The organism is Streptomyces sp. WM6386 (genome assembly GCF_000972385.1).
Taxonomy (GTDB): Bacteria; Actinomycetota; Actinomycetes; order Streptomycetales; family Streptomycetaceae; genus Streptomyces.
Window position 1 is genome coordinate 1 of sequence record NZ_JXTE01000079.1, and the last position, 47,030, is coordinate 47,030.

Annotated in this window: 43 protein-coding genes; 13 read left to right on the forward strand and 30 right to left on the reverse strand. The window is 70.3% G+C overall.

Annotated features, from left to right (window positions below; genetic code table 11):
• Positions 1-55 precede the first annotated feature (55 nt).
• On the reverse strand, positions 56-913 hold the full coding sequence (locus TN53_RS34450; RefSeq protein WP_046262723.1) for an NAD-dependent epimerase/dehydratase family protein: 858 nt from the start codon (positions 911-913) through the stop codon (positions 56-58).
• A 119-nt stretch (positions 914-1,032) separates the two neighbouring features.
• Here TN53_RS34450 and TN53_RS34455 point away from each other — a divergent pair, with 119 nt between their 5' ends.
• Positions 1,033-1,962, forward strand: a complete 930-nt coding sequence (locus TN53_RS34455) for a helix-turn-helix transcriptional regulator (protein WP_095046889.1) — start codon at positions 1,033-1,035, stop codon at positions 1,960-1,962.
• Positions 1,963-1,984: 22 nt separating this feature from the next.
• Here the strand turns inward: TN53_RS34455 and era are convergent, their stop codons facing one another.
• Positions 1,985-2,947 carry a GTPase Era gene (gene era, locus TN53_RS34460; protein ID WP_199924701.1) on the reverse strand — a complete coding sequence of 321 codons (963 nt, stop codon included), beginning with the start codon at positions 2,945-2,947 and terminating at the stop codon, positions 1,985-1,987.
• A 164-nt stretch (positions 2,948-3,111) separates the two neighbouring features.
• Between era and TN53_RS34465 the strand changes: the two genes are divergently transcribed.
• From TN53_RS34465 to TN53_RS34475, 3 genes are read left to right on the forward strand one after another with little or no spacing between them, the layout of a single operon-like run.
• Entirely contained in the window at positions 3,112-4,434 is a 1,323-nt protein-coding gene (locus TN53_RS34465) for an ammonium transporter (RefSeq protein ID WP_046262724.1), read from the forward strand.
• Complete coding sequence (locus TN53_RS34470) at positions 4,431-4,769, forward strand: P-II family nitrogen regulator (RefSeq protein WP_046262725.1); 339 nt, start codon at positions 4,431-4,433, stop codon at positions 4,767-4,769. The genes TN53_RS34465 and TN53_RS34470 overlap by 4 nt, the downstream gene beginning before the upstream one ends.
• 11 nt (positions 4,770-4,780) lie before the next feature.
• Positions 4,781-5,146, forward strand: a complete 366-nt coding sequence (locus tag TN53_RS34475) for a hypothetical protein (protein WP_046262726.1) — start codon at positions 4,781-4,783, stop codon at positions 5,144-5,146.
• Here TN53_RS34475 and TN53_RS34480 read toward each other — a convergent pair.
• The 8 genes from TN53_RS34480 to TN53_RS34515 all read right to left on the reverse strand — a co-directional run bounded on the left by TN53_RS34480 (position 5,046) and on the right by TN53_RS34515 (position 12,038).
• On the reverse strand, positions 5,046-6,071 hold the full coding sequence (locus tag TN53_RS34480; protein WP_046262727.1) for a WxL protein peptidoglycan domain-containing protein: 1,026 nt from the start codon (positions 6,069-6,071) through the stop codon (positions 5,046-5,048). The genes TN53_RS34475 and TN53_RS34480 overlap by 101 nt on opposite strands.
• A 54-nt stretch (positions 6,072-6,125) precedes the next feature.
• Positions 6,126-7,457: a beta-xylosidase gene (locus tag TN53_RS34485; protein ID WP_046262728.1), complete on the reverse strand. Its 1,332-nt coding sequence runs from the start codon at positions 7,455-7,457 to the stop codon at positions 6,126-6,128.
• A 187-nt stretch (positions 7,458-7,644) separates the two neighbouring features.
• Positions 7,645-8,118 carry a hypothetical protein gene (locus tag TN53_RS34490; RefSeq protein WP_046262729.1) on the reverse strand — a complete coding sequence of 158 codons (474 nt, stop codon included), beginning with the start codon at positions 8,116-8,118 and terminating at the stop codon, positions 7,645-7,647.
• Between the two features lie 322 nt (positions 8,119-8,440).
• Positions 8,441-8,794 carry a cytidine deaminase gene (locus TN53_RS34495; protein ID WP_046262730.1) on the reverse strand — a complete coding sequence of 118 codons (354 nt, stop codon included), beginning with the start codon at positions 8,792-8,794 and terminating at the stop codon, positions 8,441-8,443.
• 23 nt (positions 8,795-8,817) lie between these two features.
• On the reverse strand, positions 8,818-9,177 hold the full coding sequence (locus TN53_RS34500) for an MmcQ/YjbR family DNA-binding protein (protein WP_046262731.1): 360 nt from the start codon (positions 9,175-9,177) through the stop codon (positions 8,818-8,820).
• Entirely contained in the window at positions 9,174-10,472 is a 1,299-nt protein-coding gene (locus TN53_RS34505; protein ID WP_046262732.1) for a hemolysin family protein, read from the reverse strand. The genes TN53_RS34500 and TN53_RS34505 overlap by 4 nt, the downstream gene beginning before the upstream one ends.
• Positions 10,469-10,966: an rRNA maturation RNase YbeY gene (ybeY, locus tag TN53_RS34510; protein ID WP_046262733.1), complete on the reverse strand. Its 498-nt coding sequence runs from the start codon at positions 10,964-10,966 to the stop codon at positions 10,469-10,471. The genes TN53_RS34505 and ybeY overlap by 4 nt, the downstream gene beginning before the upstream one ends.
• Before the next feature lie 13 nt (positions 10,967-10,979).
• The gene (locus tag TN53_RS34515) at positions 10,980-12,038 is read right to left on the reverse strand and encodes a PhoH family protein (RefSeq protein ID WP_095046890.1); all 1,059 of its coding nucleotides are present in this window, start codon (positions 12,036-12,038) and stop codon (positions 10,980-10,982) included.
• 268 nt (positions 12,039-12,306) lie between these two features.
• Here TN53_RS34515 and TN53_RS34520 point away from each other — a divergent pair, with 268 nt between their 5' ends.
• On the forward strand, positions 12,307-13,020 hold the full coding sequence (locus TN53_RS34520; RefSeq protein WP_046262735.1) for an FAD binding domain-containing protein: 714 nt from the start codon (positions 12,307-12,309) through the stop codon (positions 13,018-13,020).
• Between the two features lie 156 nt (positions 13,021-13,176).
• Here TN53_RS34520 and TN53_RS34525 read toward each other — a convergent pair whose 3' ends face one another.
• The 3 genes from TN53_RS34525 to TN53_RS34535 all read right to left on the reverse strand — a co-directional run bounded on the left by TN53_RS34525 (position 13,177) and on the right by TN53_RS34535 (position 16,764).
• A complete protein-coding gene (locus TN53_RS34525) occupies positions 13,177-14,292 on the reverse strand; it encodes a carbohydrate kinase family protein (RefSeq protein ID WP_046262736.1) in 1,116 nt (371 codons plus the stop codon).
• A gap of 289 nt (positions 14,293-14,581) precedes the next feature.
• A complete protein-coding gene (locus TN53_RS34530; protein WP_046262737.1) occupies positions 14,582-15,871 on the reverse strand; it encodes a glucarate dehydratase family protein in 1,290 nt (429 codons plus the stop codon).
• Positions 15,868-16,764 (reverse strand): 5-dehydro-4-deoxyglucarate dehydratase, encoded by an 897-nt coding sequence (locus TN53_RS34535; protein WP_420719154.1) that lies wholly within the window; start codon positions 16,762-16,764, stop codon positions 15,868-15,870. Before TN53_RS34535 ends, TN53_RS34530 begins: the two co-directional genes overlap by 4 nt.
• A 149-nt stretch (positions 16,765-16,913) precedes the next feature.
• Between TN53_RS34535 and TN53_RS34540 the strand changes: the two genes are divergently transcribed.
• Together TN53_RS34540 and TN53_RS34545 are read left to right on the forward strand one after the other, a co-directional pair.
• Positions 16,914-17,693, forward strand: coding sequence for an IclR family transcriptional regulator (locus TN53_RS34540; RefSeq protein WP_046262739.1), 780 nt, complete (start codon positions 16,914-16,916; stop codon positions 17,691-17,693).
• A 174-nt stretch (positions 17,694-17,867) separates the two neighbouring features.
• On the forward strand, positions 17,868-19,088 hold the full coding sequence (locus TN53_RS34545; RefSeq protein WP_046262740.1) for an MFS transporter: 1,221 nt from the start codon (positions 17,868-17,870) through the stop codon (positions 19,086-19,088).
• A gap of 83 nt (positions 19,089-19,171) precedes the next feature.
• On the opposite strand, the gene TN53_RS34550 is transcribed toward TN53_RS34545, so the two are convergent.
• Genes TN53_RS34550 through TN53_RS34570 form a run of 5 tightly spaced genes read right to left on the reverse strand, consistent with a single transcriptional unit; the run spans position 19,172 to position 25,230 of the window.
• On the reverse strand, positions 19,172-20,164 hold the full coding sequence (locus TN53_RS34550; RefSeq protein ID WP_046262741.1) for an adenosine deaminase: 993 nt from the start codon (positions 20,162-20,164) through the stop codon (positions 19,172-19,174).
• Positions 20,165-20,184: 20 nt separating this feature from the next.
• Positions 20,185-21,090, reverse strand: coding sequence for a ribonuclease Z (locus TN53_RS34555; protein WP_046262742.1), 906 nt, complete (start codon positions 21,088-21,090; stop codon positions 20,185-20,187).
• A gap of 6 nt (positions 21,091-21,096) precedes the next feature.
• The gene (locus TN53_RS34560; protein ID WP_046262743.1) at positions 21,097-21,450 is read right to left on the reverse strand and encodes a histidine triad nucleotide-binding protein; all 354 of its coding nucleotides are present in this window, start codon (positions 21,448-21,450) and stop codon (positions 21,097-21,099) included.
• 47 nt (positions 21,451-21,497) lie between these two features.
• Complete coding sequence (locus tag TN53_RS34565; protein ID WP_046262744.1) at positions 21,498-24,695, reverse strand: S41 family peptidase; 3,198 nt, start codon at positions 24,693-24,695, stop codon at positions 21,498-21,500.
• Between the two features lie 46 nt (positions 24,696-24,741).
• Positions 24,742-25,230, reverse strand: a complete 489-nt coding sequence (locus tag TN53_RS34570) for a hypothetical protein (protein WP_046262745.1) — start codon at positions 25,228-25,230, stop codon at positions 24,742-24,744.
• Positions 25,231-25,477: 247 nt separating this feature from the next.
• Between TN53_RS34570 and TN53_RS34575 the strand changes: the two genes are divergently transcribed.
• Complete coding sequence (locus TN53_RS34575) at positions 25,478-25,870, forward strand: hypothetical protein (RefSeq protein WP_046262746.1); 393 nt, start codon at positions 25,478-25,480, stop codon at positions 25,868-25,870.
• On the opposite strand, the gene TN53_RS34580 is transcribed toward TN53_RS34575, so the two are convergent.
• The 5 genes from TN53_RS34580 to hrcA form a co-directional block, all read right to left on the reverse strand.
• Positions 25,812-26,204, reverse strand: coding sequence for a VOC family protein (locus tag TN53_RS34580; RefSeq protein ID WP_046262747.1), 393 nt, complete (start codon positions 26,202-26,204; stop codon positions 25,812-25,814). The genes TN53_RS34575 and TN53_RS34580 overlap by 59 nt on opposite strands.
• Positions 26,205-26,221: 17 nt before the next feature.
• Positions 26,222-26,962, reverse strand: a complete 741-nt coding sequence (locus TN53_RS34585; RefSeq protein WP_046262748.1) for a 16S rRNA (uracil(1498)-N(3))-methyltransferase — start codon at positions 26,960-26,962, stop codon at positions 26,222-26,224.
• On the reverse strand, positions 26,959-28,089 hold the full coding sequence (locus TN53_RS34590; protein WP_046262749.1) for a nitronate monooxygenase: 1,131 nt from the start codon (positions 28,087-28,089) through the stop codon (positions 26,959-26,961). The genes TN53_RS34585 and TN53_RS34590 overlap by 4 nt, the downstream gene beginning before the upstream one ends.
• A gap of 282 nt (positions 28,090-28,371) precedes the next feature.
• On the reverse strand, positions 28,372-29,508 hold the full coding sequence (gene dnaJ, locus TN53_RS34595) for a molecular chaperone DnaJ (protein WP_046262750.1): 1,137 nt from the start codon (positions 29,506-29,508) through the stop codon (positions 28,372-28,374).
• Positions 29,509-30,525, reverse strand: a complete 1,017-nt coding sequence (gene hrcA / locus TN53_RS34600; RefSeq protein WP_046262751.1) for a heat-inducible transcriptional repressor HrcA — start codon at positions 30,523-30,525, stop codon at positions 29,509-29,511.
• A 151-nt stretch (positions 30,526-30,676) separates the two neighbouring features.
• Between hrcA and TN53_RS34605 the strand changes: the two genes are divergently transcribed.
• Together TN53_RS34605 and TN53_RS34610 are read left to right on the forward strand one after the other, a co-directional pair.
• Positions 30,677-31,408, forward strand: a complete 732-nt coding sequence (locus TN53_RS34605; protein WP_046262752.1) for an MBL fold metallo-hydrolase — start codon at positions 30,677-30,679, stop codon at positions 31,406-31,408.
• A 31-nt stretch (positions 31,409-31,439) separates the two neighbouring features.
• Entirely contained in the window at positions 31,440-32,243 is an 804-nt protein-coding gene (locus TN53_RS34610; protein ID WP_046262753.1) for a DUF3097 domain-containing protein, read from the forward strand.
• A gap of 127 nt (positions 32,244-32,370) precedes the next feature.
• Here TN53_RS34610 and hemW read toward each other — a convergent pair whose 3' ends face one another.
• On the reverse strand, positions 32,371-33,603 hold the full coding sequence (gene hemW / locus TN53_RS34615) for a radical SAM family heme chaperone HemW (protein ID WP_046262764.1): 1,233 nt from the start codon (positions 33,601-33,603) through the stop codon (positions 32,371-32,373).
• A gap of 36 nt (positions 33,604-33,639) precedes the next feature.
• Positions 33,640-35,610: an ATP-binding SpoIIE family protein phosphatase gene (locus TN53_RS34620; protein ID WP_199924702.1), complete on the reverse strand. Its 1,971-nt coding sequence runs from the start codon at positions 35,608-35,610 to the stop codon at positions 33,640-33,642.
• Positions 35,611-35,712: 102 nt separating this feature from the next.
• Between TN53_RS34620 and TN53_RS34625 the strand changes: the two genes are divergently transcribed.
• Together TN53_RS34625 and TN53_RS34630 are read left to right on the forward strand one after the other, a co-directional pair.
• The gene (locus TN53_RS34625) at positions 35,713-39,888 is read left to right on the forward strand and encodes a HAMP domain-containing protein (RefSeq protein WP_052745354.1); all 4,176 of its coding nucleotides are present in this window, start codon (positions 35,713-35,715) and stop codon (positions 39,886-39,888) included.
• A 12-nt stretch (positions 39,889-39,900) separates the two neighbouring features.
• Complete coding sequence (locus TN53_RS34630) at positions 39,901-40,458, forward strand: response regulator (RefSeq protein ID WP_046262755.1); 558 nt, start codon at positions 39,901-39,903, stop codon at positions 40,456-40,458.
• Between the two features lie 5 nt (positions 40,459-40,463).
• On the opposite strand, the gene TN53_RS34635 is transcribed toward TN53_RS34630, so the two are convergent.
• Both TN53_RS34635 and lepA read right to left on the reverse strand, forming a co-directional pair.
• Positions 40,464-42,338 carry an AMP-dependent synthetase/ligase gene (locus TN53_RS34635; protein WP_046262756.1) on the reverse strand — a complete coding sequence of 625 codons (1,875 nt, stop codon included), beginning with the start codon at positions 42,336-42,338 and terminating at the stop codon, positions 40,464-40,466.
• A gap of 231 nt (positions 42,339-42,569) precedes the next feature.
• A complete protein-coding gene (gene lepA / locus TN53_RS34640; RefSeq protein ID WP_046262757.1) occupies positions 42,570-44,438 on the reverse strand; it encodes a translation elongation factor 4 in 1,869 nt (622 codons plus the stop codon).
• A gap of 222 nt (positions 44,439-44,660) precedes the next feature.
• Here lepA and rpsT point away from each other — a divergent pair, with 222 nt between their 5' ends.
• Positions 44,661-44,921: a 30S ribosomal protein S20 gene (gene rpsT, locus TN53_RS34645; protein WP_046262758.1), complete on the forward strand. Its 261-nt coding sequence runs from the start codon at positions 44,661-44,663 to the stop codon at positions 44,919-44,921.
• Positions 44,922-45,127: 206 nt separating this feature from the next.
• Here rpsT and TN53_RS34650 read toward each other — a convergent pair whose 3' ends face one another.
• The 3 genes from TN53_RS34650 to TN53_RS34660 form a co-directional block, all read right to left on the reverse strand.
• Positions 45,128-45,523 (reverse strand): nuclear transport factor 2 family protein, encoded by a 396-nt coding sequence (locus TN53_RS34650; RefSeq protein ID WP_046262759.1) that lies wholly within the window; start codon positions 45,521-45,523, stop codon positions 45,128-45,130.
• A 123-nt stretch (positions 45,524-45,646) separates the two neighbouring features.
• Complete coding sequence (gene holA, locus TN53_RS34655) at positions 45,647-46,636, reverse strand: DNA polymerase III subunit delta (protein ID WP_046262760.1); 990 nt, start codon at positions 46,634-46,636, stop codon at positions 45,647-45,649.
• Between the two features lie 73 nt (positions 46,637-46,709).
• Entirely contained in the window at positions 46,710-46,955 is a 246-nt protein-coding gene (locus TN53_RS34660; RefSeq protein WP_046262761.1) for a hypothetical protein, read from the reverse strand.
• Positions 46,956-47,030: the final 75 nt, after the last annotated feature.

Consider the following 47,030-nt stretch of genomic DNA (forward strand, 5'->3'; position numbering starts at 1 on the left):
GGGCGGTGCTGGTGGGGCGGATCAAGGGGGTGGATTGAGAGGGTGAATCGGCCGGTCAGAGCGCTCCGGCGTCCCGGGCGGCCCAGACGCTGGGGTACAGCGGACGGAAGCCGAGCTCCCGGCGGATGCGCTCGGTGGAGGTGATCCCGAGCCACGGGTCGGGATCCGTGCGGTCGTGGAGTTCGGCGGGGACCTCGACTCCGTTGAGCTCGTGCAGTTCGAGTGCCGTGACGGGGGCGTCGTCGGAGATGTTGTAGATCCGGCCGGCGACTCCCGGCGCGTGCAGGAGACGCAGCAGGCCCTGGGCGACATCCGCGTGATGGACCATCTGCAACCGCTGGACCGACGCCCAGTTCCGGGCCCACATCAGGGACTGGGCCAGGTGCGGATCGCCCTCGCCGTAGACGAAGACGAGCCGGCCGACCCGCACGTCCAGGCCCTCCAGGGCGAGCAGTTCCCGTTCGGCCGCCACCTTCGACTCGGTGTAGGCGCCCCACATCTCGCCGCCGGGCCGGATCTCGTCCTCCTCGGTCAGCGGGCGGCCGCGTCCGAGTCCGTACACGAGCCCGGTGCTGACCTGCACGAAGCGCTGGACGCCGGCGGCGAGCGCGGCGCGGCCCAGTGCGATGGCGGCGTCCCGGTTGACGGCCCAGGCCTCGTCGTCCGGGACCCCGCGGAAGGAGGCCGCGATGTTGACGACCGCGTCCACCCCGGCGACCGCCTTGCCGAGCACCTCGTCGTCCCGCAGGTCACCGACGACGACCTCGGCGCCCGACCCGGCGAACCGCTCCGCCCGTTCCGCGTCCCTCACCAGCACCCGCACCCGCTCCCCCGGCCGGGTCTGCGCCAGCAGCCTGGGCACGAACCGCCGGCCGACCTGTCCTGTCGTACCCGTCACCAACGTCAGCGTCATCATGTGCTCCTCTCGTCGGTGACCAGCCTCGGCCGGGACGGGAGAGGGCGGGAGAGACCTCCTGATCGGGGGACCGCCAGTCCCTGGCTAAGCCAGGCGGATTGCCGCAGCCTGGAAGGGTGAACCGAGCCGAACTCGCCGACTTCCTGCGCCGTGGCCGTGCCCGACTGGAGCCCTCGGACGTGGGGCTGGCCCCCGGGGCCCGCCGCCGCACACCGGGGCTGCGCCGGGAGGAGGTGGCGTCGCTGGCCGGCATGTCGGTGGACTACTACACGCGTCTGGAGCAGCGCAGGGGCCCGCACCCGTCCCGCCAGATGCTGACGGCACTGGCCCGCGCGCTGCGGCTGACGGACGACGAACGGGACCATCTGTTCCATCTGACGGGCGAAGAACCACCACGCCGGGGAGGCGCATCGGCACACATACGCCCGGGGCTGCTGCTGGTCCTGGACCGTCTGCACGACACCCCGGCGCAGGTGGTGAGCGACACCGGCGAGGTGCTGGCGCAGAACGCGATGGCGAGAGCGCTGGGCGGGGACGTGTGTGCCCGCCCGCCCCGGGAGCGCAACCTGCTCCGCCGCTTCTTCCTGGACCCGGCGGCGCGGGAGCTGTTCCCCGCGGAGGACGTGCCCGACCACGCCCGCGCCCATGTGGCGAACCTGCGAGCGGTGGCGGCGGCTCGCCCCGAAGACCCGGAACCGGCGCGACTGGTGGCCGAACTCCGCTCATCCAGCGAGGAGTTCGCCCGCCTGTGGGATGCCCACGAGGTCGCGGTACGCCGCCAGTCGACGAAACGCTTTCTGCATCCCGCGGTGGGTCTGCTGGAACTGGACTGCGAGATCCTCCTCACCCAGGACGCCCACCACACCCTCATCATCCACACGGCCCGCCCGGGAACGGAGTCGCACGAGCGGCTTCAGCTGCTGCGGGTGGTGGGGTTGCAGGACCTGTCCCCTGGTCTTTCAGCCCGCCCGGCGTCTGAGGACGAGGCCCGTTCAGGGCCGAAGCGGGGGTCTGGGGGCGGCAGCCCCCAGGGACGGGACGGGTAGGGGCGGCGGGGCGGGAAAAGCCCTAGAACCCCAGCTTCCGCAACTGCCGAGGATCCCGCTGCCAGTCCTTCGCCACCTTCACATGGAGGTCGAGGAAGACCGGCGTGCCGAGCAGCGCCTCGATCTGCTTGCGGGACTTGATGCCGACTTCCTTGAGGCGCTTGCCCTTGGGGCCGATGATGATGCCCTTCTGGCTGGGACGCTCGATGTAGACGAAGGCGTGGATGTCGAGGAGGGGCTTGTCGGCGGGGCGGTCCTCACGGGGGAGCATCTCCTCCACCACGACCGCGATGGAGTGCGGAAGCTCGTCGCGGACACCCTCGAGGGCCGCCTCCCGGATCAGCTCCGCGATCATGACCTGCTCGGGCTCGTCCGTGAGGTCACCCTCGGGATACAGCGCCGGCCCCTCGGGCAGCAGCGGCACGATGAGGTCGGCCAGCAGATCCACCTGCTTGTCCGCGACCGCCGAGACGGGAACGATCTCGGCCCACTCGAACCCGAGTTCCTTGCCGAGCTGGTCGATGGCGATGAGCTGCTCGGCCAGCGCCTTGGAGTCCACGAGGTCCGTCTTGGTGACGATCGCGATCTTCGGCGTCTTCTTGATCGACGCCAGCTCCTTCGCGATGAAGCGGTCACCGGGACCGAGCTTCTCGTTCGCGGGAAGGCAGAACCCGATCACATCGACCTCGGCCCACGTCGTGCGCACGATGTCGTTCAGCCGCTGGCCCAGCAGCGTGCGCGGCTTGTGCAGCCCAGGTGTGTCCACCAGGATCAGCTGCGCGTCCGGCCGGTGCACGATCCCTCGTACGGTGTGCCGCGTGGTCTGCGGCTGGTCCGCGGTGATCGCCACCTTCTGGCCGACCAGAGCGTTCGTAAGGGTGGACTTGCCCGCGTTGGGACGGCCCACGAAGCAGGCGAAGCCCGCACGGTGGCCGGACTCGGCGGACTGCTCGGATGACTGGCTGCGAACGCTCATGGCGCCCATTCTCCCTGATCCCCGGAGCCCCGCCGCACAACCGTCCACACCCACCCCCGACGGTGAGATCTCGGTAACCCGTACGCAACGAAACGTGACGGAAACACGCCGGTACACATCCGGTAACGCACGCCGGTGACCCTCTGACGAGCCCCCACCTCGATGGAGACCCCGTGACCCTCGCCGCCCCCCTTGCCGCCGGGCGTATCGACACCGGCGACACCGCCTGGCTGCTCGCCGCCACCGCCCTCGTCCTGCTGATGACCCCGGGCCTCGCCCTGTTCTACGGCGGCATGGTCCGCACGAAGAGCGTCCTCAACATGCTGATGATGAGCTTCGTGTCGATCGCCCTGGTGACCGTCGTATGGCTGGCCGCGGGCTACTCCCTCGCCTTCGGTGACGACATCGGCGGCGGACTCCTCGGCGGCCTCGACCACGCCGGCATGTCCGGCATCGGCCCCGACAGCGTCCAGGGCACCGTCCCCACGCTTCTCTTCGCCACCTTCCAGCTGACCTTCGCGATCATCACCGCCGCGCTGATCAGCGGCGCGATCGCGGACCGTGCGAAGTTCGGCGCGTGGCTGGTCTTCGTCCCGGTGTGGGCGCTGCTCGTATACGTTCCCGTCGCCCACTGGGTCTGGGGCCCGGGCGGCTGGATCCTCGACAAACTCGGCGCCCTCGACTTCGCGGGCGGTCTCCCCGTCGAGATCACCTCGGGTGCCTCCGGTCTGGCCCTGTGCCTGGTCCTGGGCCCGCGCCTCGGCTTCAAGAAGGACGCGATGCGTCCGCACAACCTGCCCATGGTCATGCTGGGCGCGGGTCTCCTGTGGTTCGGCTGGTTCGGCTTCAACGCCGGCTCGGCGCTGGGCGCCAACGGACTGGCCGCGGCCGCCTTCCTCAACACCCTCGCGGCAGGCTGCACGGGTCTGCTGGGCTGGCTCTTCGTGGAGCAGAAGCGCGACGGCCACCCCACCACCCTGGGCTCGGCCTCCGGCGCGGTCGCCGGTCTCGTCGCGATCACCCCGTCCTGCGGCTCGGTCTCCCTGCTCGGCGCGCTGGTCATCGGCCTGGCGGCCGGTGTCGTCTGCTCGTACGCCGTGGGCTGGAAGTTCAAGCTGAACTACGACGACTCCCTCGACGTCGTCGGCGTCCACCTGGTCGGCGGCATCATCGGCACCCTTCTCATCGGCGTCTTCGCCGTCGAGTCGATGACCGGCGGCACCGAGGGCCTGCTCTACGGCGGCGGCCTCGCCCAGCTCGGCAAGCAGCTGGTGGCGGTGGTCGCCGTGGGGACGTACGCCTTCGTGGTGACGTACGGCATCGCCAAGCTGATCGACAGGACGCTGGGCCTGCGGGCGGGCGAGGAGCAGGAGCACACCGGTCTCGACCTTACGGTGCACGCCGAGACGGCATACGATCACGGCGTCCTGGGCCACGGTGCCCCGGTCAGCTCCTCCGTCGTTCCCTCCGCTCAGAAGGTCAAGCCCCAGGCATGAAGCTCATCACCGCGATCGTCAAGCCGTACCGCCTCGACGAGGTCAAGACGGCGCTCCAGGAGCTCGGCGTGCACGGGCTGACCGTGACCGAGGCCAGTGGCTACGGCCGTCAGCGCGGCCACACCGAGGTGTACCGCGGCGCCGAGTACCAGGTCGACCTGGTGCCCAAGGTCCGTATCGAGGTCGTCGTCGACGACGCCGACTCCGAGGCCGTGATCGAGGCGATCGTGAAGGCCGCGCACACCGGCAAGATCGGCGACGGCAAGGTGTGGGCCCTGCCGGTCGACACGGTCGTACGCGTGCGGACGGGCGAGCGCGGTCCGGACGCGCTCTGAGCCGGGGCGTCGTGGAGGGTGAGTGGTACGTCCTCGTCGAGGCCGGTTTCAGCGTCACCGATCAGGCGTGGACCCTGAAGGAGAAGATCCACGTGGGCGGACACGAGCAGGCCGTGGCGCACGCGCGGGAGGTGTGCCTGACCTACCGGCATCGCGAAGGGTACGGCCGCGATGTGTTCCGGCTCTCGGAGACGAGCTGGATGGTGGACGTCACCTTCTCCGACGGGAGCACGTACCCGCAGGCGCCCGTGACCCGCTCGATCGAGCACTTCCGCGTCAGCGTCGCGGAGCTCGCGACGACACGGGAACCGGCTCCCGCCGAACCGCCCGAGGACGTCCCGCGGAAGGGCCGCCTGCGCCGGGCCTTCGGCGGTTAGTCCGGGCCCGCCGCGCCCGGATCAGCAGGACGACCCCCACGGCCACGACCACCAGCAGCACCACCGCCATCAGCCACGGCAGCGCGAGGAAGGATGCGGCCGCCGACTCGCGGGTGTCCCTGGCGCTCGCCGTCAGTGTCACGTCACCCCAGTCCAGCTGCGGCGCGCCCTTCCACGGCTCACTCAGCCGTACCTTCTGGCCGGGCAGCAGCTCGGAGGGGATCCTCGTCAGGTCGCGGGCGAGCAGGGTCCGGCCGAAAAGGCCCGTCGCCCGCAGCTCCACCTTCGGGTTCAGGGTGAGATTGCCGGTGTTGTGGAGGGTGTACGAGATGGTCGCCGCGCTGTCGCCGAAGCCGGGCACGAGCGGCTGGTGGTGGGTGACGTGGACGTCCTCGACGGAGATCGCGGGCAGGGTGGGCCCGCCGACCCGGAGGTAGACACGGGCGGCGACGGCCCGCTGCACGCCGAGCGCGACGGAGCCGTCCCCCTGGTCGACGCGCTCGTCGAGTGCCACGATCGCGCCGGGGTGGTCGCCGGGTTCGGCGCCGTCGGGCACCTTCAGCGTGAACGGGACGGTGACCTTGCCGTGCCCGGGGACCTTGATCCGGGACTTCGCGGGCTTCGTCCACACACCCACGCCGCGCATCTTCTCTTTCATGGTGCGTACGGCGAATCCGCCGTCGCGCGCGGTGTTGTAGGCGTCGGCGGAGTACAGCCGGAACGTCAGGGGCTCGGCCGTCTTGTTGACGACGACCACCTTGTCCTCGATGGTCTGCCCGGGGTCGGCGAAGAGGGAGAAGTACGGCCGCTCGGCCACCGACCCGGACACGGGGTAGACGGACCAGCTCCCGTTGTCGGCGGCGTGCGAGGGCGCGGCGAGGGCGGTGAGCAGCAGGCTCAGGAGGAGGACGTACAGCTTGCGCATGGGTGCGGACCCCCACGGGAGGAGTTGGACGGGCGGGTGCGGACGCCCGTACGGTCAGCTGAGCGTGAGGGTGAGAACGCCGGAGTACGCGCCCGGAGGCGTGAACGCCGGTACGTTCAGGGAGAGTTCGGCGTTGGCGGTGAACTCACCGCCGGTGGCCGTGTCGGCGGGTGCCGACGCGAGGGTCGCCCCGGACGAGCCGACCTTGCCCGCCGAACCGGCCTGGCAGGTGCTGGGGCTGCCCGCCTTGGTGTCGCAGGCGGGGGTCCAGTTCAGCTGGTCGGCACCGATGGTGACCCCGGGGCCGGTGAATTCGGTGACCTTGCCGGTCAGGGACCAGCCCGCGGTACCGCCACGGAAGTCCTTGACGGTCACGGCGTTGAGGTCGCCCGTGGAGGCGCCGCCCTCGCCGTAGTCGACCGTCGACAGCGAGATGGTGTCTCCGGCCTGGGTCATGGACAGGACGCCGCCGCGCACCGTGGTGGTGAGCTTCTGGGCGTTGTCCGGGACGGGCGTGTTGTCGATGACGGTGTAGGCGACCGGTCCGGCGCCCAGGGCGGAGTCCCAACTGCTCCCTTCGTAGGCCACGATGCCGGTCGTCGTCTTGTCGTTGACGACCAGCGAGCCACTGATGGCACCGCCCGCGTCCGCCGTCACGGTCGCCGTGTCGCCGGTCTGGCTGGAACCGGCGCGTCCGGCGAGGGTGACGGTGGCACCCGGGGTGAAGTCGCTGCCGGTGACGGTGACACCGGCACCGGGGTTCCCGGAGCTCGAACCCAGCGCGATGGCACGGGTGTTGGGTCCGGGAGCATCGCTCGCCGTGAGGGTCACGGAGCCCGGGGCGGGCGGGGTGATGACGGTGCAGGGGGTGTCCAGTTCCAGCAGATAGCTGGTGTGGATGTTGTAGTCACCGGGCGAGAGCGTGATGGCGCCCGGGGCGGTGACCGTGAAGCTGCCGGTCATGCTGAACGACGGGAACGCGGCGTTGCCCGGGACCGGAGCGTTCTTCTTCGGTCCGGCGACCGCCACGTTCCCGCTCTGCGCCCCGCTCAGGACGGCCTTGCCGGACGGCGTCATGATGTCGGCCGGCAGGTCGATGGCGGTGGGGTTGCTCGCGGCGGGCTTGACCACCGTGTACGTCACGTCGACGGTGTCGCCGACGTAGGGGGTGGTGTCGCTCACCGTGATGATCGCGGTGGTGGTGCCCTCGATCGGCGGGAGTCCCGAGATGGCGGGCGGGATGCAGCGGGTGGCGAAGTCGACGTTGTCGGCGGCCTGGGCCCCACCGGCCAGCGCACCGCCGGCGGTGACCGCGAGGGCGGTGGCACCGAGCAGCGCGGCGAGACGCCGTCTTCGACTTCTGGGCCTGGGCGCTTGGGATCTCATGTCTGGTTGCCCCCTCTGAGGGATGCGGGCGCAGCGGCTCTTCTGCGCCGACAGGGGGCATTGATGTGTGGATTGCGTGAGAAGTCAATGGATATGCGCCGGTGAACTGATGGAGCGTCAGTTCACCGTGTCGCGAGGTGAACTGACGCTCCGCACAAGCAGGTTGGGCCGGTTCGGTTGCAGATTCTCAGTCGAACACGAACGGTCCGGGCGACTGGGGCCCGGTCGCCGTGCAGTTGACGGTGATCCCGAGGACGACGATCTGCAGCGAACCGCCGTATGCCTCCAGGCTGTCGCCCGAGGCCACGGTGCCACTGAGCGGACCGACGGTGACGGCGTCACCGGCGGCGAGCGCGGGGTTCTCCGTGCCGCTGAAGGTGGCGGTGCCGCCGCTCGCGTTCACCAGGGTGAGGGTGGAGGTGATGGAGTCCTCGGCCAGCGCGATCGGCGCGGTGATCGCGGAGGTGACGGTGATGGTCGCGGACGTACCGTCCTGGGTGGCGGTGAGCGTGGCCTCGCCACTGCCGAAGGTTCCGCAGTCGGCGGTGATCGTGGCCGTGTCCGGGGTCACGGCCACGGCGGTGGGCGCGAACGCGAGCCCGGTGACCGCGAGGGCCCCGACGGCCAATGCCGCACCCGTACTGAATCGTTTGCCTCTCATGGGGTTCCGACTCCCTTCCCATATAGGGAAATTGCCATGTGGGGATGGATGGGAGAACAACCCGAACGGCCCGCCTGCGGCGCGTGGTGCGGAACGCTCCGCGTGGGGGGTGGCGGGATCCAGATCTGACGGACCGTCGGAACTACAGATTCCATTGATACGCGAGAGACTGAAAACGGCAAGGTTCAATTTCAGCCGACGCCCCAGGCTTCCCAGCCCGACGGGAGTCTGGGGGCGCAGCCCCCAGGAAGCGGGGTCGAAGGGGCGGCAGCCCCTGGAGGATGGGACGAGTAGGGCGGCGCGGGCGAAACCCCTCTGGGCCTCAGCCCGCCGACACAGTCAGCCGCACGACCCCGTCCGGCCCGGCCAGCAGCACCGGCGTCCCCGGCCCACCCAGATCCCGTACAGCAGCCAGATCCTCCGCCGAAACTCCGTCGGCATCCGTCACCACCGCCGCCGCCTCCAACGACTTCGCCCCGGACGCCACAGCCATGGCCACCGCGGTCCGCAACGCACTCAGCCGCAGCGAGTCGAGCCCCACGGTCCCCGCCACATACGTACGCCCCGTCTCGTCCCGCACAGCCGCCCCCTCGGGCACACCGTTACGAGCCCGCGCAGAACGGGCCAGGGTGACGATCTTGCGGTCCTCAGGGTCAAGCGCGCTGCTGTCAGTCATGGAGCGAGCATAAACATCACCGATCAGCCCCGGTCCAGGCGGAGCCGCTCCGCACGCGGCAGCCCCGCCACCACCAGGTCGTACGAGTCCTCGATGAGCTCCCGCACCAGCCGGTCCGGCAGCTCCCCGTCGACTCGCACCGTGTTCCAGTGCCGCTTGTTCATGTGATACCCGGGCGCGATCAACCCCTCGTACTCACCCCGAAGCCGGATCGCGTCCTCCGGATCGCACTTGAGGTTGACCTTCAGAGGACTGGCGTCGATCCAGCTCAGCGCGAACATCTTGCCCAGCACCTTGAAGACCGAGATCTCCGGGGCGAAGGGAAAGTCCTCCACGGCCTCGTTGAAGGAGAGACAGAAGGTACGCAGCTCCTGCGGGGTCATTCCGGCTCGTCCTCCTCCTTCGGCGGCTCCACCGGCTCCACCAGCACGGTCACGATCTTGTTCCGCCGCCCGGCCGCCGCCTCCGCCGTCAACCGCAGCGCCCGCCCGTCCGGCAGCTCCACCACGGAGGACGCCCCGGCGATCGGCACCCGCCCCAGCGCCTTCGCCAGCAGACCGCCGACGGTCTCCACGTCCTCGTCGTCGTACTCGTCGAGGTCGTACAGCTCCCCCAGATCGGTGATGTCGAGCCGCGCGGTGACCCGGTAGCGGTCCTCGCCCAGCTCCTCCACCGGCGGGAGCTCACGGTCGTACTCGTCGGTGATCTCGCCGACGATCTCCTCGAGGATGTCCTCGATGGTGACGATGCCGGCCGTGCCGCCGTACTCGTCGATGACGACGGCGACGTGGTTGCGGTCCTGCTGCATCTCACGGAGCAGGTCACCGGCGTTCTTGGTGTCGGGCACGAAGGCGGCGGGCCGCATGGCGGTCGACACCAGCTCGCTCTCCGCGTCCCGGCTGATGTGCGTCTTGCGGGCCAGGTCCTTCAGATACACGATCCCGACGATGTCGTCCTCGCTCTCACCGCTGACCGGTATCCGCGAGAAACCGGACCGCAGCGCGAGGGTGAGGGCCTGACGGATCGTCTTGTACCGCTCGATCACCACGAGATCGGTCCGCGGCACCATCACCTCCCGCACGAGCGTGTCGCCGAGCTCGAAGACCGAGTGCACCATCCGGCGCTCGTCGTCCTCGATCAGCGACTCCGCCTCCGCGAGGTCGACCAGCGCACGCAGCTCCGCCTCGGAGGCGAAGGGGCCGCGCCGGAAACCCTTGCCCGGGGTGAGCGCGTTGCCGATGAGGATCAGCAGGCTCGGGATCGGGCCCATGATCCGGGCGAGCGGCAGCAGGACGTACGCCGCCGCCGTGGACGTGTTCAGCGGGTGCTGACGGCCGATGGTGCGCGGGGAGACACCGACGGCGACGTACGACACCAGGACCATGACGCCGATCGCGACCAGCAGGGCCTCGGTCGTGCCGGAGAACTCCTGGAGGCAGGCGTACGTGACCATGGCGGCCGCCGCCATCTCACAGGCGACACGGACCAGCAGCGCCACGTTGAGATAGCGGGTCGGATCCGCGGCGACCTGGGCGAGCTTGGCGCTGCCGCGGCGGCCCGAGCGTACGGCCTCCTCGGCGCGGAAGCTGGACATGCGCGCGATGCCCGCCTCCGCGCAGGCGGCGAGCCATGCGACGACGACCAGGGCGATCGCGCCGGAGACGAGGGGAAGGCTCATGACACGGTCGGGGCCGGGGACGGGCCGGTGTGGCCCTTCTCCGCGCGCCAGCCGTCCACGATGGCGGCCTGGAGGCCGAACATCTCGGCCTTCTCGTCCGGCTCCTCGTGGTCGTAGCCGAGCAGGTGCAGCACCCCGTGGACGGTGAGGAGCTGGAGCTCCTCGTCCATGGAGTGCTGCGTCTCGGCTTCCTCGCCCTGCTTCTTGGCGACCTCGGGGCACAGCACGATGTCGCCGAGGAGGCCCTGCGGGGGCTCGTCGTCGTCCTTCGACGGCGGACGGAGCTCGTCCATCGGGAAGGACATGACGTCCGTCGGCCCCGGCAGGTCCATCCACTGGATGTGCAACTGCTCCATGGCGTCGGCGTCCACGACGATCACCGAGAGCTCGGAGAGCGGGTGGATGCGCATCCGCGCGAGTGCGTAGCGGGCGATGTCGAGGATCGCCTGCTCGTCGACCTCGGTTCCGGACTCGTTGTTGACGTCGATCGACATGGTGCTGGGTTGTCTACTTCCGCTTGTTACGGCCGCCCTTGTGGGTGCCGTTCTCCGTACCGTTATCGCTGTCGTACTTCTCGTACGCGTCGACGATACGGCCGACCAGCTTGTGCCGTACGACGTCCTGCGACGACAGGCGGGAGAAGTGGACGTCGTCGAGGCCCTCCAGGATGTCCTGGACCTGACGCAGACCCGACTTCGTGCCGTTGGGCAGGTCGACCTGGGTCACGTCACCCGTGATCACGATCTTCGACTCGAAGCCGAGACGGGTGAGGAACATCTTCATCTGCTCGGGGCTCGTGTTCTGGGCCTCGTCGAGAATGATGAAGGCATCATTCAAGGTCCTTCCACGCATGTACGCCAAGGGCGCGACCTCGATCGTCCCCGCGGCCATGAGCCTCGGGATCGAGTCCGGGTCCAGCATGTCGTGCAGCGCGTCGTACAGCGGGCGCAGATACGGGTCGATCTTCTCGTAGAGGGTGCCCGGCAGGAAGCCCAGCCGCTCGCCCGCCTCCACCGCCGGGCGGGTCAGGATGATGCGGTTGACCTGCTTGGACTGCAGGGCCTGCACCGCCTTGGCCATGGCGAGGTAGGTCTTGCCGGTGCCGGCGGGGCCGATGCCGAAGACGATCGTGTGCTTGTCGATCGCGTCGACGTACCGCTTCTGGTTCAGGGTCTTGGGGCGGATCGTGCGGCCGCGCGAGGAGAGGATGTTCTGGGTGAGGACCTCGGCCGGGGTCTCCTGGCCGTCCCCCTCGCCGTTCTCACTAGCTCTGAGCATCGCGATAGAGCGTTCCACTGCGTCCTCCGTCATCGGCTGTCCGGTGCGGAGCACCAGCATCATCTCGTCGAACAGGCGCTGGATGAGGGCGACTTCGGCGGGTGCGCCGACCGCGCTGACCTCATTGCCCCGGACATGGATGTCGGCCGCCGGGAAGGCCTTCTCGATCACGCGCAGGAGGGAGTCGCCGGACCCCAGCACCGTCACCATGGGGTGCTGGGCGGGGACGGTGAACTGTGCTCTCGCCTGCCCCTGCGCGGGTGTGTGAGCTGTGGGTGTCTGAGTCATGGGCCGGCTCTGTAGGCCTTGCTCGTCCTCCTCGAAAAGACTCGCCCGCCACATGGGCGGCCTGGCGATTTCAAGGGTACGCCGGTGGACTGACAACCCCGTAGGCCTTTTCGGGCGCGGCCCGCCTCCGCGGCACCGGCCGGTGAGAGCGCCCTGAGTGCAGCGGTGAGCCCTGCATGCTCCCCCCGCGTGGATGGGCAGAATCCGCCCCGTCCGTGCCACACGTGTTCGGGGCGGTGCGCCGCCCGCCGGGGAAAGCAGGTCGGCCGTGTTCTTGCGTCTGCCCACGTCCGTGTCCGAGGCACAGCGGTGTCTGTCCGAGGGAGCGATACCCGTCGGCGGTGCCACCCTCCAGTGGGCCGTCTGGCAACGCGACGGCTTCCCGGAGCAGGCGATGTCACTGCGCGAGGTGCCGGAGGCCAATGTGCTCGGCACCGAGGAGCTGGGGGCGGCGGTGCTGCTGTCCCGGGTCGACGACCGGGTCCCGGAGGTGCTGCGCCGGGCGGCCTCGCGGGTGGGCACCGGGGCGGTGCGCCGGGCCGCGACGGTCGGCGGGAACATCGTCGGCAGCACCCTGCGCTGCCTTCTGCCCGCGGCGCTCGTCCTGGACGCCCGCGCCACGGTGCTGGACGCGGAGGGTTCCTACGAGACCGACCTGACCGAGCTCACCGCGAAGCGTCCGGTGCTGCTGAACCTGCGCTGGCGCACCCCGCTGGCCAGCAGCCACCGCAAGCTGCCCGACGAGCCGGGCGGCGCACCGCCACTCGTCGTCGCGGTCGCGGTGACGGCCGGGACGGACGGACACCTCCTGCGGGTCGCCGTCCGGGACGGCTACGACGTGCTCTGCGAGAGCGTGGAGCACAACACGGGAACCCGCCCGGCCCTCGACGCCCTGGCGCGTACGCCGATCGGCGCGCTGCCCGCCGGGGCATGGGACGTGGTCCGCGAAGAGGTGACCACCCTCCTCGACCGCGTCGCCTGAACCACCCGCCACGCCTCAGGCCGACCGGCGAAAGCCCGATGGCCGACACCGCCCGCCGCGCGTCAGGCCGACCAGCGGAAACCCGATGACCGACACCACCCGCCACGCCTCAGGCCGACCAGCAGAAACCCGATGACCGACACCACCCGCCACGCCTCAGGCCGACCGGCGGAAGCGCCGCAACGGCCACGGCCTCGCCTGCTCCGTCGGCACCAGGTCCGCCAGGAACCCGTAGCGCCGCAGGGCCGTCGGGTCCTGTCCCTCGACGGACTGGACCTTGCGCCACCATGCCCCGATCTCGGACCAGCCCGGCGCCGACAGCGATCCGCCGAACTCCTGCACCGACAGCGCGGCCGTGAGCCCCGCGAAGGCCAGCCGGTCGGCCAGCGGCCAGCCCGCCAGCGTGCCGGTGACGAAGCCGGCCACGAAGACGTCGCCGGCGCCGGTCGGGTCGAGGGCCTCCACGGCGATGGCGGGGACCTCGGCGGTCTCCCCCGTGCGCCGGTCCACCGCGTACGCGCCCTCCGCGCCGAGGGTGACCACGGCCAGCGGCACGTGTGCGGTGAGGGCGTGGGCCGCCTCGCGGGGGCAGGAGGCGCCGGTGTACCGCATGGCCTCCTGCGCGTTCGGCAGGAATGCCTCGCAGTGCTCCAGGTCGGCCAGGCCCGCCAGGTCCCACGCACCGGTCTCGTCCCAGCCGACGTCGGCGAAGATGCGGGTGCCCTCGCTCGCGGCCTGGGTGATCCAGGGGGCCCGCTTGCCCGGCACCAGCGAGGCCACGGCCGCACGCGCGCGGGGCGGGCAGTCCGGGGCCGCTTCCTCGGGGGGCGGCTCGTGACCGTGGGAGACCATCGTGCGCTCGCCCTCGTACGCCATCGAGACGGTGACCGGGGAGTGCCAGCCGCTGACCGTGCGGGACGGCGAGAGGTCGATGCCCTCGCCCTGCTCCAGGGCGTCCCAGCAGTACTCGCCGTAGTGATCGGAGCCGAAGGCGGCGGCGAGGGACGTTTTCAGCCCCAGCCGGGCCAGCGCGGTGGCCATGTTGGCGACACCGCCGGGGCTCGACCCCATCCCGCGCGCCCAGGACTCGGTCCCGCGCACCGGGGCGGAGTCGAGCCCGGTGAAGATGATGTCGAGGAAGACGGGGCCGGTCAGATACACGTCCCAGGGCGGATCGTCCGGTGCGCGCAGGGCGGCCAGCGGGTCGACCTGGGCCTGGCAGTGGCCGGTCTCTCCGATGTCGTACGACGGTCCCTTCCCGGACACGATCACGGTGCGCTCCCTGACGTGGTGCCGATCAGGCCAGTCTGCACCACACCACCGACAACCGGCCGCCGCGCACGCCCGACCCGCCCTGAACACCGGCCCAGGCAGTCTCAGCCCGTCTGGGGGTACCCCCTCTGGGGGAGTTCGAGGACGAGGCCCCTCGGGCCGATGGGGGCCCAGGGGGCGGAGCCCCCTGGGAGCGGGGTCGAAGGGGCGGCAGCCCCTGGAGGATGGGACGGGTAGGGGCGGCGGGGGCGAGCCACGTCCATCAGCGGCTCCGCCGCGGGGCCCTGCGCTACCAGCGAGGCACGCTCGGCGTCACCCACCCCGCCTCGGCCACCCGCATCGCCGCCGCATCGTCCCGCTCCCGCAGCGCCCCGTCGTCGTCGAGCCACCGCTGATGCAGGAACTCCAGCTTCTCCCGGTCCAGTTCGACCCCGAGACCGGGCGCGTCCGAGACAGCGACCTTGCCGTCGTCGAAGGTCAGCCGCGAGGTGAGGACGTCCTCCGACTGCCAGGGATAGTGGGAGTCACACGCGTGGTGAAGGTTGGGCACGGTGGCCGCCACATGCGTCATCGCGGCCAGCGAGACCCCCAGATGGGTGTTGGAGTGCATGGACACCCCGACCCCGAACGTCCGGCAGATCGCGGCAAGTTGCTGCGTGTTGCGCAACCCGCCCCAGTAGTGGTGATCCGACAGCACCACCTGGACGGCATCGTGAGTGAACGCCTCCTTGATCTCCGCGAAAGTCGTCACGCACATGTTGGTGGCGAGCGGCACATCGGTCCCGGCGGACACCTCGGCCATGGCCGGCGTACCGAGGGCCGGGTCCTCCAGGTACTCGAGGACGTCCCCGAGCTCCTCGGCGACCTTCAGTGAAGTCGCCACGGACCAGGCCCCGTTGGGGTCGAGCCGCAGCGGATGCCCGGGAAAGGCCTCCGCCAGCGCACGAACGGCCGCGATCTCCTCGTCCGGCGGAAAGACCCCGCCCTTCAGCTTGAACGACGTGAACCCGTACCGCTCCTTGAACAGCCGCGCCTGCTCCACGACCCCGGCCGGATCCACGGCCGCGCCCCAGTCGTCCTTCTCGCAGGCCACGCCGACGGGATGATCGGCCCACCGGTAGAACAGGTACGCGCTGTACTCGACCGAGTCCCGCACCTTCCCCCCGAGCAGCGCGTGCACCGGCAGCCCGAGCGCCTTGCCGAGCGCGTCGAGACAGGCGACCTCGAACCCGGAGACGACGGACAACCGCAGCTTGTCGGCGGTCTGGACACCGCGCAGCCCGCCGACGTCGACCTGCCCGACGACCCGGGAGCTGTCGACGGCCACCTCGTCGGCGAGAAGGAACAGCCCGTTGAGATCCCCGGCCTGACGGCCGATCAGTTTCTCGGCGAACGGCCGTGCCAGTTCCAGGTACTTGGTGTCACCGTAGGTCTCCCCGACCCCGGTCACCCCGTCCGCGGTCTCCACCTCCACGATCAGCCGGGGGGTGTACGGCTGGTGCACCCCCTGTGTGTTGAGCAGAGGCGGGTCGGCGACGAGGATCGGCGTCAGCCGGACATCCGTGATGGTGAGGTTCACAGGGCGGCTCCTACGAGGTCGAGGCCGGTGGCGAGGAGCGACGTGAGGTCGGCCAGGTCGGCGGCCGAAGGGTCGGTCAGGGGCGCGCGTACGGGACCCACGGGACGGCCCCGCAGCCGGGCCGCGGCCTTCACCAGCGACACGGCATATCCGGGAACCCGGTCGCGGAGTTCGACGAGCGGGACGTAGAAGTCGCGCAGCAGCTTCTCCACCGTGCCCTCGTCGCCGGCCTGCAGCGCGCCGAAGAAGGCGTTGGCGATCTCGGGTGCGAAGGCGTGGACGGCGGAGGAGTAGGCGGGGACGCCGACGGTGGCGTAGGCGCGGGCCTGGATCTCGGCGGTGGCGGCGCCGTTGAAGAAGAGGAAGCCCTTGGGGGCGGCGAGGGTGAGGCGCTGCAGGCGGTCGAGGTCGCTGTGGCCGTCCTTGAGGCCGATGACGGTGGGGATGCCGGCCAGTTGCCGGAACGCCTCCACGCCGAACGTGACCTGTCCGCGCTGGTAGGCGATGAGCGGCAGCCGGGTGCGCGCGGCGATCTCGGCCACCTGCCGGACGAGCCCCTCCTGCGGGGCGGCGACCAGGTAGTGCGGGAGCACCAGCAGCGCGTCGGCGCCGGCCTCCTCGGCGATGCGGGCGAAGCGGACGGCCTGCGCCCAGCCGTAGCCGATCCCGGCGACGACGGGCACCCGGCCGGCGGACTCCTGGACGGCCACCGACACCACGGTGCGGTACTCGTCCTCGTCCAGTGAGAAGAACTCCCCGGTGCCGCAGGCGGGGAAGACGGCGCCGGGGGCGGTGGCGATCTGGGCGGCGACATGGGTGCGGAAGCCGTCCGGGTCGAGGGTGCCGTCGGCGTGGAAGCTGGTCAGCGGGAACGACAGGACGCCGCCCGCCATGCCCTCCTCCAGCCGCCGCACGACTTCGCCCGTATCGAGACTCACCCTCACTCATCTCCCTATGTAGACGTAATCCACGTATGAAAATGGAGATTAGATACGCGAACCTCGACCGTCAATGGCGCGGGCACCCCGATTACGATCGGCACATGTCGGAGACAGGGGGAGTGCGCGAGGTGAAGTCGGCCGCGCGGACGGTCGAACTGCTGGAAGTGCTGGCCGCGCGCGGGGACCGCCCGGCGCGGCTGCAGGAGCTGGCGGACGAGCTGGAGGTGCCGCGCAGCTCGATGTACGCGCTGCTGCAGACCCTGATCTCCCGCAGCTGGGTCCGCACCGACGTCACCGGTTCGCTCTACGGCATCGGCATCCACGCCCTGCTGACCGGCACGAGCTACCTCGACTCCGACCCGCGCGTCCGTGTCGTACGCCCGTATCTCGACGAGGCGTCCCAGGCGCTCGGCGAGACCATCCACATGGGCCGCCTGGACGGCCGGGACGTGGCGTACCTGGCGACCCGCGAGTCCCATGAGTACCTGCGCACGATCAGCCGCGTCGGCCGCCGCCTCCCCGCCCACGCCGGCGCCCTGGGCAAGGCCCTCCTGGCCGAACACCCCGACGAGGAGCTGCCCCAGGGCCCGTACGAGGCCCTGACGCCCAACTCCCACACCACCCGCGACACCCTGACGGCCGACCTCCGCGAGATCCGCTCCCGCGGCCACTCCGTCGACCGCGAGGAGGGCGTCCTCGGCATCATCGGCTTCGGCTTCGCCCTGCGCTACGACTCCCCCGCCCAGGACGCCATCAGCTGCTCGGTCCCGGTGGCCCGGCTGACCCCCGAGCACGAGGACCAGATCGTGGCGGTGATGCGGGAGATCAGGGGCAAGATCGAGGCGACGGCGCCGGGCGGGGCCGCTGTTCACTGGCGTTGAGGCGCTCGTTTACCCGGCATTCCCCACCCGAAACACCACGTGCCTCAGATCACACCCCCCACGCTTTTTCTGAAACCGCGTGCTTGATACAAATTGCCCGCGCGTTCCTGTCCGTCGACGGTCGTCGCCCATCCCCTTTTCGAGCCGCTTCTTTCGCATGCCCAGGGAACGCCCGTGTTCGCCCCCCGCACCATCGCCTGGCCCCTCGTCGCCCTTTTCGCGGCCGGCTACCTCGCCCCGTACCTCCTCCCGACCACCGTCGGCAGACTGGACTCGGGACTTCCACTGACCGCCACTCAGGCGGGCGCCGTCGGCAGTGCGCTGCTGCTGAGTTCGGCGTCCGCGGGGTTCCTGCTGGCGTCGAAGGTGGACCGGATCGGCGCCCGGAGGCTGGCGCGCATCGGACTCGCCCTCGCGGTGGCCGGCTACGGCTGCGCCGCGCTCAGCGGCAGCGTCGCGGCCGTCGTCATCGGCGCGACGATCGGCGGGTTCGGATCCGGAACGGCCACCACGGTCGCCGCCACCGGGATCGCCGCCCTGGGGGTCCCCCCGCGCGAGGGTGTTCGGGCGTGGGGGAGCGACCCCCACCGCACGACCACACTCGGTCTGCTCGGCGTCTCCGCCCTGGCGGGCGCCGTCTATCTGACCGTCCCGCACCTGGGACCGGGCCACGGCCAGCCCCTGGCCGCGATCGCCCTCACCGCCCTGGCGGTCTGGCCCCTGACGAACCGTCTCCCGCTGCACTCCCCCACCCCGCAGACCCGGCGGACGAGGACCCCCCTCCCCCACCTCCGGGCCGGCCTGCTCCTCGCCTCCACCCTCCCCTGCTGGTCCCTCGCCCAGAACGCCCTCTGGGGCGTCAGCGGCCGCATGGGGCTCACCCAGGCGCACCTGACGGAGGCCACGGTCGGCGCCGTCTTCGCCGTGGCGCTCGGCGCGGGCCTGCTGGGCGTCATCGGCGCGGGCACCCTCGGCCCCCGCCTCGGCCACGCCCTGCCCATCGGCGCGGGCACGGCCCTGATCGCCGCCTGCATCACGCTCAGCGCCTCCGCGACCGACCTGACGACCTTCGCGACCGGCGAGATCGCCTGGAACACGCTCTACCCGATCGTGCTCTCGTACGTCATCGGCCTGGCCGCCTCCCTGGACCCGCGCGGCAGATGGGCGGTCCTGGTGGGTTCGGCGTCTTCGCTGGGCACGGCGGCGGGCCCCCTGACCGGCAGCCTGCTGGCGGCCGAGGCGGGCTTCCCGACGATGGGACTGGTCTTGGCCGCGGGCCTGCTGCTGATCGCCGTACCGATGACCCTCGTGGCCCTGGGTACGGGCAAGCGCTCCCTGCCGGTCGTGGAGATCCAGGTGGAAGCGCCGGTGTACGACAAAGCCACGGCCGCATGATCCACCCAGGGGCGCGGGGCTGTATCAATGTGCGGCTCCGCCGCGTGGGCCCGACCAGCCCCCACCGGCCCGCAGCCTGAGAACTAGGAAAACTCGTAGCTCTCCACTTCGGCCAGATACCGCTGACGCCGCTCCTCGTCATGCTCCAGGAAGGACGCCACAAAGGAGTTCCGAGCAAGCTCCCGCAACCGCTCCTCCCCCAGGTCCAGTGCCGAGCGCACCGCATCGAAATTGTCCCCGGCGTACCCCCCGAAGTACGCCGGATCATCAGAGTTCACTGTGCACAACAACCCCGCGTCCAGCATCGCCGGAAGCGGATGATCCGCCAGCACATCAACCGTCCGCAGCCGCACATTCGACAACGGGCACAACGTCAGCGGCACGCGATCCCGTACCAACCGCGCCACCAGCTCCGGCGACTCCATGCACCGCAGCCCATGATCGATCCGCTCCACGCCGAGCACATCAAGGGCCTGCGTGATGTACTCCGGCGGCCCCTCCTCCCCGGCATGCGCCACCCGCCGCAGACCAAGGGCCGCAGCCGCCTCGTACACCTCGCGGAACTTGACCGGCGGATGCCCGACCTCGGCGGAGTCGAGCCCGACACCGACGATCCGGTCGAGATACGGCTTCGCGGCGTCCAGCGTCTCCAGGGCCGACTCGGCGGACTCGTCCCGCAGGAAGCACAGGATCAGTTGCGTCGAGACGCCGTGCTTCGCCTCGCTGGCGCCGAGCGCCCGCCACAGCCCGTCGACGACCGTGCCCATCCCCACACCGCGCGCGATGTGCGCCTGCGGGTCGAAGAAGATCTCCGCGTGCCGCACCCCCTGCGCGGCGGCACGGGCGAGATACGCGTTCGCGAGGTCCTCGAAGTCCCGCTCGGTGCGCAGGACGGCCATGAGCTCGTAGTACAGGTTCAGGAAGGACTGGAGGTCCTCGAACTGGTACGCCTTGCGGAGCTCGTCCGTGTCCGCGTACGGCAGCTCGACGCCGTTTCGGGCAGCCAGCTCAAACGCCAGCTCGGGCTCCAGCGTGCCTTCGATGTGCAGGTGCAGTTCAGCTTTGGGGAGGGGCATCGAAGCATCGTACGACCGCTTTAGCGCCGTTTCGGAACCGGCACCCGCAGAAGGTCGTGCGCGACCGTCAGCTCGCCCTCGAAGCCCGCCGCCCGCGCCTGCCGTTCGAACTCGTCGGGGTCGCTGTAGCGCTGGCTGAAGTGGGTGAGCACGAGATGCCGTACGCCCGCGTCCCGCGCCACCGTGGCCGCCTGCCCGGCGGTCAGGTGGCCGTGGTCGACCGCCAGGTCGATGTCCTCGTCCAGGAACGTCGACTCGATGACGAGCATGTCGCACCCCTCGGCCAGCGCGTACACCCCGTCGCACAGCCGGGTGTCCATGACGAACGCGAACCGCTGCCCGCGCCGCACCTCGCTGACGTCCTCGAGCAGGACCCCGCCGACCGAGCCCTCCCGCTGGATCCGGCCGATGTCCGGCCCCTTGATGCCGTGGGCGGCGAGACGGTCGGGAAGCATGCGGCGGCCGTCGGGCTCGACGACGCGATAGCCGTACGACTCGACGGGGTGGGAGAGCTTTCGGGTCTCCAGCGCATAGGAGGAACCCGTGGCCGGCACCCCGTCCTCACTCACCGGCGCCTCGGTGATCCCGACGGTCTCCCGGTACGCCGTGGCGTACCGCAGCCGGTCGAAGAAGCGCTGGCCGGACTTCGGGTAGTGGGCTGTGACCGGGTGCGGGACCTTGTCGAGGTTGATGCGCTGGATGACACCGGCGAGTCCCAGCGAATGATCGCCGTGGAAGTGCGTGACACAGATCCGGTTCAGGTCGTGCGCGGCGACACCGGCCCGCAGCATCTGGCGCTGGGTGCCCTCGCCCGGGTCGAAGAGGATGCCCTCGCCGTCCCAGCGCAGGAGGTAGCCGTTGTGGTTGCGGTGCCGGGTGGGGACCTGGCTGGCGGTGCCGAGGACCACCAATTCACGTACGGACACGGTGATTTACCCGGGTGGCCACTGCAGGCCGCGACCGCCCAGGACGTGCGCGTGGGCGTGGAAGACGGTCTGGCCGGCTCCGGCGCCGGTGTTGAAGACGATGCGGTAGCTCTCCAGCTTGTCCTCGTCGGCGACGGACTGCGCTTCGCCGAGGACGTCGGCGGCGATGGCCGGTTCGGCGGCGGCGAGGGTCGCGGCGTTCTCGTAGTGCACCTTGGGGATCACCAGGACGTGCGTGGGGGCCTGGGGGTTGATGTCCCGGAAGGCGACGGTGGTGTCCGTCTCACGGACGATCGTCGCCGGGATGTGCCCTGCGACGATCTTGCAGAACAGGCAGTCGTCCTGCGGTTCCCCTGGCATGTGGTGTCCCTTCGGGTCGCGGGTGTGGGGGCATCGTATCGAGCAGCTCAGGGAAGCGACGGAGGCACCTTCGCCGGAGTCCGCTCCAGGGCCTCCAGCGCTATGCGCACCGCCTCGTCCAGCTGTACGTCCTTCCCCGCGCCGTGGTCCTGCGGACGCTGGACCACCTCGACGTCCGGGTCCACGCCGTGGTTCTCCACGCCCCACTCGTAACCCTCCAGCCAGAAGGCGTACTTGGGCTGGGTGATCAGCGTGCCGTCGACGAGCCGGTACCGGCTGTCGATCCCGATGACGCCGCCCCAGGTCCGCGTGCCGACCACCGGCCCGATCCCCAGGGCCTTGATCGCCGCGTTGACGATGTCGCCGTCGGAGCCCGAGAACTCGTTCGCCACGGCGACCACCGGCCCCCTCGGCGCGTCCTGCGGATAGCTGTAGGGCCGCAGCCCGCGCGGCAGGGCCCAGCCGACGATCCGCCGGGCCAGCTTCTCGACGACGAGCTGGGAGGTGTGACCGCCGCGGTTCTCCCGGACGTCGACGACCAGCCCCTCACGGGCCACCTCGACCCGCAGGTCACGGTGGATCTGGGCCCAGCCGGGGGCCTGCATGTCGGGGACGTGGAGGTAGCCGAGCCGGCCGCCGGACCTCTCGTGGACGTACGCCCGCCGGTCCGCGACCCACGTGTGGTAGCGCAGCGGTTCCTCGTCCGCGATCGGTACGACGACGGCATGCCGTACGTCACCGCCGCCGGACGGCGAGACGGTCAGCTCGACCGGCTTGCCCGCCGTGCCGACCAGGAGCGGGCCCGGACCGGTGACCGGGTCGACCGGATGCCCGCCGACCGCGACGATCGCGTCGCCCGCGCGCACCGCGACACCGGGCGCGGCGAGCGGGGAGCGGGCGTCGGGGTCGGAGGTCTCCGTCGGCAGGATGCGGTCGATACGCCAGCTGCCGTCCTGGTGACGGGAGATGTCGGCGCCGAGAAGACCTTGCCGGGGGCCGCTGCCGTAGCCGCCGCGCGGCATGACGTAGGCGTGCGAGGTGCCGAGCTCGCCCTGCACCTCCCAGAGGAGGTCGACGAGGTCGTCGTGGGTGGCGACGCGGTCCACGACCGGGCGGTAGCGGTCCAGGACGCCGGGCCAGTCGACGCCGCTCATGTCGGGGCGCCAGAAGTGGTCCCGCATGATGCGGCCGGTCTCCTCGTACATCTGCCGCCACTCGGCCGACGGGTCGGCGGTCTGCCGGATCCGGGCGAGGTCGACGGTGATGTTGGTGTCGCTGTCGTCGTCGCCCGAGGCCCGCCGGTCGCTCGGTACGACCTTCAGCCGGCCGTCGGTCCACAGCAGGACCCGCTTGCCGTCCCCGCTGACCGCGAAGTGGTCGGCGTCGGCGGCGAGATGCTCCAGACGCTGCTGGGCGAGGTCGTAGCGCTCCAGCTCGGTCTTGGGGTCGGGGTCGTCCGGGGTGGCCCGGGAGGAGCCGAGGACGCCCTGCACCGGGTGGCGCAGCCACAGCACGCCGTCCTTCGCCGCGCGCAGGTTGGAGTAGCGGGCGGCCTCGACCGGGAACGGCACGATCCGGTCGGCAAGGCCTTCGAGATCGATGCGGGTGGCCGGGGTGCCCTCGCTGTCGGGCGTCTCGTCCTTGTCGGGGGCCTCGAAGGGGCGGCCGTGCCGCTGCGGGCCGAACGGCGAGGGCGTGGTCGCGGCGAGCGTGATCAGGTGCGGGCGGTCGCCGACCACGAAGGCGAGGTCGAAGACGTGCTCGTCGTAGACCGGGTCGAAGGAGCGGGTGGAGAGGAAGGCGAGGTGCTTGCCGTCCAGGGTGAAGGTGGGCGCGTAGTCCTGGAAGCGCAGCGGGGTCGCCTCGGTGACGGAGAGGTCGGTGGTGTTGGCGAGGCGGAGCTGGCGAAGCGGGCGCGGGCCGGGGTGGGACCAGGCGAGCCAGGCCGAGTCGGGCGAGAAGACCAGCCCGGAAACGTCCCCGTCCGCGCTCCGGTCCACCTCGCGGACCTCGCCGGTCTCCCGCTCGACGAGCAGGACACGTCCGTCGTGCGCGGCGACCGCGGCCCGGCTGCCGTCGGGGGCCATGGCGAGCCCGAGGACCCGGCCGAGCTGTCCGGCGGCGAGACGACGCGGGGTGGCGCCGGGGGCGAGGCCGGTGGCGGGCGCGAACTCCAGGGCGTCGTCGCCCTCCGCGTCGGTCACCCACACCACCCACTCCTCGCCCTCCGTACGGAAGGTGCGGGGCAGCCGGGCCCGTACGCCGGGTTCGGCGGCCAGCGCCCGGGTCGGTCCTGAGCGGTGGGTGACCCAGTGCACGGCGCCCCGGACGGCGACCGCGCTGCCGCGCGCGGTGTGGTCGGGCGCGGCGGAGCCGAACCAGCGCGAGGCGTTCACCGTGAACGGCTGCCGGTCGACGCGCTGCCCGCCGAGCCGCACGTCCAGTCGGCGCGGCTCGGCCCCGTCCAGGTCGTCCAGGACCCACAGTTCACCGGCGGAGGTGTGGACGACCCGGGTGCCGTCACCGGCGGCGTGCCGGGCGTAGAACCCGTCGAGGGGTGTGTGCCGCCGTAGATCGGACCCGTCGGCGAGCGAGGAGTACAGGGCGCCGACGCCTTCGTGGTCGGAGAGAAAGGCGATCCGCTCCCCCGCCCACACCGGGAACTCGATGTTCCCGTCGAGGTCTTGATGCAGCCGTACGAACTCTCCGTCGCCCTCGTGATCGATCCACAGCTTGCCCGCCGTACCTCCCCGGTACCGCTTCCACCAGGCGGCCTCCCGCCCCATCGGCGCGGACAGCAGCACGGTGGACGGTCCGAGCGCGACACCGCCCACGGGCCCGTACGGCAGGAGGGTCGACGGCCCCCCGTCGAGCGGGACGGCGTGCGCCCAGGAGCGGCGCAGGCTGGCCTGGCCGTGGGTGGTGATCGCGAGGACCTGGCCGTCCGGGGTCCAGCCGCGCACCTGGGTACGCCAACTGCCCCAGTGTGTCAGCCGTTTGGCGGGGCCGCCGTCGACCGGGGCGATGTGCACCTCGGGGGCGCCGTCCCGGGTGGAGGTCCAGGCGACGGTGGTGCCGTCGGGCGAGATGCGCGGTGTGGAGACGGGCACATTGTCGGCGCTGACCCGCCAGGCCCGGCCGCCGTCGAGGGGGGCGATCCACACGTCGTCCTCGGCGGTGAAGGCCGCCAAGTCGCCGTGCAGGTGCGGAAACCGGAGATACGAGGGCGTCGCGGGCTGTGTCACGAGTCAACCCTATGCAGGGCCGACGGCCCACGGACAGGGCTTTGGATCACTTGCCCTGGACGGGCCTGCAGTCCGGGTACTTGTCGCACCAGATGGTCTCCGTGACCGTCACGGTGACGGTGGCTCCCGGTTGCCCGTTGCCGCCCGGGTTGTTCGGCTCGGGCGAGGCGTTGCAGTTGCCCAGTCCGTTGACCTGGAACCACTGCTTGCCGTCGATCTTCGCGGTCAACTCACCGCGCACACACTGCCCGTTGACCACACGGGTGATCTTGCCGTCGACGTCGATGTCCTGGTTGCTGGTGGTCTCGCCGGTGCAGTGGACCTCGGCCACGGCATTGTCGGTCGCCGTCGGCGTGGGCCGGTTCCCGTAGGAGGCCTGGCAGGTCAGCCACTGCACATTGGCCTTCTGCCGCTCCAGCTCCTTGGTGACCGTCTGGTCGGTCGTGTACGCCACGGACGCGGAGTTCAGCCCCGCCGGATCACAGGCGGTGACCCCGCCGACGACCACGACCGCGAGCACGGACACGGCTGCCACCCGCTGGACCCGGTGTCCTCGCGGGCGGCCCCAAAACCTGCGCAATACCCCCATGGAGGGCAGCTTCCCACTGTCACGGCCGCCGCGGTAGAGCACATACGGACACTCGCCCCACAATCGAGTGACACTCGATCAACTGAAGGACCATTGCCCCGCTCGCCCGCTCCCCTTGCCTCGGACGACTCGTCCAGCTGCTCCCCGCGAAAACCCGGAGACCGAGCGCTGCCCGCCCGTCTAGCGTGACGGCATGCGCAACGACCGCCGTCTTCGCCGTCTCGTCGTGGACGAGCGGACGACCTACATGTGGAGCGTCCGGCACAACCGTCAGGACGACGACGCGCCCCGCGACGTGCTGAACCTGTACCGCGACGGGGTACGCACCCGGATCGTCTTCCGGCAGGGTGAGCGCGGCGCCGTCTCCGGCGGCTACTCGTACATCGGCTGTGTGGCGACCGGCCCGGGAAAACTGCTCAACCTGCGCGAACCCGGTGTCGTACGCGCTCTGGTCGACGAGGCGACCGGCCGCGGACTCATGCCGGGGGTCACCGAGCTGGACGGCTGGGACCTGTTCGACGCGGTCCTCAGCCGCGCAGCAGCAGCCACTCCTGCAGCTCCACAAGGTTGCCCTCCGGGTCCTTGAGGTGGGCGACCCGCATCCGGTCGGTCATGGGGGCGGGGCCGTGCAGCAGAACGGCACCCCGCTCGGCGATCTGCTCGCAGTACGTGTCGAGATCGTCGACGCGCAGCACGACCAGTGACCGGTGCCCGCTCGCCTCGTCGCCCAGCTCCCCCAGTATCCCGGCCATCATGGACCGGTCCTGGAGGGCGATACCGGCGGAGCCGGTGGCGGGGCTGAACTTCTCGTACGGTCCCTGTGTCGCCCCCGACTGCGCCTTGAGGCCGAGGACCTCGGCGTAGAAGCGGTAACAGACGGGGAAGTCGGAGACGAGCAGCCGGACTTGGGCGAGTTCCAAGGCGTTCCCTCTGGCTCTCAGGACCAGCGGCCGGTGCGCGCGAGGAGCACGGCGGTCGCGGCGGTCCCGGCGGTCGATGTACGCAGCACGGTACGCCCGAGGACGTACGGCTTCGCCCCCGCCTCCTCGAACAGCGCCAACTCCTCGGGGGAGACGCCCCCTTCGGGCCCGACGACGAGCACGACGTCGCCCTCGGTGGGGAGTTCGACGGTGGCCAGCGGTTCGTGACCGCTCTCGTGGAGTACGGCGGCGAAGTCGGCCTTGGCGAGCAGCGCCGCGACCTGCTTGGACGTGGCCAGGTCCGCGACCTCGGGGAAGCGGAACCGCCGGGACTGCTTGCCGGCCTCGCGGGCGGTGGACCGCCACTTGGTGAGGGCCTTCAGTCCGCGGTCGCCCTTCCACTGGGTGATGCAGCGTGAGGCCTGCCAGGGCACGATCGCGTCGACGCCGGTCTCGGTCATGGTCTCGACGGCCAGTTCACCGCGGTCGCCCTTGGGGAGGGCCTGGACGACGGTGATACGGGGGGACTCCTCCGGCTCCTCGGACACCGAGGTCATGTGGACGGTCAGCCGGTCCTTGCCCTCGGTGCCGATCACGTCGCACACCGCGTAACGTCCCGCGCCGTCGGTGAGGACGACCTCCTCGCCGGGCTGGAGCCGCTTCACGGAGACCGCGTGCCGCCCCTCGGGCCCCTCCAGGACGTACCGTCCGCCGCCCCCGGCGTCGAAGTGCTCGACCACGAACACGGGAGCCGTCATCGGAGGTCGTGGCCCTTGGGGAAGACCGACAACGCTGTCCGGGCGTCGGCGAGTTCGGCGACCAGCACCTCCACCAGCCGCCCGGCGGGCAGCTCGCGCGCCATGCGGTGGCCCTGGCCGGCCCACAGGGCCATACCCTGCGCGTCCTTCGCCTTGGCGGCGGCCTTGCGCAGCGGGGACGTGAGGTGGTGGATCTCCGGGTAGGCGGCGGGGGCGTACCGGCCGTGCTCGCGCAGGAAGCGGTTGACGAGCCCGCGGGCGGGCCGGCCGGAGAAGGCACGGGTCAACTCGGTGCGGACGAACAGAGGGTTGGTGAGCGCCTGCTTGTGAACGGGCGCGGCACCGGACTCGGTGGTGGCGAGGAAGGCGGTGCCGAGCTGGGCGGCGCTGGCACCGGCTGCGAGAACGGCGGCGATCTGGCTGCCGCGCATGATGCCGCCGGCGGCGACGACGGGGATGCCGACGGTCTCGCGGATCTGCCCGAGGAGCGACAGCAGGCCTGTCCCGGTCCCGTCGTTCTCCGGGATGTCACGGTGGGTCCCCTGGTGCCCGCCGGCCTCCACGCCCTGCGCGATGACCGCGTCGGCGCCGGCCCGCTGCACGGCGAGAGCCTCCTCGGCGGTCGTCGCGGTGACGAGGGTGAAGGTTCCTGCGCGCCGCAGGGACTCCAGCACCTCGCTGCTGGGGACGCCGAAGTGGAAGGACACCACCGGCACCGGGTTGTCGAGCAGTACGGCGAGCTTGGCGTCGTATCCGTCGTCCCGGCCGCTGTCGGGGTCCCCGAGCTCGGTCTCGTACCACGAGGCCTCGCCGGACAGCTGGTGCGCGTACACCTCGACGGCGGCCGCATAGGAGGGCGCGGCGACAGCCGCTCCGGTGGAGCCGGTGCTTGCACCGGGGTACTCCGGCTGCGGCATGAACAGATTGACCCCGAAGGGGCGTCCGGTCAGCCCCCGCAGCTGCTTGATCTCCTGATAGAGCCCGTCCGCCGTCTTGTACCCGGCGGCAAGGAACCCGAGCCCTCCGGCATCGGACACGGCGGCGACGAGCTGCGGCACGGAGACGCCGCCCGCCATAGGGGCCTGCACGATCGGATGAGGGAAAAGATCGGTCAGCGCGGAGGACATGACCGCATGTTGTCACGTCCTCCGAACAAGTCCGAATCCGGCCTTCCACTGGCATAGGACAGCGGAATGGGCCGCGGGTGAGGCCGCCGAACGCCCCCTGTCGACCAGCACTTTTCAGCCCGTCCGGCGTTTGAGGACGAGGCCCTTTCGGGGCCGACGGGGTCTGGGGGCGGAGCCCCCGGGGACCGGGGTCGAAGGGGCAGCGCCCCTGGGGATGGGAACGGGTAAGGGCGGCGGGGGCGAGGAAATCCCTGCCCGCAGCCGCCCTCTACCGATCACCGATCACCGACCGTTGAACGCGTCCTTCAACCGCGAGAACAGCCCCTGCTGCCCGGGCTGGAACTGCCCCGTGGGCCGCTCCTCGCCCCGCAGCTTCGCCAGCTCCCGCAGCAACCGCTCCTGCTCCGGATCCAGCTTGTTCGGCGTCTGCACCTCGACATGGACGATGAGGTCACCCCGTCCACCGCCGCGCAGATGCGTGACACCACGCCCGTGCAGCGGGATCGACTGCCCGGACTGCGTGCCCGGCCGGATGTCGACCTCCTCCAGCCCGTCCAGCGTCTCCAGCGGGACCTTGGTGCCGAGAGACGCCGCGGTCATCGGGAGCGTGACCGTGCAGTGCAGATCGTCACCACGCCGCTGGAACTGCGAGTGCGGCAGTTCGTGGATCTCGACGTACAGGTCACCGGCAGGACCCCCACCGGGCCCGACCTCACCCTCACCGGCGAGCTGAATCCGCGTGCCGTTGTCGACACCGGCCGGAATCTTGACCGTGAGGGTGCGACGGGACCGTACGCGACCATCGCCCGCGCACTCGGGGCACGGCGTCGGAACGACCGTCCCGAACCCCTGGCACTGCGGACACGGCCGGGACGTCATGACCTGCCCCAGGAACGACCGCGTCACCTGCGACACCTCACCGCGTCCGCGGCACATGTCACACGTCTGAGCGGAGGTCCCCGGCGCCGCGCCCTCACCACTACAGGTGGTGCACACGATCGCCGTGTCGACCTGGATGTCCTTCGTCGTACCGAAGGCCGCCTCGTCGAGCTCGATCTCCAGCCGGATCATCGCGTCCTGGCCCCGCCGCGTACGCGACCGCGGGCCCCGCTGCGACGCCGTACCGAAGAACGCGTCCATGATGTCCGAGAAGTTCCCGAACCCACCGGCCCCGAAGCCGCCCGCGCCACCGCCGCCCGCCTGGGACAGGGGGTCGCCGCCGAGGTCGTAGACCTGCTTCTTCTGCGGGTCCGAGAGCACCTCGTAAGCGGCGTTGATCTCCTTGAACCGCTCCTGGGTCTTCGGATCAGGGTTGACATCCGGATGCAGCTCGCGTGCGAGCCGCCGGAAGGCCTTCTTGATCTCTTCCTGCGACGCGTCGCGGCGCACGCCGAGAACGGCGTAGTAGTCCGTGGCCACTTACGACTCCGCCAGGATCTGTCCGACGTACCTCGCCACTGCGCGTACCGCTCCCATCGTTCCCGGGTAATCCATGCGGGTCGGTCCGACCACGCCGAGCTTGGCTACTGCCTCGCCGCCCGAACCGTAGCCGACCGACACGACGGACGTGGAGTTGAGTCCCTCATAGGCGTTCTCATGACCGATGCGTACGGTCATGCCCGAATCCCCGGCCTCACCAAGCAACTTGAGGAGCACGACCTGCTCCTCGAGGGCTTCGAGCACCGGACGGATAGTGAGGGGGAAGTCATGTCCGAAGCGGGTGAGATTGGCGGTTCCGCCGATCATCAGCCGCTCCTCGTTCTCCTCGACGAGTGTCTCCAGAAGGGTGGAGAGCACGGTCGAGACAGTGCCGCGGTCCTCCAGGTCGAAGCCCTCGGGGAGGTCCTCGACGAGCATCGGCACATCGCTGAAGCGCCGACCCGCGACCTTGCTGTTGAGCCGGGCCCGCAGATCGGCGAGGGACGTCTCGCCGAAGGGCGCCGGGCAGTCGATCATCCGCTGCTCGACCCGCCCGGTGTCCGTGATCAGCACGAGCATCAGGCGTGCGGGTGCGAGCGCGAGCAGTTCGACATGGCGCACGGTGGACCGGGTGAGCGAGGGGTACTGCACCACCGCGACCTGCCGGGTGAGCTGCGCGAGCAGCCGTACGGTCCGCGCCACGACGTCGTCGAGATCGACGGCGCCTTCGAGGAAGTTCTGGATGGCGCGCCGCTCGGGCGCGGTCATCGGCTTGACTCCCGCGAGCTTGTCGACGAACAGCCGGTAGCCCTTGTCCGTGGGGATCCGCCCGGCACTGGTGTGCGGCTGGGCGATGAACCCCTCGTCCTCCAGGGCCGCCATGTCGTTGCGGATCGTCGCCGGGGAGACGCCGAGGCTGTGCCGCTCGGTGAGGGCCTTGGAACCGACCGGCTCCTCGGTGCCCACATAGTCCTGGACGATGGCGCGCAGCACCTGGAGCCTGCGTTCACTCAGCATCGCGCACACCTCCAGAAGTCGTTCCCTCGGCGCCTTGCCTGGCACTCTGTCCGCCCGAGTGCCAGCATTCCCCGGCCCAGTGTACGGCGGTGGGGTACCGCCCGGGCAAGGTCGGTCCTGCCGCGACCGCTTGTACGGCTAGCGTCGCCGTATGACGGTGACTTGGGAAGAGCTGGGGTGGGAGAGGGTGGCGGCCGGGGTCGGGCGGTGCCGGCGGCCGGGCTGGGACTGCACAGCGGGGCTGGTCGTCGGTTCGGGGACCGCTCTGCTGATCGACGCCGGATCGAGCCTCGGCGAGGGTGCGCGGTTGCGGGCGCAGGCCGAATCGCTCGCCGGGCATCGTGTGACCCATCTCGCGCTGACCCATCCCCACTTCGACCATGTCTTCGGGGCGGCGGCGTTCGCGGGAGCGCAGGTGTACGGGCCGGTGGGCATGGACGCGCTGTTCGACCAGCACCAGGCCCGCGAGGCACTGCGGGCGGACGCGATCCGCAACGGCCTGGACACGGCACTGGCCGACGAGGCGGTCGACGCCCTGCCCCACCCCCGCCATCATGTCTCCGGCGAGTGGACCCTCGACCTCGGCGGCGGCCGCCAGGTCCTGCTGGCGAACGTCGGCCCCGGCCATACCGGCCACGACCTCGTGGTCCTGGTCCCGGGCTCCCCCGAGGTGGTCTTCTGCGGCGACCTGGTCGAGGAGTCCGGCGAACCGCAGGCGGGCCCCGACGCCGTACCGTCGCACTGGCCGGCGGCGCTGGAGCGATTGCTGGACCTGGGCGGCGAGGACGCGCTGTACGTACCCGGTCACGGAGCGGTGGTGGACGCGGCGTTCGTACGACGGCAGCGCGACGCCCTGGCAACCCGCTTCGGCGTGTCGCGTTAGGTGATGGCCGGCTTCTCCTATCGTCATCCGAATGCGCCAGTACTCCGCCGATCTGACCCCTCCCTGGAAGAAGCCGAAGCCCGTCCCCGAGGTCCCGGCGGAGCCCGGCCTGGTGGTCGAGGAACCCGGCACCGGTTTCTGCGGTGCGGTGATCCGCTGCGAGGCGGGCACGGTGACCCTGGAGGACCGCTTCGGCAAGCACCGGGTGTTCCCGATGGAGCCGAGGGGCTTTCTGCTGGAGGGCCGGGTGGTGACGCTCGTACGTCCCACCGGTCAGGCGCCGCCGCGGCCCACCCGTACGGCATCCGGCTCGGTGGCGGTCCCCGGCGCCCGCGCCCGCGTGGCCCGCGCCGGCCGGATCTACGTCGAGGGCCGGCACGACGCGGAACTGGTGGAGAAGGTCTGGGGCGACGACCTGCGCATCGAGGGCGTGGTCGTGGAGTACCTGGAGGGCGTCGACGACCTCCCGTCGATCGTCGAGGAGTTCGCGCCGGGTCCGGACGCCCGTCTGGGGGTCCTGGTGGACCACTTGGTGCCGGGCACGAAGGAGTGGCGTATCGCACAGTCGGTGACCAGCGACCACGCCCTCGTCGTCGGGCACCCGTACATCGACATCTGGGAGGCGGTGAAGCCGTCGTCCCTGGGAATCGACGGCTGGCCACGGGTGCCGCACGGCCAGGACTGGAAGACGGGCGTGTGCCGGGCCCTGGGCTGGCCGCCGGAGAACACGGGCGCGGTGTGGCAGGCCATCCTGAAGCGGGTGGGGTCCTACAAGGATCTGGAGCCGGAACTACTGGGACGGGTAGAGGAACTGATCGACTTCGTAACGGCATAAGAAACGCGAACCGTACCAACCTGAGGGGCGCGGGGCTGTATCGATTTGCGGCTCCGCCGCGTGGGCGCGACCAGCCACGACGAGCCCGCAGCCGCCAGACCACAATGCCCGGCACCCCAGTGGGCGCCTAGTCCACCAGATCCCGCACCACCGCATCCGCCAGCAACCGCCCCCGCAGGGTGAGCACCGCACGCCCCGCGCCATACGGCTCCTCCTGGAGAAGCCCGTCCGACAGAGCCCGGCGGGAGGCCCGGAGCCCCTCCTCCCGCAGCAGCGACAGCGGCACCCCCTCCAGAAGCCGCAGCTCCAGCAGGATCCGCTCGACCCGTCGGTCCTCCGCGGACAGAAGCTCACGCCCCGCCCCCGGCGATCGCCCCGCCGCCAGAGCCCCCGCGTACGCCCCGGGATGCTTGACGTTCCACCAGCGCACCCCGCCCACGTGGGAGTGCGCGCCGGGGCCCGCGCCCCACCAGTCGGCGCCGCGCCAGTACAGCTCGTTGTGGAGGCAGCGCCCCGCCTCCGAGGTGGCCCAGTTCGACACCTCGTACCACTCGAACCCCGCGGCCGAGAACGTGTCCTCCGCGATCAGATACCGGTCCGCGTGCACGTCGTCGTCGGTCATCGGGACCTCGCCGCGCCGGATACGACGGGCCAGCTGCGTGCCCTCCTCGACGATCAGCGCATACGCGCTGACGTGGTCCGGGCCCGCACCGATCGCCGCGTCCAGCGAGGCCCGCCAGTCGTCGTCCGACTCACCCGGGGTGCCGTAGATCAGGTCCAGATTGACGTGCGAGAACCCGGCCGCCCGGGCCTCCGCCACGCACGCCTCGGGGCGGCCCGGGGTGTGGGTACGGTCGAGCACCTTCAGCACGTGCTGCCGCGCGCTCTGCATGCCGAAGGAGATCCGGTTGAAGCCGCCCTGCCGCAGGGTGGCCAGATACGCCGGGTCCACCGACTCCGGGTTCGCCTCCGTCGTCACCTCCGCGTCCGGCGCCAGACCGAACTCGTCACGGATGGCCGCCAGCATCCGTACGAGATCGTCCGCGGCCAGCAGGGTCGGCGTACCGCCGCCGACGAACACCGTGCGGACCTGGCGCGGGTCGTCGCCGAGGACCTTGCGGGCGAGGCGGATCTCGTCGATCAGGGTGTCGGCGTAGTTGTCGCGGGAGGCCAGCACACCACCCGTGCCGCGCAGCTCGGTCGCCGTGTAGGTGTTGAAGTCGCAGTAGCCGCAGCGGGTCGCGCAGTACGGAACGTGCAGGTAGAACCCGAGGGGGCGGGCGTCGGCCCCGGCGAGCGCGGATGCGGGGAGCGCGCCGTCGTCGGGGACGGGCTCGCCGTCGGGGAGTGCGGAAGGCATGTCCTCCATTGTCCAGGACCGTGGCGACTGCTCCGGCTACTCCGCCTGGAGCACCAGCAGCGCAAGATCGTCCTCCGGCGGCCCTACGCCGAACTCGTGCACCAGCCGTCTGATGCGTTCCGCGAGCAGGGGGGCGGTGAGCCCGGCGCAGCCGGCGAGCGCCGTCGCGAGGCCGTCGCCGTCGTCGAACTGGCGGGGGCCGCAGCGCCGCTCCGTCACCCCGTCCGTGACGACGAGCAGGGTGTCGCCGGGCCGCAGCTCGAAGGTCTCGCTGGTGTACGTCTCGTCCTCGACGACCCCGAGCAGGGTCTGCGGCCGGGCGGCGGTGCGGACCTCGCCGCCCGCACCGAGGAGCAGCGGCAGTGGATGCCCGGCGGAGGCGAGGGTGCAGCGCACACCGCCGTCGAAGGGGGCCAGCTCGCCGTAGAGGAGGGAGAGGAAGCGGGTCTGGGGGCCGTCGCCGGTCAGGGACTGGCCGCCCGCGGCGATCAGTGCGCGGGCGGCGGCGTCGGCGGCCTCCGTGGCATCGTCGAGGAGCAGCTGGTTGAGGCGGTCCAGGACGTCGGCGACGCGGTAGCCCTCGCGGGCGAGGAGCCGCAGCCAGGGGCGGGCCAGGCCGATCACCACGGCGGCCTCGGGCCCCTTGCCCTGGACGTCGCCGACGGCGAAGCACCAGCGGCCGTCGCCGGCCGGGAAGAGGTCGTAGAAGTCGCCGCTGGGACCGCCTTTGTCGCACGGCTCGTACACCAGCGCGCTGTGCATCCCCGGGATCTCCGCGACGGCGCCGGGCAGCAGCCCGCGCTGGAGGACGGCGCTGATGGTGGCCTGGCGGGCGTACTGGCGGGCCGCGCCGATGGCGAGGGCGACCCGGCGGCCGAGGTCCTCGACCAGGCCGGTGATCTCGTCGGGGAAGCGGAGCAGCCCGGAGCGTCCGATGACGAGCGTGCCGAGCGGCCGGCCGCCCGCGATCAGCCGGTACGCCAGTGCCGAGCCGTGCGCCCCGTGCACGCCCAGCGCGTCGCCGGGCCAGGGGAACGGCACGGGCCCGGAGCGCGGCGGGTCCAGCGGTCTGGGCGGGTCCTTCTCCAGGGCCCGGCGCAGTTCCTCGATACGGCTCTCGTGGCCGTGCCAGACGCGGGCGAGCCGTGGGCCCACCCCGCCGGTCCCGTCGCCGCCCCATCCGCCGCCGCGCCCCATGTGTTCGTCCTCCAGCCACACCGCGCACCAGTCGGCGAGCCGCGGCACGATCAGCTGTCCGGCGAGGGCGGCGACCAGGTCCTCGTCGAGCTGTCCGGCGAGCAGGTCGGAGGCCTCGGCGAGGAAGGACAGCGCGCCGCGGTTGAGCCACTCCCGGTCGCGTTCGGCGCGCCGGGGCTCGGGGGCGAGGACCCCGGCGATCTCCAGGCCGTGCACGCCCGCGTACCCCGGTGCAAGCACCGGCTCCACTGGAGCGGCTGACGCCGCGCCCCCTTTCGCCCCCGCGTGCGCCCCACTCTGCCCCACGGCGGCGCTGTCCTCCTCGGTCAGCCGCGCCCACACGGTCTTGGTGCCCTTGCGGTAGGTGATGCCCCAGGACTCGGCGAGGGTGGCCACGAGGCGCAGTCCGCGGCCGTACTCCGGTGTCTCGTACGACGGTTCGCCCATGCCGTCGCGCGGGGCGCGCGAGGGGTGCTGGTCGGCGACCTCGACGACGAGGGCACCGGTCTCCGTCTCCAGACGGCACTCCAGATCGACGTCGGTGCCGGCGTGCACGACCGCGTTGGTGACGAGTTCGCTGACGACCACCACGGCGTCGTCGGCCAGCCGGTCGGTGAGCGGCGCCGTGCCGGGCAGGCCCAGTTCGGCCCACTCGGAGAGGGCGGCGCGCAGGAGTGCGCGGGCGGCGCCCGGCGCGAGGGAGCTACCCGCAAGGGTGGCGTGCGCCCGGGCGTACGGAAGCACACTCCTGTGCACAGGGGCATCACAAGCACCAGGATCGGTCTCCCGTTGCGCCGGAATGCCCCCCATGTCCCGCTCCCCGAGCAGTTCGAACGAATACACCTCGGTCAGTGCGGACAGAGTGACAGACTGGCCACGCCCATAAGCGCCGAGTTACCGAAGTGGGCCGCCATGAGTGAGAACAGTGCTACGCGTGTGCTCGAAGACGGACAGAAAGATGACCAGATTCGAGCATCGGATCTGCGTCCGCTGCTCGCCGCGATGACGGCCGCCCGGGACGGGCACTTCGCGAAGGTGACGGAGAACGACACCCATGGCGTCACGGCCGAACTGACCGCGATCTTCAATCAGCTGGTCGACCGCAACGTCCACTTCGCCACCGAAGTCCAGCGTGTGAAGAGGGAGTTGGTGCGGCACGGCCGGCTCGACGAGCGGCTCTCGCCGAGCCCCGGCGCGGGCGCCTGGGCGTCCCGGGTCAGCGATGTGAACCAGCTGCTCGACGCCCTGGTGGCCCCGGCGGCGAACGCGGCCCGGGTCCTGGACGCGGTGGCCGGCGGCGATCTGACCCAGCGGGTCGACCTGCATGACGGCAACCGTCAGTTGCGCGGCGATCTGCGGCGGCTGGGGCGGGCCGTGAACAAGATGGTCGACCAGTTGTCGTTGTTCACCGGCGAGGTGACCCGGGTCGCGCGCGAGGTCGGCACCGAGGGGCGCCTGGGTGGGCGGGCCAAGGTGCAGGGGCTGTCGGGAAGTTGGCGGGATGTGACCGAGGCGGTCAACACCATGGCAGCCCGGCTGACGGCCCAGGTGCGGGACATCGCCCTGGTGACCACGTCCGTGGCGCGCGGCGACCTGACCCGCTCGGTCACCGTCGAGGCGACCGGTGAGCTGCTCGAACTGAAGCTGACCGTGAACACGATGGTGGACCAGCTGTCCGCCTTCGCCGACGAGGTGACCCGCGTGGCCCGCGAGGTCGGCACCGAGGGGCAGTTGGGCGGTCGGGCCCAGGTGCGGGGCGTCTCGGGGGTGTGGAAGGACCTCACCGACAACGTCAACTTCATGGCGTCGAACCTGACCTCGCAGGTGCGGAACATCGCCCAGGTGACGACGGCCGTGGCCAACGGCGACCTGAGTCAGAAGATCACCGTCGACGCGCAGGGCGAGATCCTGGAGCTGAAGTCCACCATCAACACGATGGTCGACCAGCTCTCCGCCTTCGCCGACGAAGTGACCCGCGTCGCCCGCGAGGTCGGCACCGAGGGCAACCTCGGCGGGCGCGCTCAGGTGCGGGGCGTGAGCGGTGTCTGGAAGGACCTCACCGACAACGTCAACTTCATGGCGGACAACCTGACTTCACAGGTGCGGAACATCGCACTGGTCTCCACCGCCGTGGCTCAGGGCGACCTCGGCAAGAAGATCACGGTGGAGGCGAAGGGCGAGATCCTGGAGCTGAAGTCCACCATCAACACGATGGTCGACCAGCTCTCCGCCTTCGCCGACGAGGTCACCCGCGTCGCCCGCGAGGTCGGCACCGAGGGCAACCTCGGCGGCCAGGCGCAGGTGCGAGGTGTGTCGGGTGTCTGGAAGGACCTCACCGACAACGTCAACTTCATGGCTCTGAACCTGACTTCACAGGTACGGAACATCGCCCAGGTGACGACCGCCGTCGCCAACGGCGACCTCTCCAAGAAGATCACCGTGGACGCCCGCGGCGAGATCCTCGAACTCAAGGACACCGTCAACACGATGGTGGAGCAGCTGCGCGCCTTCGCCGACGAGGTCACCCGCGTGGCCCGCGAGGTCGGCACCGACGGCCGGCTCGGTGGCCGCGCCCAGGTGCTGGGCGTCTCCGGGGTATGGCGGGACCTGACGGACAACGTCAACTACATGGCGGACAACCTCACTTCGCAGGTCCGCAACATCGCCCAGGTGACCACGGCCGTCGCCAACGGCGACCTCTCCAAGAAGATCGACGTGGACGCCCGCGGCGAGATCCTGGAGCTGAAGACCGCCATCAACACCATGGTCGACACGCTGTCCTCCTTCTCCTCCGAGGTCACCCGCGTGGCCCGCGAGGTCGGCTCGGAGGGCCAACTCGGCGGGCAGGCAAGGGTCGAGGGCGTGTACGGCACCTGGAAGCGCCTGACGACGAACGTGAACGAGCTCGCCCTGAACCTGACCACCCAGGTCCGCGCGATCGCCGAGGTCGCCTCCGCGGTGGCCCAGGGCGACATGTCCCGCTCGATCACCGTGGAGACCCAGGGCGAGGTCACCGAACTCAAGGACAACATCAACCTGATGGTGGCCAACCTCCGCGAGACCACCCGCGCCAAGGACTGGCTGGAGTCCAACCTGGCCCGCCTGGCCGCGTTGATGCAGGGCCACCGGGACCTGATGGAGGTCGCCGACCTGCTGCTGCGCGAGCTGACCCCGCTGGTGAACGCCCAGTACGGCGCGTTCTTCCTGGCCGACCCCGACGAGGACGGTGCCGCTCTGCGCACAACCGTTCCGGCGAAGGGACTCGCGTTCATCGCCGGCTACGGCTCGGCACAGGGCGCGACCGTGGAGACCGGGGGCCTCCCGGTGCACGGCCTGGTCCGGCAGGCCGCCCGCGAGAAGAAGCGGATCCTCGTCGAGGAGGCCCCGCCGGACTACATCAAGATCAACAGTGGGCTCGGGGAGGCGGCGCCCACCAGCGTGGTCATCATCCCGATCCTCTTCGAGGACAAGCTCCTCGGCGTGATCGAGCTGGCGTCCTTCTCTCGCTTCTCCGACGTCCATCTGGCCTTCTTCGACCAGTTCGTGAACACCATCGCCGTCGCGATCAACACGATCATCGCCAACTCCCGTACGGAGTCCCTGCTCGGTGAGTCCCAGCGCCTGGCCCGCCAGCTCCAGGAGCGCTCAGACGAACTCCAGAAGCAGCAGGCGGAGTTGCAGCGCTCGAATGCCGAACTGGAGGAGAAGGCAGCGCTGTTGGCGACCAGCTCCCAGTACAAGTCGGAGTTCCTGGCGAACATGTCGCACGAGCTGCGCACCCCGCTCAACTCCCTGCTGATCCTGGCCCGGCTGCTCTCCGACAACCCGGACGGCCATCTCTCCGACCAGGAGGTGCAGTTCGCGACGACCATCCACCGCTCGGGCTCCGACCTCCTCCAGCTGATCAACGACATCCTCGACCTGTCGAAGATCGAGGCGGGCCGGATGGACGTACGCCCGAAGAAGCTGCCGCTGATCAAGCTGCTCGACTACGTCCACGCCACCTTCCGCCCGCTCACCCTCGACCGGGGGCTCGCCTTCGAGGTGGCGGTCGGCGAGGACGTGCCGCGCGAGATGTACTCGGACGAGCAGCGGCTCCAGCAGATCCTGCGCAACCTGCTCTCCAACGCGATCAAGTTCACCGCGACGGGCCGGGTCGAGCTGCGCGTCAACCGGGTCACGGACACCGAGCTCCACTACGTCCGCGACAGCGGTCAGGTGATCGCGTTCTCCGTCACCGACACCGGCATCGGCATCGCGCGGGAGAAGCTGCCTGTGATCTTCGAAGCGTTCCAGCAGGCCGACGGCACCACCAACCGCAAGTACGGCGGCACCGGCCTCGGCCTGTCGATCAGCCGCGAGATCGCCGGTCTGCTCGGCGGCCGGATCGTCGCCGAGAGCGAGCCCGGCAAGGGCTCCACGTTCACGCTGTACGTCCCCGTCGTCAGCCCCGGCCACCCGGCGACCGGCCCCACCCCCGAGGAACACACCCTGCCGGTACCGGAACAGCTGTCGACCGAGCCCTTCACCTCCGCCGAAGTGGACGACTCGTGGCCGACGCCCACCAAGCTGGAGGCGTGGAAGAGGGGCCGGGCGGGACAGGTACTGCCCGGGCGACGGGTGCTGATCGTCGACGACGACATCCGCAATGTCTTCGCACTGACCCATGTCCTCGGCCGGGTCGGCATGCCCGTCCTCTACGCCGAGAACGGCCGGGAGGGCATCGAGACGCTGGAGCGCAACCCGGACGTCGAACTCGTCCTGATGGACATCATGATGCCGGAGATGGACGGCTACGAGACGATCGCCGCCATCCGCCGCACCCCACGCTGGACGGGCCTGCCGATCGTCGCGCTGACCGCGAAGGCGATGCCGGGAGACCGGGAGAAATCGATCGCGCGGGGCGCCAACGACTACGTACCCAAGCCGGTCGACGTGGATCAGTTGCTGACCGTCGTGTGCGCGCTCCTCGACCCGGAGGGCCCGCAGGACGACGACGGCACCCAGGGGCCCGCGGCCGACGCGGGGACCGACGCACCGGAACCGGGCGTGACAGGGGAAGTGCCGGTCCCGCCGACGACTGAATGAGGCACAGCCACCATGAGCGCTGAGGCAACGACCGAAGAGCGCGCCAGCATCCTCCTCGTCGACGACATGGAGGACAACCTGGTCGCCCTGGAGGCCGTCCTGGGGTCCCTCAACGAGCCTCTCGTCCGCGCACGTTCGGGCGAGGAAGCCATGAAGGCACTGCTGCGGCAGCAGTTCGCCCTCGTCCTGCTCGACGTCCGGATGCCGGGCATGGACGGCTTCGAGACCGCCGCGAACATCAAACGGCTCGATCAGACCAAGGACGTCCCGATCATCTTCCTGACCGGCGCGGAGGACGACTCCGGCTACGCCTTCCGCGGCTACGCAACCGGCGCCGCGGACTATCTGACCAAGCCCTTCGACCCCTGGGTACTCAGGGCGAAGGTCACCGTCTTCCTGGACCTGCACCGCAAGAACCAGCAACTGGAGCGACTGCTGGCCCAGGGCGAGGTGAACACCCGGCTGGCCGACCTGGAGCAGCAGCTGTCCGGGGAGAACCCCCCGGACCTGGCAACCCTGCGCACACAGGTCCGGGAGCTACGTCAACTGGTCAGCAGAGGGCGCCTGTAACGCCCCTACGCCTCACGCGCGCCGGCGTACATCTCGTCGATGAGGTGCTTGTACTCCCGCTCCACCACAGGCCGCTTCAGCTTGAGGCTCGGGGTGATCTCGCCGTGCTCGACGTCGAGGTCACGCGGCAGCAGCCGGAACTTCTTGATGGTCTGCCAGCGCTGGAGACCGGCGTTGAGTTCCTTGATGTGGCCGTCGATCATCTCGACGGTGGCCGGCGCGGCCACGACCTCGGCGTACGACTTGCCGTCCAGGCCGTTCTCCTTCGCCCAGCCGAGGATCGACACCTCGTCGAGGGCGATGAGGGCGGTGCAGAAGTTCCGGTCGGCGCCGTGCACCAGGATGTTGGAGACGTAGGGGCACACCGACTTGAACTGTCCCTCGACCTCGGTGGGCGCGATGTACTTGCCGCCGGAGGTCTTGAAGAGGTCCTTCTTGCGGTCGGTGATGCGGAGGTAGCCGTCGGGCGACAGCTCGCCGATGTCACCGGTGTGGAACCAGCCGTCGGCCTCCAGGACCTCGGCGGTCTTCTCCGGCAGCCCGTGGTAGCCCTCCATGATGCCGGGCCCGCGCAGCAGGATCTCGCCGTCCTCCGCGATCCGCACCTCCGTGCCGGGCAGCGGTTTGCCGACCGTGCCGGTGCGGTACGCCTCGCCCGGGTTCACGAAGGAGGCGGCCGAGGACTCGGTCAGGCCGTAGCCCTCGAGGATGTGGATGCCGGCGCCGGCGAAGAAGAACCCGATCTCAGGGGCGAGGGCCACGGAGCCGGAGACGCAGGCGCGCAGATTGCCGCCGAAGGCCTCGCGGATCTTGGCGTACACCAGCTTGTCGGCGACCGCGTGCTTGGCGGCAAGGCCGAAGGGGGCGCTCGCCGTGCCGGTGCGGCGGAAGTTGTCCTGGCTGACCTTGGCGTACTCGCGGGCGACCTCGGCGGCCCAGCGGAAGATCTTGTACTTGGCGCCGCCGCCCGCGCGGGCCTTGTTGGCGATGCCGTTGTAGACCTTCTCGAAGATCCGCGGTACGCCCGCCATGTACGTCGGCTGCACGATCGGCAGATTCTCGATGATCTTGTCGACACGACCGTCGACGGCGGTGACGTGGCCGACCTCGATCTGCCCCGAGGTGAGCACCTTGCCGAAGACGTGCGCGAGCGGCAGCCACAGGTACTGCACGTCCTCGACGCTCACCAGGCCGGTCGCGGCGATCGCCTTCGCCATGTACGCCCAGTTGTCGTGCGGCAGGCGGACACCCTTGGGACGGCCGGTGGTGCCGGAGGTGTAGATGAGGGTGGCGAGCTGGTCCTTGGTGATCGCGCCGACCCGCTCCTTGATCAGGTCGGGGTCCTTCTCCAGGCGGGCCGCGCCACGGGCCTCCAGCTCGGCGAGGGTCAGCACCCAGTCGCCGGTCTCCACGCCCTCGGCGTCGATGACCACGACATGGGTCAGGTCGGGCAGCTCGGCGCGCTTCTCCTGCGCCTTGGCCAGCTGCCCGGCGTTCTCCGCGAACAGCACGCGGCTGTCGGAGTCGGAGACGATGAACGCGGACTCGTCGGCGTTGGTCTGCGGATACACCGTGGTCGTGGCGGCACCGGCGCACAGGATGCCGAGGTCCGCGAGGATCCACTCGAGGCGGGTCGCGGAGGACAGGGCGACCCGCTGCTCGGGCTGCACCCCGAGCTCGATCAGACCGGCGGCGATGGCGTAGACCCGCTCGGCGGTCTGCCCCCAGCTCAGCGACTTCCAGTCGTCGGGGCCCTCGCCGGAGGCCGAGGGCACGGGGTAGCGGTACGCCTCGGCGTCCGGTGTGGCCGAAACGCGCTCCAGGAAGAGGGTCGCCACGCTCGGCGGACGGTTCTCGATCAGGGTCTGTGTGTCGCTCACGACATCCTCCGGGGCCCGCGACAGTGCGGCGGCTGGCTCGGTGCGGCTGGTGGCTCGAGGGGGTGTTGTTTAACTCACGAGTAACTATCGAACGGAGATCAGAGTAGAGCGCGACCGACGCCGATGTAAGGGGCGGCGGCCTGTCACTTTCTACAGAGCGCGACGCTACGCACGCGTAGGGGCCCGTCACGCTCGCACGCGACAGGCCCCTATTTTCACGGGAAAACGACGCTACTTCTTGCCCTTGCCGGAACCCGCGTTGTCGTCGCTGCTCAGCACGGCGATGAAGGCCTCCTGCGGAACCTCCACAGAGCCCACCATCTTCATCCGCTTCTTCCCCTCCTTCTGCTTCTCCAGCAGCTTCCGCTTACGGGAGATGTCACCGCCGTAGCACTTGGCGAGGACGTCCTTGCGGATGGCGCGGATGGTCTCGCGGGCGATGACCCGAGAGCCGATGGCGGCCTGGATCGGCACCTCGAAGGCCTGCCGCGGGATGAGCTCACGCAGCTTGGCGACGAGCCGCACGCCGTACGCGTACGCCGCGTCCTTGTGCGTGACCGCCGAGAAGGCGTCCACCTTGTCGCCGTGCAGCAGGATGTCGACCTTGACCAGGCTGGAGGCCTGCTCGCCGGTGGGCTCGTAGTCGAGGGACGCGTAGCCGCGCGTCTTGGACTTCAGCTGGTCGAAGAAGTCGAAGACGATCTCCGCGAGCGGGAGGGTGTAGCGGATCTCGACCCGGTCCTCGGAGAGGTAGTCCATGCCGAGCAGGGTGCCGCGCCGGGTCTGGCACAGCTCCATGATCGAGCCGATGAACTCGGAGGGCGCGAGGATCGTGGCGCGTACGACGGGCTCGTAGACGTCGTCGATCTTCCCCTCGGGGAACTCGCTCGGGTTGGTGACGGTGTGCTCGGAACCGTCCTCCATGACGACGCGGTAGACCACGTTCGGCGCGGTGGCGATGAGGTCGAGCCCGAACTCGCGCTCCAGCCGCTCGCGGATCACGTCGAGGTGCAGCAGGCCCAGGAAGCCGACGCGGAAACCGAAGCCGAGGGCTGCGGAGGTCTCCGGCTCGTACACCAGCGCGGCATCGTTGAGCTGGAGCTTGTCGAGGGCGTCGCGCAGCTCGGGGTAGTCGGAGCCGTCCAGCGGATACAGACCCGAGAAAACCATCGGCTTCGGGTCCTTGTAACCGCCGAGCGCCTCGGTGGCCCCCTTGTGCAGGGTGGTGATCGTGTCACCGACCTTGGACTGGCGGACGTCCTTCACGCCGGTGATCAGATAGCCGACCTCACCGACACCGAGGCCGTCGGCCGACTTCATCTCGGGGGCCGAGACGCCGATCTCCAGCAGCTCGTGCGTCGCGCCGGTGGACATCATGCGGATCCGCTCACGCTTGTTGAGCTGACCGTCGATGACACGGACGTACGTCACGACACCGCGGTAGGAGTCGTAGACGGAGTCGAAGATCATGGCGCGGGCGGGTGCGTCCTGGATGCCGACCGGCGCGGGGACGTCGGCGACCACCCGGTCCAGGAGCGCCTCGACGCCCAGACCGGTCTTGGCGGAGACCTTGAGGACGTCGTCGGGGTCGCAGCCGATGAGGTTGGCGAGTTCCTCGGAGAACTTCTCCGGCTGGGCGGCCGGCAGGTCGATCTTGTTCAGTACGGGGATGATCTTGAGGTCGTTCTCCATCGCCAGGTACAGGTTGGCGAGAGTCTGGGCCTCGATGCCCTGGGCGGCGTCGACCAGGAGGACGGTGCCCTCACAGGCGGCCAGCGACCGGGACACCTCGTACGTGAAGTCCACGTGCCCCGGGGTGTCGATCATGTTGAGGATGTGGGTCTTGCCCGGGTCCTCGGTCGGGGCCCAGGGCAGTCGGACCGCCTGGGACTTGATCGTGATGCCACGCTCACGCTCGATGTCCATGCGGTCGAGGTACTGAGCACGCATCTGCCGCTGATCGACCACTCCGGTCAGCTGGAGCATGCGGTCGGCGAGCGTGGACTTGCCGTGGTCGATGTGCGCGATGATGCAGAAATTGCGGATCAGAGCCGGGTCGGTACGGCTCGGCTCGGGCACATTGTTAGGGGTCGCGGGCACGCAGGGTCCTGTCTCTTGAGGCGCCTTGTGCCTCGGGTCGGATCGATACGTAGGCTCCATGGTCCCATGGGCGGCGACCGGAGGCCGTTTTGGGCCGTCGGTCGGCCCACTGGTACTGTGGGTAGCTGTGTCTCCTGCCCTCTCAGCACGAGGCACACCCCAAGAAATCACCTGGCCCGGGTCCCTTGTGGTCCCGTGCCTGAACCTGAAAAGGCTCAATCAGTGGCGAACATCAAGTCCCAGATCAAGCGGATCAAGACCAACGAGAAGGCTCGGCTGCGCAACAAGGCCGTCAAGTCCTCCCTGAAGACCGCCATCCGCAAGGCCCGTGAGGCCGCTGCCGCGGGTGACACCGAGAAGGCCACCGAGTACCAGCGCGCTGCCGCGCGTCAGCTCGACAAGGCCGTCGCCAAGGGCGTCATCCACAAGAACCAGGCCGCCAACAAGAAGTCGGCGCTTGCTTCGAAGGTCGCGTCCCTCTAGGGCTGACACCTTTCATCTGATCTGATCTTTTTGATCTGACCGCCGGAAGGACCCAGAGCGGGCCCTCTCTCATCCGCTCCCACCCGGCACCCAGAGCTCGTACGCGGCCTGCGTTCGCCACGCGGGTACGAGCTCGAAAGCTTGGTCCGAGGGCCCCGGAGCCCGCCCTTCCCCAGGGTGGAAGCCGGGGCCTTCGGCATGCGGTGTCAGGACCAGAAGTCGTTGGACTTGTCGATGTCCTCGACGCACTCGTCGAGATCCGTGGCCTTGTCTCCCACGATCCGGAAGACGATGCAGCTGTCCTCCTCCAGTCGCTTCCCTTTGCGTTCCGCGGTGAAGTGGTGCAGTGCGACGACATGGCCGCGGCCGTCGACGAGGAGGCTGCGCAGCTCGGCACTCATCGTGCCGTTGGTCTCCTCGAACAGCCGGCCATACATCTCGATGATCGCGTCCTGCCCCTTGAAGTCCCCCGAGAGGGGGTGACTACCGGGCACGTGCTGCGTACAGTCCGCGGTCATCAGACCACGCAAAGCGTCCATGTCACCGCGTTGAAAGGCCTCGTAGCCCTTGCGGACGAGCACAGCGTGCGGGTGTTCAGCCATGGCAACCGCCACCTTCCCGTTGCTCGGCGATATACGGCTGACGGGCCCGATTGTCCTCCTGGCGAAGCCCCCCGTCACGCCGATACATACAGGCAATCCCAGGACGAACCTCAGCGAGGCCCGCTACACGCGCCCGCGCGACCGCGCCGCCCGGGCAATCACCACGACCGCCTTCTCCAGGGCGTACTCAGGATCGTCCCCCCCGCCCTTCACCCCCGCATCCGCCTCGGCAACGGCCCGCAACGCCACGGCGACCCCATCCGGCGTCCACCCCCGCATCTGCTGCCGCACCCGATCGATCTTCCACGGCGGCATCCCCAGCTCCCGCGCGAGATCCGCCGGCCGCCCGCCCCGGGCCGACGACAACTTCCCGATCGCCCGCACCCCCTGCGCCAACGCACTCGTGATCATCACCGGCGCCACCCCCGTGGCCAACGACCACCGCAACGCCTCCAACGCCTCCGCCGCCCGCCCCTCGACCGCCCGGTCGGCGACGGTGAAGCTCGACGCCTCGGCCCGCCCGGTGTAATACCGCCCCACAACGGCCTCGTCGATCGTCCCCTCGACATCGGCGACCAACTGCGACACGGCCGAGGCCAGCTCCCGCAGATCACTCCCGATCGCATCGACAAGCACCTGACAGGCCTCGGGCGTGGCCGACCGCCCGGTCGCCCGGAACTCCTGCCGCACAAAGGCCAGCCGATCCGCCGGCTTGGTCATCTTCGGACAGGCGATCTCCCGCGCCCCCACCTTCCGCGCGGCGTCGAGCAACCCCTTGCCCTTCGCCCCGCCGGCATGCAGCAGCACGAGCGTGATCTCCTCGGCGGGCGCCGAGAGATACGCCTTCACGTCCTTCACGGTGTCGGCCGACAGATCCTGCGCATTGCGTACGACCACGACCTTGCGCTCCGCGAAGAGCGAGGGACTGGTCAACTCGGCGAGCGTGCCGGGCTGCAGCTGGTCCGGGTTCAGATCCCGTACGTCCGTGTCGGCGTCGGCGGCCTTCGCAGCGGCCACCACCTCCCGCACGGCACGGTCGAGCAGCAGGTCCTCCTGCCCCACGGCAAGTGTCACCGGGGCAAGCGGGTCGTCGTTCGCACTCTTCTTTGCCATCGCCGACAAGCATGGCACGGGCCACTGACAACGAGCCCCGCCCACCGGACGAGCAAGACGGGCACCCCCGGCCCTACGGCTCCTCCCGCCACCCGTCCCACTCCCCCGCGAACTCGTCCAGCGCCCCGGGATCCAGCCGCCCGTCCTCGTCCCGCAGCACAACGAGCCACTGCGCGTCCTCGGCGTCGTCCTCCCCCGCCAGCGCGTCGCGGACGAGGCGCGGCTCCTCAGCCACCCCGAACCGCTCCCTGAGCGCCTCCGCCACCTCTTCCGCGGCATCCCGGTCAGGCAGCACCAGCACATGTCTCACATCGCTCACCCAGCCATTGTCCGGCACCCGGGAAGCCTCGAACCCCAGCTCAGCCCATGGCCGGCAGGACCTCACCCACTGCCC

Bases quoted from the DNA above. Each gene is read 5' to 3' on its own strand.
- TN53_RS34605 (WP_046262752.1), top strand. From the start codon at position 30,677: ATGACGGTGACTTGGGAAGAGCTGGGGTGGGAGAGGGTGGCGGCCGGG.
- TN53_RS34470 (WP_046262725.1), top strand. From the start codon at position 4,431: ATGAAGCTCATCACCGCGATCGTCAAGCCGTACCGCCTCGACGAGGTC.
- TN53_RS34535 (WP_420719154.1), bottom strand. From the start codon at position 16,764: ATGGCGGGCGGCGTCCTGTCGTTCCCGCTGACCAGCTTCCACGCCGAC.
- TN53_RS34505 (WP_046262732.1), bottom strand. From the start codon at position 10,472: ATGAGCCTTCCCCTCGTCTCCGGCGCGATCGCCCTGGTCGTCGTCGCA.
- TN53_RS34540 (WP_046262739.1), top strand. From the start codon at position 16,914: ATGTCGGAGACAGGGGGAGTGCGCGAGGTGAAGTCGGCCGCGCGGACG.
- hrcA (WP_046262751.1), bottom strand. From the start codon at position 30,525: ATGCTGAGTGAACGCAGGCTCCAGGTGCTGCGCGCCATCGTCCAGGAC.
- hemW (WP_046262764.1), bottom strand. From the start codon at position 33,603: ATGCCTTCCGCACTCCCCGACGGCGAGCCCGTCCCCGACGACGGCGCG.
- TN53_RS34450 (WP_046262723.1), bottom strand. From the start codon at position 913: ATGACGCTGACGTTGGTGACGGGTACGACAGGACAGGTCGGCCGGCGG.
- TN53_RS34480 (WP_046262727.1), bottom strand. From the start codon at position 6,071: ATGCGCAAGCTGTACGTCCTCCTCCTGAGCCTGCTGCTCACCGCCCTC.
- TN53_RS34575 (WP_046262746.1), top strand. From the start codon at position 25,478: ATGCGCAACGACCGCCGTCTTCGCCGTCTCGTCGTGGACGAGCGGACG.
- TN53_RS34630 (WP_046262755.1), top strand. From the start codon at position 39,901: ATGAGCGCTGAGGCAACGACCGAAGAGCGCGCCAGCATCCTCCTCGTC.
- TN53_RS34550 (WP_046262741.1), bottom strand. From the start codon at position 20,164: ATGCCCCTCCCCAAAGCTGAACTGCACCTGCACATCGAAGGCACGCTG.
- TN53_RS34515 (WP_095046890.1), bottom strand. From the start codon at position 12,038: ATGACTCAGACACCCACAGCTCACACACCCGCGCAGGGGCAGGCGAGA.
- TN53_RS34495 (WP_046262730.1), bottom strand. From the start codon at position 8,794: ATGACTGACAGCAGCGCGCTTGACCCTGAGGACCGCAAGATCGTCACC.
- ybeY (WP_046262733.1), bottom strand. From the start codon at position 10,966: ATGTCGATCGACGTCAACAACGAGTCCGGAACCGAGGTCGACGAGCAG.
- TN53_RS34500 (WP_046262731.1), bottom strand. From the start codon at position 9,177: ATGACCCCGCAGGAGCTGCGTACCTTCTGTCTCTCCTTCAACGAGGCC.
- TN53_RS34590 (WP_046262749.1), bottom strand. From the start codon at position 28,089: ATGTCCTCCGCGCTGACCGATCTTTTCCCTCATCCGATCGTGCAGGCC.
- TN53_RS34490 (WP_046262729.1), bottom strand. From the start codon at position 8,118: ATGAGAGGCAAACGATTCAGTACGGGTGCGGCATTGGCCGTCGGGGCC.
- era (WP_199924701.1), bottom strand. From the start codon at position 2,947: ATGGGCGCCATGAGCGTTCGCAGCCAGTCATCCGAGCAGTCCGCCGAG.
- TN53_RS34650 (WP_046262759.1), bottom strand. From the start codon at position 45,523: ATGGCTGAACACCCGCACGCTGTGCTCGTCCGCAAGGGCTACGAGGCC.
- TN53_RS34560 (WP_046262743.1), bottom strand. From the start codon at position 21,450: ATGCCAGGGGAACCGCAGGACGACTGCCTGTTCTGCAAGATCGTCGCA.
- TN53_RS34620 (WP_199924702.1), bottom strand. From the start codon at position 35,610: ATGGGGGGCATTCCGGCGCAACGGGAGACCGATCCTGGTGCTTGTGAT.
- TN53_RS34610 (WP_046262753.1), top strand. From the start codon at position 31,440: ATGCGCCAGTACTCCGCCGATCTGACCCCTCCCTGGAAGAAGCCGAAG.
- TN53_RS34585 (WP_046262748.1), bottom strand. From the start codon at position 26,962: ATGACGGCTCCCGTGTTCGTGGTCGAGCACTTCGACGCCGGGGGCGGC.
- TN53_RS34625 (WP_052745354.1), top strand. From the start codon at position 35,713: ATGAGTGAGAACAGTGCTACGCGTGTGCTCGAAGACGGACAGAAAGAT.
- holA (WP_046262760.1), bottom strand. From the start codon at position 46,636: ATGGCAAAGAAGAGTGCGAACGACGACCCGCTTGCCCCGGTGACACTT.
- TN53_RS34485 (WP_046262728.1), bottom strand. From the start codon at position 7,457: ATGAGATCCCAAGCGCCCAGGCCCAGAAGTCGAAGACGGCGTCTCGCC.